The organism is Anaerosphaera aminiphila DSM 21120, from assembly GCF_900129925.1.
GTDB lineage: Bacteria > Bacillota > Clostridia > Tissierellales > Peptoniphilaceae > Anaerosphaera > Anaerosphaera aminiphila.
The window spans coordinates 1-57,671 of the sequence record NZ_FQXI01000011.1 but is presented as its reverse complement, the minus strand read 5'-3'; the positions used below and the strand labels follow the sequence as shown (position 1 = coordinate 57,671).

General features: G+C 31.7%; 55 protein-coding genes, 1 tRNA gene and 1 other annotated feature (1 of these 57 running past the window's edge). Of the genes, 43 read left to right on the top strand and 13 right to left on the bottom strand.

Features of this window, described 5'->3' with window-relative positions; translation table 11 throughout:
- The 7 genes from BUB47_RS07410 to yihA all read left to right on the top strand — a co-directional run.
- Positions 1-222: the 3' portion of a proline--tRNA ligase gene (locus tag BUB47_RS07410; RefSeq protein ID WP_073185094.1), read on the top strand. Its footprint begins 1,482 nt before the window's first position; the window shows 222 of its 1,704 coding nt (coding positions 1,483-1,704); the start codon falls outside the window, past its left edge; the stop codon is at positions 220-222.
- 66 nt (positions 223-288) lie between these two features.
- Positions 289-504: a YdbC family protein gene (locus tag BUB47_RS07405; RefSeq protein WP_073185093.1), complete on the top strand. Its 216-nt coding sequence runs from the start codon at positions 289-291 to the stop codon at positions 502-504.
- Between the two features lie 79 nt (positions 505-583).
- Positions 584-1,912, top strand: a complete 1,329-nt coding sequence (gene tig, locus BUB47_RS07400) for a trigger factor (RefSeq protein WP_073185092.1) — start codon at positions 584-586, stop codon at positions 1,910-1,912.
- A gap of 17 nt (positions 1,913-1,929) precedes the next feature.
- Positions 1,930-2,514, top strand: coding sequence for an ATP-dependent Clp endopeptidase proteolytic subunit ClpP (clpP, locus tag BUB47_RS07395; RefSeq protein ID WP_073185091.1), 585 nt, complete (start codon positions 1,930-1,932; stop codon positions 2,512-2,514).
- Between the two features lie 7 nt (positions 2,515-2,521).
- Positions 2,522-3,763: an ATP-dependent Clp protease ATP-binding subunit ClpX gene (clpX, locus tag BUB47_RS07390; RefSeq protein WP_073185090.1), complete on the top strand. Its 1,242-nt coding sequence runs from the start codon at positions 2,522-2,524 to the stop codon at positions 3,761-3,763.
- Positions 3,764-3,799: 36 nt separating this feature from the next.
- Positions 3,800-6,118, top strand: coding sequence for an endopeptidase La (gene lon / locus BUB47_RS07385; protein WP_073185089.1), 2,319 nt, complete (start codon positions 3,800-3,802; stop codon positions 6,116-6,118).
- Positions 6,115-6,726: a ribosome biogenesis GTP-binding protein YihA/YsxC gene (gene yihA / locus BUB47_RS07380; protein ID WP_073185088.1), complete on the top strand. Its 612-nt coding sequence runs from the start codon at positions 6,115-6,117 to the stop codon at positions 6,724-6,726. Before lon ends, yihA begins: the two co-directional genes overlap by 4 nt.
- Before the next feature lie 333 nt (positions 6,727-7,059).
- On the opposite strand, the gene rd is transcribed toward yihA, so the two are convergent.
- Positions 7,060-7,224 carry a rubredoxin gene (gene rd / locus BUB47_RS07375; protein ID WP_073185087.1) on the bottom strand — a complete coding sequence of 55 codons (165 nt, stop codon included), beginning with the start codon at positions 7,222-7,224 and terminating at the stop codon, positions 7,060-7,062.
- A gap of 198 nt (positions 7,225-7,422) precedes the next feature.
- Here rd and BUB47_RS07370 point away from each other — a divergent pair, with 198 nt between their 5' ends.
- The 6 genes from BUB47_RS07370 to BUB47_RS07345 all read left to right on the top strand — a co-directional run bounded on the left by BUB47_RS07370 (position 7,423) and on the right by BUB47_RS07345 (position 12,518).
- A complete protein-coding gene (locus tag BUB47_RS07370; RefSeq protein WP_073185086.1) occupies positions 7,423-7,815 on the top strand; it encodes an ATP-binding protein in 393 nt (130 codons plus the stop codon).
- A gap of 123 nt (positions 7,816-7,938) precedes the next feature.
- Positions 7,939-9,765, top strand: a complete 1,827-nt coding sequence (gene typA / locus BUB47_RS07365) for a translational GTPase TypA (protein WP_073185085.1) — start codon at positions 7,939-7,941, stop codon at positions 9,763-9,765.
- 17 nt (positions 9,766-9,782) lie between these two features.
- Entirely contained in the window at positions 9,783-11,285 is a 1,503-nt protein-coding gene (cls, locus tag BUB47_RS07360; protein ID WP_083529142.1) for a cardiolipin synthase, read from the top strand.
- 2 nt (positions 11,286-11,287) lie between these two features.
- Positions 11,288-11,869 (top strand): M48 family metallopeptidase, encoded by a 582-nt coding sequence (locus BUB47_RS07355; RefSeq protein WP_073185084.1) that lies wholly within the window; start codon positions 11,288-11,290, stop codon positions 11,867-11,869.
- Complete coding sequence (locus BUB47_RS07350) at positions 11,869-12,333, top strand: YbaK/EbsC family protein (RefSeq protein ID WP_073185083.1); 465 nt, start codon at positions 11,869-11,871, stop codon at positions 12,331-12,333. The genes BUB47_RS07355 and BUB47_RS07350 overlap by 1 nt, the downstream gene beginning before the upstream one ends.
- Positions 12,330-12,518, top strand: coding sequence for a hypothetical protein (locus BUB47_RS07345; RefSeq protein WP_073185082.1), 189 nt, complete (start codon positions 12,330-12,332; stop codon positions 12,516-12,518). The genes BUB47_RS07350 and BUB47_RS07345 overlap by 4 nt, the downstream gene beginning before the upstream one ends.
- Before the next feature lie 22 nt (positions 12,519-12,540).
- Here the strand turns inward: BUB47_RS07345 and BUB47_RS07340 are convergent, their stop codons facing one another.
- On the bottom strand, positions 12,541-12,912 hold the full coding sequence (locus tag BUB47_RS07340; RefSeq protein ID WP_073185081.1) for a zinc ribbon domain-containing protein: 372 nt from the start codon (positions 12,910-12,912) through the stop codon (positions 12,541-12,543).
- 95 nt (positions 12,913-13,007) lie between these two features.
- Here BUB47_RS07340 and BUB47_RS07335 point away from each other — a divergent pair, with 95 nt between their 5' ends.
- The 3 genes from BUB47_RS07335 to BUB47_RS07325 all read left to right on the top strand — a co-directional run bounded on the left by BUB47_RS07335 (position 13,008) and on the right by BUB47_RS07325 (position 15,854).
- A complete protein-coding gene (locus tag BUB47_RS07335) occupies positions 13,008-14,354 on the top strand; it encodes a hemolysin family protein (protein WP_073185080.1) in 1,347 nt (448 codons plus the stop codon).
- Positions 14,355-14,875: 521 nt separating this feature from the next.
- Positions 14,876-14,951: transfer RNA gene (locus BUB47_RS07330), tRNA-Thr, on the top strand.
- A 300-nt stretch (positions 14,952-15,251) separates the two neighbouring features.
- On the top strand, positions 15,252-15,854 hold the full coding sequence (locus BUB47_RS07325; protein ID WP_073185079.1) for a TMEM175 family protein: 603 nt from the start codon (positions 15,252-15,254) through the stop codon (positions 15,852-15,854).
- A 369-nt stretch (positions 15,855-16,223) separates the two neighbouring features.
- Here BUB47_RS07325 and BUB47_RS07320 read toward each other — a convergent pair whose 3' ends face one another.
- Positions 16,224-17,102: a LysR family transcriptional regulator gene (locus BUB47_RS07320; RefSeq protein ID WP_073185078.1), complete on the bottom strand. Its 879-nt coding sequence runs from the start codon at positions 17,100-17,102 to the stop codon at positions 16,224-16,226.
- 295 nt (positions 17,103-17,397) lie between these two features.
- On the opposite strand from BUB47_RS07320, the gene BUB47_RS07315 reads away from it, so the two are divergent.
- The 3 genes from BUB47_RS07315 to BUB47_RS07305 are packed head-to-tail and all read left to right on the top strand — an operon-like array spanning position 17,398 to position 19,709.
- Positions 17,398-18,039, top strand: a complete 642-nt coding sequence (locus BUB47_RS07315; RefSeq protein WP_073185077.1) for a nucleoside recognition domain-containing protein — start codon at positions 17,398-17,400, stop codon at positions 18,037-18,039.
- Positions 18,039-18,542 carry a nucleoside recognition domain-containing protein gene (locus BUB47_RS07310; RefSeq protein ID WP_073185076.1) on the top strand — a complete coding sequence of 168 codons (504 nt, stop codon included), beginning with the start codon at positions 18,039-18,041 and terminating at the stop codon, positions 18,540-18,542. Before BUB47_RS07315 ends, BUB47_RS07310 begins: the two co-directional genes overlap by 1 nt.
- A 12-nt stretch (positions 18,543-18,554) precedes the next feature.
- Positions 18,555-19,709, top strand: coding sequence for a M20 family metallopeptidase (locus BUB47_RS07305; protein WP_073185075.1), 1,155 nt, complete (start codon positions 18,555-18,557; stop codon positions 19,707-19,709).
- Positions 19,710-19,741: 32 nt separating this feature from the next.
- Here the strand turns inward: BUB47_RS07305 and BUB47_RS07300 are convergent, their stop codons facing one another.
- Positions 19,742-20,932 (bottom strand): CaiB/BaiF CoA transferase family protein, encoded by a 1,191-nt coding sequence (locus BUB47_RS07300; RefSeq protein WP_073185074.1) that lies wholly within the window; start codon positions 20,930-20,932, stop codon positions 19,742-19,744.
- A gap of 195 nt (positions 20,933-21,127) precedes the next feature.
- Here BUB47_RS07300 and gltS point away from each other — a divergent pair, with 195 nt between their 5' ends.
- From gltS to BUB47_RS07255, 9 genes are all read left to right on the top strand, one after another.
- Positions 21,128-22,348: a sodium/glutamate symporter gene (gene gltS / locus BUB47_RS07295; protein ID WP_073185073.1), complete on the top strand. Its 1,221-nt coding sequence runs from the start codon at positions 21,128-21,130 to the stop codon at positions 22,346-22,348.
- Positions 22,349-22,465: 117 nt separating this feature from the next.
- Positions 22,466-23,704, top strand: coding sequence for a putative DNA modification/repair radical SAM protein (locus BUB47_RS07290; protein ID WP_073185072.1), 1,239 nt, complete (start codon positions 22,466-22,468; stop codon positions 23,702-23,704).
- Position 23,705: 1 nt separating this feature from the next.
- Positions 23,706-24,428 (top strand): TIGR03915 family putative DNA repair protein, encoded by a 723-nt coding sequence (locus BUB47_RS07285; RefSeq protein ID WP_159430541.1) that lies wholly within the window; start codon positions 23,706-23,708, stop codon positions 24,426-24,428.
- A gap of 71 nt (positions 24,429-24,499) precedes the next feature.
- On the top strand, positions 24,500-25,087 hold the full coding sequence (gene rbr, locus BUB47_RS07280) for a rubrerythrin (RefSeq protein ID WP_073185070.1): 588 nt from the start codon (positions 24,500-24,502) through the stop codon (positions 25,085-25,087).
- A gap of 172 nt (positions 25,088-25,259) precedes the next feature.
- Positions 25,260-26,192, top strand: coding sequence for a metal ABC transporter solute-binding protein, Zn/Mn family (locus BUB47_RS07275; RefSeq protein ID WP_073185069.1), 933 nt, complete (start codon positions 25,260-25,262; stop codon positions 26,190-26,192).
- A gap of 13 nt (positions 26,193-26,205) precedes the next feature.
- Complete coding sequence (locus BUB47_RS07270) at positions 26,206-26,931, top strand: metal ABC transporter ATP-binding protein (RefSeq protein ID WP_073185068.1); 726 nt, start codon at positions 26,206-26,208, stop codon at positions 26,929-26,931.
- The gene (locus tag BUB47_RS07265; protein WP_073185067.1) at positions 26,924-27,808 is read left to right on the top strand and encodes a metal ABC transporter permease; all 885 of its coding nucleotides are present in this window, start codon (positions 26,924-26,926) and stop codon (positions 27,806-27,808) included. The genes BUB47_RS07270 and BUB47_RS07265 overlap by 8 nt, the downstream gene beginning before the upstream one ends.
- Positions 27,805-28,941 (top strand): metal ABC transporter permease, encoded by a 1,137-nt coding sequence (locus BUB47_RS07260; RefSeq protein ID WP_073185066.1) that lies wholly within the window; start codon positions 27,805-27,807, stop codon positions 28,939-28,941. The genes BUB47_RS07265 and BUB47_RS07260 overlap by 4 nt, the downstream gene beginning before the upstream one ends.
- Before the next feature lie 5 nt (positions 28,942-28,946).
- A complete protein-coding gene (locus BUB47_RS07255) occupies positions 28,947-29,345 on the top strand; it encodes a metal-dependent transcriptional regulator (RefSeq protein ID WP_073185106.1) in 399 nt (132 codons plus the stop codon).
- A 25-nt stretch (positions 29,346-29,370) separates the two neighbouring features.
- Here BUB47_RS07255 and BUB47_RS07250 read toward each other — a convergent pair whose 3' ends face one another.
- Entirely contained in the window at positions 29,371-30,030 is a 660-nt protein-coding gene (locus BUB47_RS07250; protein WP_143270623.1) for an MgtC/SapB family protein, read from the bottom strand.
- A gap of 141 nt (positions 30,031-30,171) precedes the next feature.
- Positions 30,172-30,340 (top strand) — a binding site (T-box leader).
- A 44-nt stretch (positions 30,341-30,384) separates the two neighbouring features.
- On the opposite strand from BUB47_RS07250, the gene serS reads away from it, so the two are divergent.
- Positions 30,385-31,674: a serine--tRNA ligase gene (gene serS, locus BUB47_RS07245; protein ID WP_073185064.1), complete on the top strand. Its 1,290-nt coding sequence runs from the start codon at positions 30,385-30,387 to the stop codon at positions 31,672-31,674.
- Between the two features lie 59 nt (positions 31,675-31,733).
- On the opposite strand, the gene BUB47_RS07240 is transcribed toward serS, so the two are convergent.
- Complete coding sequence (locus BUB47_RS07240) at positions 31,734-33,095, bottom strand: aldehyde dehydrogenase (RefSeq protein ID WP_200779496.1); 1,362 nt, start codon at positions 33,093-33,095, stop codon at positions 31,734-31,736.
- Between the two features lie 292 nt (positions 33,096-33,387).
- Between BUB47_RS07240 and BUB47_RS07235 the strand changes: the two genes are divergently transcribed.
- On the top strand, positions 33,388-36,084 hold the full coding sequence (locus BUB47_RS07235) for a calcium-translocating P-type ATPase, PMCA-type (protein WP_073185062.1): 2,697 nt from the start codon (positions 33,388-33,390) through the stop codon (positions 36,082-36,084).
- Between the two features lie 33 nt (positions 36,085-36,117).
- On the opposite strand, the gene BUB47_RS07230 is transcribed toward BUB47_RS07235, so the two are convergent.
- A complete protein-coding gene (locus BUB47_RS07230; protein WP_073185061.1) occupies positions 36,118-37,005 on the bottom strand; it encodes a MurR/RpiR family transcriptional regulator in 888 nt (295 codons plus the stop codon).
- A 225-nt stretch (positions 37,006-37,230) separates the two neighbouring features.
- Between BUB47_RS07230 and BUB47_RS07225 the strand changes: the two genes are divergently transcribed.
- From BUB47_RS07225 to BUB47_RS07210, 4 genes are all read left to right on the top strand, one after another.
- Positions 37,231-38,508, top strand: a complete 1,278-nt coding sequence (locus BUB47_RS07225) for a dicarboxylate/amino acid:cation symporter (RefSeq protein ID WP_073185060.1) — start codon at positions 37,231-37,233, stop codon at positions 38,506-38,508.
- Positions 38,509-38,600: 92 nt separating this feature from the next.
- A complete protein-coding gene (locus BUB47_RS07220; protein ID WP_073185059.1) occupies positions 38,601-39,602 on the top strand; it encodes an aminopeptidase in 1,002 nt (333 codons plus the stop codon).
- A 107-nt stretch (positions 39,603-39,709) separates the two neighbouring features.
- A complete protein-coding gene (locus BUB47_RS07215; protein WP_073185058.1) occupies positions 39,710-40,525 on the top strand; it encodes a nitrilase-related carbon-nitrogen hydrolase in 816 nt (271 codons plus the stop codon).
- A gap of 45 nt (positions 40,526-40,570) precedes the next feature.
- Positions 40,571-41,806 (top strand): aromatic amino acid transport family protein, encoded by a 1,236-nt coding sequence (locus BUB47_RS07210; protein ID WP_073185057.1) that lies wholly within the window; start codon positions 40,571-40,573, stop codon positions 41,804-41,806.
- A gap of 92 nt (positions 41,807-41,898) precedes the next feature.
- On the opposite strand, the gene murJ is transcribed toward BUB47_RS07210, so the two are convergent.
- On the bottom strand, positions 41,899-43,473 hold the full coding sequence (murJ, locus tag BUB47_RS07205) for a murein biosynthesis integral membrane protein MurJ (protein ID WP_073185056.1): 1,575 nt from the start codon (positions 43,471-43,473) through the stop codon (positions 41,899-41,901).
- A 141-nt stretch (positions 43,474-43,614) separates the two neighbouring features.
- Here murJ and BUB47_RS07200 point away from each other — a divergent pair, with 141 nt between their 5' ends.
- Together BUB47_RS07200 and BUB47_RS07195 are read left to right on the top strand one after the other, a co-directional pair.
- Entirely contained in the window at positions 43,615-45,339 is a 1,725-nt protein-coding gene (locus BUB47_RS07200) for an ABC transporter ATP-binding protein (protein ID WP_234945648.1), read from the top strand.
- Between the two features lie 35 nt (positions 45,340-45,374).
- A complete protein-coding gene (locus BUB47_RS07195) occupies positions 45,375-45,764 on the top strand; it encodes a hypothetical protein (protein ID WP_073185054.1) in 390 nt (129 codons plus the stop codon).
- A 97-nt stretch (positions 45,765-45,861) separates the two neighbouring features.
- Here BUB47_RS07195 and BUB47_RS07190 read toward each other — a convergent pair whose 3' ends face one another.
- The 3 genes from BUB47_RS07190 to BUB47_RS07180 form a co-directional block, all read right to left on the bottom strand.
- The gene (locus BUB47_RS07190; RefSeq protein ID WP_073185053.1) at positions 45,862-46,884 is read right to left on the bottom strand and encodes a pirin family protein; all 1,023 of its coding nucleotides are present in this window, start codon (positions 46,882-46,884) and stop codon (positions 45,862-45,864) included.
- Between the two features lie 202 nt (positions 46,885-47,086).
- Positions 47,087-50,023: an insulinase family protein gene (locus BUB47_RS07185; protein WP_073185052.1), complete on the bottom strand. Its 2,937-nt coding sequence runs from the start codon at positions 50,021-50,023 to the stop codon at positions 47,087-47,089.
- Positions 50,024-50,110: 87 nt separating this feature from the next.
- Positions 50,111-50,671 carry a manganese efflux pump MntP gene (locus BUB47_RS07180; protein ID WP_073185051.1) on the bottom strand — a complete coding sequence of 187 codons (561 nt, stop codon included), beginning with the start codon at positions 50,669-50,671 and terminating at the stop codon, positions 50,111-50,113.
- A 280-nt stretch (positions 50,672-50,951) separates the two neighbouring features.
- Between BUB47_RS07180 and BUB47_RS07175 the strand changes: the two genes are divergently transcribed.
- Positions 50,952-52,268: an NCS2 family permease gene (locus BUB47_RS07175; protein ID WP_073185050.1), complete on the top strand. Its 1,317-nt coding sequence runs from the start codon at positions 50,952-50,954 to the stop codon at positions 52,266-52,268.
- A 97-nt stretch (positions 52,269-52,365) separates the two neighbouring features.
- Here BUB47_RS07175 and BUB47_RS07170 read toward each other — a convergent pair whose 3' ends face one another.
- On the bottom strand, positions 52,366-52,587 hold the full coding sequence (locus tag BUB47_RS07170) for a hypothetical protein (RefSeq protein WP_073185049.1): 222 nt from the start codon (positions 52,585-52,587) through the stop codon (positions 52,366-52,368).
- 397 nt (positions 52,588-52,984) lie between these two features.
- On the opposite strand from BUB47_RS07170, the gene BUB47_RS07165 reads away from it, so the two are divergent.
- The 6 genes from BUB47_RS07165 to BUB47_RS07140 all read left to right on the top strand — a co-directional run bounded on the left by BUB47_RS07165 (position 52,985) and on the right by BUB47_RS07140 (position 57,285).
- Positions 52,985-53,641 (top strand): helix-turn-helix domain-containing protein, encoded by a 657-nt coding sequence (locus tag BUB47_RS07165; protein WP_073185048.1) that lies wholly within the window; start codon positions 52,985-52,987, stop codon positions 53,639-53,641.
- Positions 53,642-53,671: 30 nt separating this feature from the next.
- Positions 53,672-54,073 carry a hypothetical protein gene (locus tag BUB47_RS07160; RefSeq protein WP_073185047.1) on the top strand — a complete coding sequence of 134 codons (402 nt, stop codon included), beginning with the start codon at positions 53,672-53,674 and terminating at the stop codon, positions 54,071-54,073.
- A gap of 16 nt (positions 54,074-54,089) precedes the next feature.
- On the top strand, positions 54,090-54,368 hold the full coding sequence (thpR, locus tag BUB47_RS07155; RefSeq protein WP_073185046.1) for an RNA 2',3'-cyclic phosphodiesterase: 279 nt from the start codon (positions 54,090-54,092) through the stop codon (positions 54,366-54,368).
- The gene (locus BUB47_RS07150) at positions 54,352-54,621 is read left to right on the top strand and encodes a 2'-5' RNA ligase family protein (protein WP_234945647.1); all 270 of its coding nucleotides are present in this window, start codon (positions 54,352-54,354) and stop codon (positions 54,619-54,621) included. Before thpR ends, BUB47_RS07150 begins: the two co-directional genes overlap by 17 nt.
- A gap of 107 nt (positions 54,622-54,728) precedes the next feature.
- On the top strand, positions 54,729-56,402 hold the full coding sequence (ilvD, locus tag BUB47_RS07145; protein WP_073185044.1) for a dihydroxy-acid dehydratase: 1,674 nt from the start codon (positions 54,729-54,731) through the stop codon (positions 56,400-56,402).
- Between the two features lie 226 nt (positions 56,403-56,628).
- The gene (locus tag BUB47_RS07140) at positions 56,629-57,285 is read left to right on the top strand and encodes an ABC transporter ATP-binding protein (protein ID WP_456059107.1); all 657 of its coding nucleotides are present in this window, start codon (positions 56,629-56,631) and stop codon (positions 57,283-57,285) included.
- Between the two features lie 77 nt (positions 57,286-57,362).
- Here BUB47_RS07140 and BUB47_RS07135 read toward each other — a convergent pair.
- The coding region (locus BUB47_RS07135) for an IS30 family transposase (protein ID WP_143270622.1) at positions 57,363-57,671 on the bottom strand (309 nt) is incomplete at its 5' end.

The following is a 57,671-nucleotide window of genomic DNA, read 5'->3' as shown; positions in this document are numbered from 1 at the left end:
GAATTTTTAGATTCTGGAGTGGAAGTTTTACTAGATGATAGAAATGAGAGGGCCGGAGTTAAGTTTAAAGACAGAGATCTCATAGGAATACCTCTTAGAATTACAGTTGGGAAAAGAGCAGTTGAAGAAGTAATAGAGTATTCTAATAGAAGAGATAAAGAAAAAGAAGAGATTACAGTGAAAGAAGCTTTTGAAAGAGTTTATAGAGAAATAGGAAAATAACTACTATAAATTTAAAAAGTTTTAAAATAAAAATTATTTTTAAATATAGCGTAATTGGAGGATTAAATGTCTGATTTTCAATTTGAAATTGTAAAACATATAAAAACTCTATCCACAAATGCAAAGGGTTGGAGTAAGGAGTTTAACTTAGTTAGCTGGAACAAAAGAGCTCCTAAGTACGATATAAGAGAATGGGATGAAGAACATCTTAAAATGTCAAAGGGAATAACTTTTACAGAAGATGAAATTGCTGAGCTAAAAGAAGGACTTATTGATATTTAAAAAATATAGTAAATTGTAGTGGTTATGGTATAATTAATTAATTGTAAATAAATAGACCTTAAGGTAAACGGAGGATATTATGACTGAAATTAAAAAGAAAGAAAATAACAAAGTATATTTTGATATGGTGGTAAAGGCAGAAGACGTAGAAAGTGCAGAAAAAGAAATATATTTAAAAAACAAAAAGTATTTTCAAGTTCCAGGATTTAGAAAGGGACATGCTCCAAGAAAAATAATTGAAAATATGTATGGCAAAGAAGTATTTTTAGAAGATGCACTAAATGAAGTGCTTCCAAAATACTATGAAAAAGCTGTAGAAGAACTGGGAATTGAACCGGTAGAACAACCTGAAATTAACATTGAAGAAGCACACTCAGGAAAAGACGTAGAAGTAGAATTTTCTGTAGATGTAAAACCTGAAGTAAAACTTTCAGAATATAAGGGTGTAGAAGTACAAGAAATAGCATATGAAGTTACAGATGAACTAATAGATTCTGAACTGGAAAATCAAAGAAAAATGAATGCTAGAATTGTAAATGTAGATGACAGAGCTGCTAAATCCGGAGACAAAGTAAACATTGACTTCAAGGGTTTTCTTGACGGAGAAGAGTTTGATGGCGGAGCTGCTGAGGGACATGAGTTAGAACTTGGTTCAAATTCATTTATTCCGGGATTTGAAGATCAAATTGTAGGACACAATCTGGATGAAGAATTTGACGTAAATGTAACTTTCCCAGAAGATTACCATGCAGAGGACTTAAAGGGAAAAGATGTAGTATTTAAAGTAAAACTTAACTCAATTAGCTATGAAGAACTTCCTGAATTAGATGATGAGTTTATAAAAGACATCTCTGATTTTGATACAGTAGATGAATATAGAGCAGATGTAAAAGCTAAAAAAGAAACTGAATTTGAAGCAAGAGCTAAATCAGAAAAAGAAGAAGCTATTTTAAATAAAATAGTGGAAACTATGGAAGTTGAAGTTCCAAACGGAATGGTTAATTCACAAATAAACTCCCAAATGCAAAACTTTGACAGCAGTTTAAGAGCACAGGGAATGAACCTTGAAGACTACGTTAAAATGCTTGGCACTACAATAGAAGCTTTTGGCGAAAACTTGAGAGAAGATGCAGTAAAACAAGTTAAGATGAGTCTTGCACTAGAGGCAATTGCAAAGGAAGAAAACTTTGAAATCTCAGAAGAAGACGTAATTGCAGAAGTTGAAAAACTTGTAAAAGAATACTTCCCAGAAGATGCAGAACAACAGGAAAAAATGAAAGAATATATGCTGGAATCAAGTAAAGATGGCATTAAAGAAAATTTAGCTAATAGAAAAGTTTTAGACTTATTAGTTGAAAATGCAAAATTTGTAGAAAAACAAGTTGAAGAAGAAGTAGAAGAAAAATAGAAAGAAATGGTGATATTATGGCATTAGTGCCAATGGTAGTTGAACAAACCAATCGTGGAGAAAGATCTTATGATATTTACTCTAGACTTTTAAAAGATAGAATAATTTTTTTAAGTGGTGAAATTAACGATAATGTTGCAGATTTAATAGTAGCTCAATTGTTATTTCTAGAATCAGAAGATCCAGATAAGGATATAGAAATTTATATTAACAGTCCAGGAGGAGTAGTAAGCTCGGGATTTGCAATATTTGACACAATGAACTTTATAAAGTGTGATGTATCTACTATCTGTATAGGAATGGCTGCATCAATGGGAGCATTCTTACTTGCTGCCGGAACACCGGGAAAGAGACTTGCCCTTCCAAATGCAGAAATTATGATTCATCAACCACTAGGAGGAGCACAAGGACAGGCTTCTGATATAAAAATTCACGCAGAAAAAATTCTTGAGACAAGAGAAAAAATTAATAAAATCCTTGCTAAGGAAACAGGACAGCCATTAGAAAAAATTGAAAGGGATACAGATAGAGATTACTTCCTTTCAGCAACTGAGGCAGTTGAGTATGGATTGATAGATAAAGTTGTAGAAAAAAGAGGCTGAGGTGTAAATGTCAAAATCTGATGAACTATTAAAATGCTCGTTTTGTGGCAAGACACAGAATCAAGTAAAGAGACTTATAAAGGGACCAGATGTTTATATTTGTGATGAGTGCATAAAAATTTGTTCAGATATAATAAACGAAGAGAGCTTTGAAAGCAACTTAGAAACATTTGAACTTAAAAAACCAGCTGAGATAAAAAGTATTTTAGACGCATATGTAATAAAACAGGAAAGGGCTAAGAGAGCTCTTTCTGTTGCCGTTTACAATCACTATAAGAGAATAAATTCAGCTACAAGCAATCAGGATATAGAACTTCAAAAATCCAATATACTACTTCTAGGACCAACTGGAAGTGGAAAGACTCTTTTAGCGCAAACATTGGCAAAAATTTTAAATGTTCCCTTTGCAATTGCCGATGCTACAACACTTACAGAAGCAGGATATGTGGGAGAAGATGTTGAAAATATAATTTTAAAATTAATTCAATCGGCAGATTATGATATTGAAAAAGCTGAAAAGGGAATAATTTATATAGATGAGATAGATAAAATTGCCAGAAAATCTGAAAATGTATCAATAACCAGAGATGTAAGTGGCGAGGGAGTACAACAGGCGCTTTTAAAAATAATAGAGGGAACTGTTGCAAATGTACCACCTCAGGGTGGAAGAAAACATCCAAACCAAGATTTTATACAAGTTGATACAACTAATATCTTATTTATAGTGGGTGGAGCCTTTGATGGAATTGAAAGTATTGTAGAGTCCAGAATAGGAAAAAACACCATGGGATTTAGTTCCCCTGTAGTAAGTACAAAAAAACAAAAAGAAAATATTCTTCAAAAAGTTCAAGTTGAGGACCTTTTGAAATTCGGTTTAATTCCCGAGTTAATTGGAAGACTTCCAGTTACAGTAACACTTGAAGCACTTGATGAAGAAGCGTTAATAGAAATACTAACTAAGCCAAAAAATGCTCTTGTAAAACAATACAAGGAACTTTTAAAAATGGATGATGTGGAACTTGAATTTGAACCAAGTGCATTAAAGCACATTGCCAAATTGGCTATAGAAAAAAAGACAGGAGCTAGAGGACTTAGAGGAGTCATAGAAAATACTATGATGGATATAATGTTTGAAATACCTTCAAGAGATGATATTGCAAAAGTAGTAATCACCAAGGAATCAGTTGAAGGGAAAAAAGCTCCAAAGTTAATTTTGAAAGAAGAAAAAAATGATAAGGGCTCACATTAAGTGAGCCTAATTTTAAATGAAAAGCTGGTGACAAATATGGATAAAAAGATGAAACTTCCAGTAATCCCACTTAGAGATTTAATTATATTTCCCAGAATGGTAACACATTTTGACTGTGGCAGAGAAAAGAGTATAGCAGCTGTTGAAGCGGCTGAAATGAAAGAGTCACTTATCTTTGTGACAGCTCAAAAAGACTCAAATATAGCAGAGCCCACTGGGGAAGATCTATATGAATATGGCGTTGTAGGAAAAATTAAACAAATCTTGAAACTTCCAGGTGGAATAGTTAGAGTTTTAGTAGAAGGACTTAATCGTGGAAAAATTGAAGAACTTTCTATTGGAGACGAATATATAGAGGCCATAATTGAAAACTTTGAAGAAGAGGAAGACGACGAAGAAAATAAAGAAAATACAGCGGCAATTAGATTAGTTGAGGAAGATCTTGAAAAGTATAGTGAGCTGGACCAAAGATTAATTCCCGGGCTACTTCAGTCTGTAGTAGATAAGACAAGTGCATCTACTCTTGTAGACACTTCAGCAGCATATATAAATTTAAAAATAGAAGAGAGTCAACAGCTACTAGAAGAGTTAAATCCCTATAACAGATTACTTTTATTTCATGGAATTTTACAAAGGGAAATTGAAATGCTGTCTATAGAAAAAAATATAGACCAACGTGTAAAGTCCAATATGAACCAAATTCAAAGGGAATACTATTTAAAAGAACAGTTAAAGGTAATTCACGAAGAATTGGGAGATGAAAGTGAAGAAAGTGAACTTCTAAGTTATGAAAAGAAAATAGAAGAAAAAAAACTTCCTGAAGCGGTGAAAGAAAAAGCAGTGAAAGAACTTTCAAAACTTTCAAAGACAAATTTAGCATCACCTGAATATACTGTAATATCAAACTATTTAGATTGGATTTTAGACTTGCCTTGGCTTGAGTCATCTTCAGATGAAGTGGATTTAAACAAAGCTAGAAAAATTTTAGATGCGGATCACTATGGACTTAAAAATGTAAAAGAGAGAATTTTGGAATTTATTGCCGTTAGAAAGTTATCCACTGACGTAAAGGGTTCAATACTCTGTCTAGTTGGGCCTCCAGGAGTTGGAAAGACTTCAATTGCATCTTCAATAGCTCATGCACTTGGAAAAGAATGTGTGAGAATGAGCCTTGGAGGAGTTACTGATGAGGCTGAAATTAGAGGACACAGAAGAACTTATGTAGGAGCACTTCCGGGAAGGATAATAACTCTTTTAAAAAAGGCAGGAGAAAACAACCCTGTATTTTTATTTGATGAAATAGACAAAGTTGGAAACAGTTATAGAGGAGATCCGGCAAGTGGACTTTTAGAAGTATTGGATCCTGAACAAAATAGGACATTTACTGACCACTATTTAGAACTTCCCTTTGACCTTTCAAATATATTTTTTGTAACAACTGCAAATAGCGTTCAAACAATACCAAGACCACTACTAGATAGAATGGAAATTATTTCCCTTGGCGGATATACACCCGAAGAGAAATTTAATATAGGAAAGAAGTATTTACTTCCGAAGCAAATAAAAGAAAGTGGACTTAAAAAATCACAGTTTTCAATTTCTGACAGTGCTCTAAGAGACATTGTAAATTATTATACTAGAGAGTCAGGCGTCAGATCTCTTGAAAAGGAAATTTCAAAGTGCGCAAGAAAAGCAGCTCTTGAAATAGTAGAAGACGGAAAAGAAAAAATTTCTGTAACTTCCAGAAATTTAAATAAGTTTTTGGGAGAAAAGAAATATTTATTTGATGAAGTGGAAAAAGAAGACCAAGTTGGAGTTGTAAACGGACTTGCATGGACAGAAGTTGGCGGAGAAACACTGGCAATTGAAACTACAATAATGCCTGGAACTGGAAAGCTGACTTTAACAGGACAACTTGGAGATGTAATGAAAGAATCTGCAATGGCAGCAGTGTCTTACTTGGCTAGCAATAGTGAGTACTACAACATAGATGCGGACTTTAGAAAAGAAAAAGATATTCACATTCATGTGCCTGAGGGAGCTGTGCCAAAAGATGGACCATCAGCAGGAATTACCATTGCCACAAGTGTGCTTTCAGCCCTTACAAACAGGCCTGTAAAAAAAGACGTTGCAATGACTGGAGAAATTACACTTAGGGGTAGAGTGTTGCCAATAGGCGGATTAAAAGAAAAATTGTTGGCAGCTCAGAGAATGGGAATAAAAACTATAATAATACCTCATGAAAATGCGAGAGATCTAACTGAAATAGAAGAAGAAGTTTTAAAGAGCGTAAAAATTATTCCTGTAAAAGAAATGAAAGAAGTGGAAAAAATAGCTCTCAAGGAGAAAAAATGAAAGTAATAAAAGCCGAACTTGAAAAAGTAGCAGTTCATGAAGAACAATATCCGCCAGAGGACATATATGAATTTGCCTTTGCAGGACGTTCAAATGTGGGCAAGTCATCTTTTATAAATGCAATGCTAAATAGAAAAAATTTAGCTAGAACTTCATCTACTCCGGGAAAGACCAGAACTATCAATTTTTACAGAGTAAATGACGATTTAAGACTTGTAGATTTACCGGGATATGGATATGCAAAAGTTTCCAAGTCGGAAAAGAGCACATGGTCAGGAATAATAAATGAGTACCTTGAAGTTAGAGAAAATTTACTTGAAGTAATACTCCTGGTAGATATTAGACATGAGCCCACAGCTCAGGATTTACAGATGTTTGAATATATAATTGACAGTGGTTACTCAGGAATAGTAATTGCCACAAAGGCTGATAAAATTTCAAGGGGCCAATATTCAAAACACGTAAGCACAATAGCTAAAAAGCTTGGAATTAAAAACAAAGATATGATAATACCATTTTCTTCTGAAAAAAAAGATTTGGTGGAAGAAATGTGGGAAATTTTTGAAGATATAGTGAAACATAATGGCCTAACCCAATTTACAGAGTAAATTGCAGGTAGGTAGCAGACAGTTGCTGCCAATCGCAAAAGTTCTTGGGCAACAGGTTGCATAAGTTTTATAGACTAAATCAAAGATGTAGATAAAACTTTAAGATGCAGAGAAGTCCAAATTTTTGAGACCTAACAGAAATCTTTGATTTCGTAGTAGGTCTAATGTCAGGTTTTCCCAAGGCTGAAGGGCTTGGTTGAAAACTACGACTAATTTGGCAAACGCAACAGTATAATGACCTAACCCAATTCAGATCGTAAATTGCAGGTAGGTCAGATAGTTTCTGAAAAAGTTTTATAAAAAAAGGAGCTCTATGAGCTCCTATATTTTTGGTTAGTCGTTATATGGTTCAAAATCTTCTTTACCTGCTCCACAAAGTGGGCAAACCCAATCTTCTGGTATGCTTTCAAAAGAAGTTCCTGGAGCTACTCCTCCATCTTCATCTCCAATGGCAGGATCATATATATATCCACATAGAGTACATTCATATTTTTGCATTTTAAATTCTCCCTTCAAATAAATTTTATACTAAGTATATTATATCCATAATTATAAAATATAATCTCAAAAAGGGAAATATGTTTTTAAAACTTTAATTACTTAAAGGTTTTGATGTGTTTTAATTGTTTTAAAGTATTCATGTGGTTAGGAATGAGAGTTGCAGGGTAAAAGTTTATTACAATGGAGTTGATTGTTATGAATGTTATTTATAAGTTTAAAGGGTCTGTTCAAAGTGACTTAAATCAAGTTAAACCCTTTATAGAAAATACTTTAATAAATTTAGAAAAACATATATGTAATGAAGAGCTAATGTTTGATTTAAAGCTAATATTAGATGAATTAGTTATAAACGGAGTTCTTCATGGCAATCGTGAAAATCATAGAAAGTGCGTTTTTTTAAATATTACAGTCAATGAAGAAGCAATTGTCATACGGGTGAAGGACGAAGGCTTCGGAATTGAATATGATTTTGATGCCTATGATTTTAGAGAATTAAAGTGTTGTGGAAGAGGACTACTTTTAGTAAAGGCTTTAACAGATAGGTTAGAGCTTAATAATAATGAAATTATAGTGGTAAAAAATATTTAAATTGTACTTATAAAACTTGATTTAAGAAAATATATCTAATTTTCAATTAAATTAGATATATTTTTTTTACAGAATAAGTACAATTGTGTTATAATTTAGCATTAGTAGATTGGATGTGAAAAGATGGTTAAAATAAGAGAAGATGTAAGAAACATAGCAATAATTGCCCATGTTGATCATGGAAAGACAACTTTAGTAGATGCCCTGTTAAAACAATCAGGTATTTATAGAGAAAACCAAGTTGTTCAAGACAGAGTAATGGATTCAAATGATATTGAAAAAGAAAGAGGAATTACCATACTTTCAAAAAACACTTCTGTGAAACACAAAGGTGTTAAAATTAATATTATAGATACACCGGGCCATGCGGATTTTGGTGGAGAAGTAGAGAGAGTTTTAAAAATGGTAAACGGAGTAGTTTTATTGGTAGATGCCTTTGAGGGGCCGATGCCACAAACTAAGTTCGTACTGAAGAAATCTTTTGAATTGAACTTGCCTGTAATAGTTTGTATAAATAAAATTGACAGACCGGAAGCAAGACCTCACGAGGTAATTGACGAAGTTTTAGATTTGTTTATAGATATGGGTGCAAGTGAAGAAATACTGGAGTGTCCTTTTGTGTTTACATCTGCCAAGCAAGGAGTTTCAACTCTAGACTTGGATGTAGAGGGTGAAAGTATGGACCCTTTATTTGATACAATTGTAAAATATATTCCGGCTCCTGAGGATGATGAAGAGTCACCTTTCCAATTATTGATATCTACCATAGATTACAATGAGTACGTTGGAAGAATCGGAGTGGGAAAAGTTGAAAGAGGCGTCTTTAATGAGGGAGATCCTGTAGTAATTGTAAACTTTTTAAATCCAAGTGAAATTAAAAAAGTTAAAATTGCACAAATATACGAATTTGAAGGACTTGACAGAGTTCCCATTAAAACAGCTAGAGCAGGTTCTATAGTTGCAATAGCGGGAATTGAGAACATAAATATAGGAGATACTATTTGTAGTGCAGATGCACCTGAACCACTGGAGTTTGTAAAGATTTCAGAGCCTACAATAGCAATGAACTTTTCAGTAAACAACTCTCCTTTTGCAGGAAAAGAAGGCAAGTATTTAACGTCTAGACAGATAAGAAATAGACTCTATAGAGAACTGCAAACAGATGTTAGTTTGCGAGTTGAAGACACTGAATTGACAGATTCCTTTAAAGTTTCAGGAAGAGGAGAACTTCACTTAAGTGTTCTAATAGAAAATATGAGAAGAGAGGGATTTGAATTTCAAGTTTCAAAACCTCAAGTTCTATTTAAAGAAATAGATGGAAAGAAACAAGAGCCAATAGAAAAAGTTACAGTTGACGTGTCAAATGAATTTGTGGGAACTGTAATTGAAAAATTGGGAATGAGAAAAGGCGAACTGGTTACTATGCAAGAGCCTACAGGAGGCTACGCAAGGTTAGAGTTTAGAATACCTGCTAGAGGCCTTATAGGCTACAGGAATGAGTTTTTAACTGACACTAAGGGCAACGGTATACTCAACTCAAATTTTGACACATATGAGCCATATAAAGGCGAAATACCAAAGAGGGTAGATGCATCTATAGTTTCCTTTGATACAGGAGTTGCATCAGCATATGGACTTCACAATGCTCAGGAAAGAGGAGTTCTGTTTTTAGGACCAGGTTCTGAAGTATATGAAGGTCAAATAGTGGGTCAATCTCCAAAAGGTGTGGAGCTGGAAGTTTCGGTAACTAAGACGAAAAAGCAATCAAACGTAAGAGCATCTGGTTCTGATGACGCTTTGAGATTGTCGCCAATAAAACAAATGACACTTGAAGAAGCGTTGGAGTTTATAGAAGATGACGAACTTATAGAAATTACTCCAACCAGATTTAGAATTAGAAAGAAAGTTTTAAATTCACAAGCGAGATATAAGTCGAAAAAAAATATGTAAAGTAATGGTGAAAATTTATGTTTATGGAAATATACTACTCTTTGTCTGAGCTAATATTGGGTTATAGTGATGTTTTATTGGGATTTATACAGTCATACAGTATTATATTTTTTATAAATGTAATATTTACAATAGCCATAATATTTATGGAGAGAAAAAAGCCTACATCAACTTTACTTTGGGTAATGGCAATTAACTTTCTCCCAATTATCGGATTTATTTTATATCTTTTCATAGGTCAAGATTTATCTAAAAAGAGAATATTTGACAAAAAAGATAGTTTAAAAATAAAGATGAGAAAAAATGCTCAAAGTCAGTTAAATGAAATAAAAAGTGGGAAATTTAAATTTAAAAATGAAAGAACAAGAGAATATGTAGAAATGATTGAGATGTTCAATGTCTCAGAAGATGAAACCTTCTATCAAGGCAACGATATAGAAATGTACAGTGATGGAAGAGAGATGTTTAAAAAACTATTTGAAGATATTGAAGCAGCAGAAAAATCTGTATATTTTGAATCCTATATATTTAAATCTGATGGACTTGGAACAGAATTAATGAATCTTCTCAAGAAAAAATCAAGAGAAGGTGTGGAAGTTCTGTTATTAGTAGATGGGATGGGAGCTAGAAACCTTAAGCAAAAAGATAGAAGAGATTTAGTAGAAAATGGTGTAAAACTTGCCATTTTTTTTCCAGGTTTATTTGGGAAATTTAACACTCATATAAACTATAGAAATCACAGAAAAATAATAGTAATAGACCATAAAATAGGCTATGTGGGCGGATTAAATGTGGGAGATGAATATATTTCAAAAGACAAAAAATTTGGATTTTGGAGAGATGACCACATAAGAATTATAGGGCCTGCTGTAATGGGGCTTCAATTTAGGTTTTTCTTAGATTATAATTTCGCAGCAGATAAAAAAGAAGGGGCATTTATCACTCCTGTATTTGAGAAAAGTGAATATGGAAATAAGGACATTTGTATAGTGACAAGTGGACCGGATACAAAAGTAGACTCTATAAGAAATGGATATGAAAAAATAATTTCAAGGGCCAGAAAGAAAATATATATTCAAACTCCATACTTTGTTCCTGATGAAGGGTTATTTAATGCATTAAAAGTGGCTGCACTCTCAGGTTGCGAGGTAAATATTATGATACCTGAAATAAGAGATCATCCTTTTGTACACTGGGCAAGTACATCTTTTATTGGAGAGCTTTTAGATTGGGGATGCAGAGCATACTACTATCAAGGAGGATTTTTACACTCTAAAGTAATTTGCTGTGATGATTATCTCTCGAGTATTGGAACAGCAAATTTTGACATAAGGTCTTTTGAATTGAACTTTGAGGCAAATGCATTTATATTTGATGAAGAAGTTACAAGTACACTTATTAAAAATTTTGAAAATGACGTTAAAAATTCCAAGGAGATAACTTTGGCAGACTATGAGAGAAGATCAGTATTTGTAAAAATTAAAGAGGGAGTAAGTAGACTTTTGTCTCCTATACTATAGATATGAGCGTAGAAATAAAAATTGTCAGAAAAAATATTAAGTACATCAGAGTTTCAGCTACGACTGAAACTCTTTTGGTATCTGCACCTAAATACTTAAGTGAAAGAGATATATTGGCAACAGTTAGGGAACACGAGGCAGAGCTATTAAAGCTAATTGAAAAAGAGCGAAGTAAAAAATATGTAAATAATATAGGAGCAGGAGAAATTTATTTATTTGGAGAACTCTTGGAGCCTGAAATATCCAAGACTTTAACATCAGAAGTTAAAGTTGAAAAATTTTACAGAGAAAAATTGGAAGAAGTACTTAAGAGTATTTTTCTTGAATTTAACAATATGACGGGATTAGTTCAAGACGAATATAAAATTAGAAAAATGAAGGCCAGATGGGGAACTTGTTATCCCACTAAAAAGCTTATTAATATAAATTTGTTTTTGGCAAAGAGACCAATAGATGAAATAAAATTAGTTGTGCTTCATGAGTTAGTTCACTTAAAACATCCCAATCACTCAAAGGATTTTTACAGTGAAATAGCTAAATACATTGAAAATTATAGAGAAGTCCAAAGGAGGCTTAAAGAATAATGGCATTTGAAAAAGTAGTAGAGTATTTAAAAGAAAAGGGATTTGAAGATAGAATTAAAGAATTTGACGTATCTTCAGCAACAGTAATAGAAGCAGCAGAAGCTGTGGGATGTACTACGAATGAAATAGCAAAAACTTTAAGTTTTAAAGATAAAAATGGAGGAGCTTTTTTAATAGTAGTATCAGGTGATGCGAAGATAAACAACAAAAAATTTAAAGAAGAGTTTAAACAAAAAGCTAAAATGTTAAGCCCTGAAGAGGCAGTGGAGTTAGTAGGTCATAAAGTGGGAGGAGTATGTCCCTTTGCTATAAATGAAGGCTGTAGAGTTTACTTAGATGAGTCTTTAAAGGCAAATGAAATAGTCTATCCTGCAGCAGGTTCTGCAAACTCGGCTGCAAAACTAACTATAGAAGAATTGGAAAAGTCCTGTGACTATGAAGCGTGGGTGGACGTTGCAATATGAAAAGATTTATATTGAAAACTGTAGTTATATTTGCAATTAGCATAATGATTATAGGGTATGTAGACTTTAGAAAATATGTTGCCTATGATAAAAAAGACGGATTGGGAAAAGTTGAAGAAGTAGAAAAAGATAATAGGGGCTATTTAGAGTCAATAGAAAATAAAATAAGAAAAGTATTTAACTAAGAGGAGAAAATAAAATCTCCTCTTAATTTTTTAAACTCTCTCCACAGTGAGGACAAAAGTCAAAGCTGTCGCTGGAGAGAGCTCCACAATTTGGACACTTAATTAAGCCGTTTTCATAGCCTAAATTTGACAGAAATTCATCTTTTATCTCTACATTTTCCCCATGCTCAATCTTCTTTCCCACTTTTCTATCTAATTCAAAAACTTGATTGCAACAAGTGTATCTGACGAAATATTTTTTGTTCCACTTTATAATTGGAATGAAAAATAAAGAAAATAAACTATAGACCATGTAAACTTCCATTCGACCGTATTTCCCACAGCTGTGTATAATTAAATTTGAATTATAGTCGAGATCTCTTCTTTTTTGATTTATTCCAAAAATAAAAAACATAAATCCTCCTAAAATATAGTATATTTAATTCAAAGTGTAGATAATTTAGTATATACTTGATATAATCATTATAAAATTATTTTGGAGGAATGTAAATGGACAGTGTTGGGCCCAGTATTGTGCCTAAAATTTTAGTAATAGTTTTTTTAACCGCAATAAATGCATTTTTTGCATCAGCGGAAATGGCTATGGTATCAAGTAACAGAAATAAAATTCAAACGCTAGCAGATGAGGGAAATAAAAAGGCAAGAGCTCTTTTAAGAGTTACTTCAGATCAGACAAGATTTTTATCTACAATACAAGTTGGTATAACTCTTGCAAACTTATTTTCATCAGCATCAGCAGCAACATCGGTATCGCCATATTTGGCAGCGGTACTAGTGGATTTTAAGATACCCTATGCTTCAACTATTGCGTTAGCTTTTATAACAATAATATTATCTTTTGTAACGATAATATTTGGAGAACTTGTACCTAAGCGTATAGCTCTTCAAAATTCTGAAAAAGTTGCTTTGGCATCTGTGGGGATAATAGATATAATATCTAAAATAACATATCCCTTTGTAAAGTTTTTATCTTTTACCACAACTCTAGTATTAAAAATACTAGGAAAGTACTCAGAAGATGTAGAAGAGAGAATATCAGAAGAAGAGTTAAAATCTTATATTAGAGTATCTCAAGAACAAGGTGTAATAAATCCGTCAGGCGAAGAAATGATAGTTAAAATTATGGACTTTGATGACAAGATGGCATATGAAATAATGACGCCAAGGACATCGGTTTATATGATTGACTGTGATGAATTTGACAACTCTAAAATTGTAGAAATTTTAGAAAGCGGATTTTCAAGGGTTCCTGTATTTAAAGAAAAAGCAGATAATATTATTGGAATTCTAAATTTAAAAGATCTATTTGTAGAGTATTCAAAAAATGACTATAAAAGTGTCGACATAAATAAGATACTAAAAGAGCCATATTTTGTACCGGAGACAAAAAAAATAGACTCATTAATAAAAGAATTACAATCCACTAAAAATTATATGGCAATATTGATTGATGAATACGGTGGCTTTTCCGGAATTGTAACAGTTGAAGACATTGTAGAAGAAATTGTTGGAGAAATCGAAGACGAATACGACAAAGTAAATCCTCAACTGGAAAAAATAGGAGAAAACACTTACTTAATTTCAGGATCAATGGAAATAGATGATGTAAGTGAAAAATTGAATGTAGACTTGTGCTCAGAAAATCACGAGACAATTTCAGGTTTAATTGTTGAATTACTTGGATATATTCCAAATGACAATCAAACAGGTATATCTGTAAAATATAAAGATGAGGTAGTTTTAAAAGTGTTGTCAGTAAAAGACAACAGAATAGAAGAAGTAGAACTTCAAATTCTGGAAAAAGAAGATAAAGAAGAGAATGATGACGATGAATAAAGCGCCTAAGGGTGCTTTTTTCGTATAAAAATTTTAAAGGTAATTTAACATAAAAACTTATATTTAAAAGTTCAATAAAACTTTAAGCTTGGTAGAATATACTTTGTTTTACCAAGAGAATTAAAATTAAATAGGCTATTAGAATGGAAATGTTATAAATATAGTAAATCCTGAAATTACATTTTAACAATTCCAAGCAATATAGATATAAAAGCACTCTCAAAATTAAAGAGAGTGCCTTTTAAATGTATATATTTAAATTTAAAATAGTTTGAGAAAATAATAGCTACATTTTAGTTTCCAATATAAAAATAGATATATTTGCTATTACATAAGATATAATGGGGAAATATACTTACAATCATAAGGGCATCTTTATAAAGTAATAGAATATATTGACAAAATATAGAGGCAATGTTAATCTTTATTAGTATTGCTAATTAAACCTAATGTAACATTGTAGTATTTGGAATGTTTTTAGCAAACTGAATAACATTTTAAATTTATAATTTAATTAATTTGCTATCGTAGCTCAGTAGGTAGAGCACTACATTGGTAATGTAGAGGTCAGGGGTTCGATTCCCCTCGTTAGCTCCATACATACAGCGATTTAAGAAATACCAATCGTACTAAAATCGTACTAATAAATTAAGAGCCATTTAAGGCTCTTTTTTTGTATTAAGGGATATATTTTAAAAAGTATTTAAATAAATATCGTGATCTGGTGTATTATAGAAAATAAAATTTGACTAGTAAATATATATTAATTTTTATGAGAAATTATCATTTAGAATTTAATACTTAGAAAATAAGTGCATAATTTACATAATATATATTTCCTAGGCTAAATATATTATAATATATTTAAATAAAACTTTATTTAAAAGGGGAAATAATATGTCGAAATCTAGATTAGAAGCTTTTAGTGACGGTGTAATGGCAATTGTAATTACAATACTTGTACTGTCTATTCACTCTCCTAATTCCAACACTATACATTCACTTGTTGATTTAAGGCATAAAATATTGGTATATGCTTTGAGTTTTTTTATGGTAGCTACTTATTGGAATAATCACCACTATATGTTTGGTCTTGTAAAAGTAATTAATGGTCGTATTTTGTGGGCAAACCATCTTTTTCTATTTTCTTTGACTTTTTTGCCTTTCGTAACAGAGTGGGTGGGCGATTATATTACTTCCTTTGTGCCAGAACTAGCCTATGGAATTGTATCTTTATTTGTAAATTTATCTTTTTTTAATTTATCATGGCAATTATATTTAAAAGATGAAGATACGAAGAAATTTCGTAGAGAAAATAGAAGTTTGAAAAAAATAGTTATTTCTGTGGGACTAAATTTACTAGCCTTACTTTTAGGTTGGCTTGTTCATCCTTTATTTATACTTATTATAAATACTATAAATTATGTCCTTTGGATAGTTCCCAATAAAAGATTGGAAGAGTATTTAAGATTAAATGAGAAAGATGAATTGGAAAAGTGAAGTATAGTGTCCTTATTTTATAATTTTTAATTTATTGTATTCGATAAAACCATAACTTTGGGAAATAAAAGTTATGGTTTTTTATTTAGAATGATATTTATTAATTTTTGATAAAGTTATTTTAGAACTATTTTTAATATGTATTTTATTTCAAGGGAGAATTTATTATGAAAAGGGAGGATTTTTCCGTTTGTTGTGGCTTATAGTTGGATGTGCTATTTATGTTTTATTGGTAGAAACAAAAAATTACGCAATAGTAAGTAGAAAAAAGTGTTGCCTTTCCAAAGTAATAAATAAAGAGCCTATTTTAAGACTCTTTTTATATTGCAGATAAAATAGTATAGTAAAACATTCAACAATGAAAGGAATTTAATTAATAGAATTATATTTTTTATTAGAAAAATAATCAATTAAAAATTTAGTAAACTGTTTTTCTATATAGTTTAATTTATTTTCATTTGAAATCTCCATGTACAAATATCTTTTAATTTTTTGATTAGATAGGCTAAGCAGTTTAATATTTTCAGTATTTCCTTTCCATGTTATTTCAGGCATAAAGCTTAATCCAAATTCTAGCTGGATTAATTCTCTAAGTAATTGAGGGTTGTCGCATTCAAAAGATATGGTTGGTGAGAATTTATTTTCTTTACAAAATTTATCTGTAATTTCTCTTAAATCGTGACCTTCAGATAACTCAATAAAAGATTCGTCTTTTAGTTCATCAATAGAAACTTCGGATTTATTAGCTAAATGGTGTGTAATAGGTACAGCAATTTTGATATTTTCTTCCAGTAGTAGTGTTAAGTGTTTGTTAGCTTTTAATATTTCATCGCTTGAAAAAATTTTTATATATGCTTCTTCAGGGAAGGTAGTATCTTGAGTTATAGTGAAAAGGGTTTTGGGATGTTCTTTATTAAATAGTTGCATTATTTCTGAAAATAGCTTAGAACCTGAAGTAATGAGAATTTTTACTGATTTAACTTCTTTGTTTTGTAATGTTTTTAATTCTAAATTCATTGAATGTATTAATTTAGAAATTAATATTGCATATTTATAAACTATTTTCCCGTATTTATTTAATTTAAAATCACCATTATTTCTATCGAATAATTCACAATATAAAGAATCTTCAATCTTTTTAATGTGCTTACTCAAAGCTGGTTGAGAAATATATAATTCTTTAGAAGCTTTTGTAACAGATTGATATTTAGCAACGGTTATAAAATATTTCAAACTTAATAAATTCATATTCTCCTCCAAATTGTACATATGTTAAATGACTTATAATTATTATGAAATATTCATATGTATTAATTTATATAGTTATAATAATCCCAAATTTATAATTTATCCTATAATGGATATAACCAAAAGGTTATCAATATATGTAAATTTAATATTGGATTATATAATTATCTAATTATACAATTAAATTAAAGATTAATCAATTTGTGTAAATTTATGAATAATATGGCTACATAAAGAAAAATAGATAATATACTATTATTTTAAATTTACACTAAATTAAAAAAGGAGGAAAATCATGAGTGAAAAAGACGAAAAAAAATTTAAAGTTACTTGGCAAGGGTGGGTATCATTATTTATATTAATATTGATGTTTTCTGGGATTTTTGGAAATGTTGATGGGCCTTTAAAAGCTTTAGATTTAAACAATTTAATTGGAAGTTTTGGTGTAATTGGAGGAGACGGAGTTAATTTTATGGGGGCGAATGGTTCGGGAGCTCGTGATGGTTTTTTATTTGGATTATCAATAATTCCTACAACTGCACTTTCGGTGGGATTAATTGATGTTGTAGATCATTTAGGAGGACTAAAGGCTGCTGAAAAACTATTTACTCCTATACTTAGACCTTTACTAGGTATTCCAGGAATAGCCGGATTAGCTTTTGTTTCATCTTTTACAAGTTCAGATGTTGGTGCTGTTATGACAAAACAGTTAGTGGAAGATGGAAGTATGACTGATGATGAACGTACAATATTTGTTGCCTATCAATATCAGGCTTCAGCAGTTGTGCTAAATGTGATATCAACTCAAGCACCACTATTGCCAATAGTTGTATTTCCTATAGGTGCAATAATTTTATTTCTTTGGGTTTGTAAGGTTGTAGGAGCAAATATTGTCAGAATATATATTAATTCTAAGAAAAGAAAAGAGGTAGCATAATGAGCGAAGCCAAAAAAATTGAAAAAAAAGAACCAGCTAAAGAATCGGCTATAGAAGTATTTATGAATGGAGCAAAAAAAGGCGTTGGTATAGGGCTTAATCAAATAATTCCAGCTATGATTTTGGGTTATACAATTGTAGCGTTACTAAAACTTACGGGATTAATAGATATTTTGGGAAGTTTATTTGGTCCGTTTATGAAATTTTTCGGACTGCCTGGAGAATCTGTAGTTGTATTGGTTTCAGCCTTCTTTGCGAAAGCGGCAGGAGCAGCTACAGCAGCAAATTTATATATGGCAGGAGTCATTACTGCTGGACAAGCTACAATTTTATTAGTGCCTTGTATGTTGATGGGTACATTGGTTGGACACTATGCAAGAATAGTACTAGTGGCTGATACCAATCCTAAATATAGAATGATATTATTGTTTATACCTGTGTTTATGAGTTTAGTAGGGATGTTTGTTATGAAACTTATAATTAGTGCAATGGGGCTAATGTAAAGGAGAATAATTATGTATAGAGAAATAATTAAGGAATATATTAATGAAAATAAAGAAGAGATATTAAATTTATGGGAAAAAGTTGTTAGTATTAACAGTGGAACTTATGATGTAGAGGGTGTAAATAAAGTTTGTGAAGTATTTGAAAATGAACTTAAAAATATGGGCTGTGATACTAAAATATATGAATTTGAAAAAGTTGGTAATACTTTAATAGGTACTTTAAACCCTGAAATAAATAAAGAACCAATATTGTTTGTAGGGCATATGGATACAGTATTTAGTGGAAAAGAAGTTGAGAAAAGACCTTTTAAAATAGAAAATGGCAAGGCTACTGGACCTGGAGCATTAGATATGAAAATTGGAGATGTAATGGCTATATTTGTTGCTAAAGCTCTAGAGAAGGCAGGATATAAAGAAAGACCTATAAAATTTATATTTGCAGGTGATGAAGAAAGTGCTCATGAAGATTCAAACTGTGGTGAAATTATAATGAAAGAAGCTAAAGGAGCTAAAGCTGCAATAACTTTTGAAACAGGTAGAGTTGACGAGGGAATTGTAGTAGGGAGAAAAGGGTCAACAACTTTTCGTATTTCAATAGAAGGAATAAGTGCTCACTCTGGAAATGATCCTGAAAAAGGTAGGAGTGCTATATTAGAAGCTGCACACAAGGTAATAGCTCTAGAAAATTTAAATGATATAGCTAGAGGTAAGTTAGTAAATTGTGGGTTAATAAATGGAGGTACAAGTGATAATACCATTCCAGGAAACTGCTCTATTGTTGTTCTAACTCGTAATGTCAATCAGGAAATTGGGGACGAGATTATAAGAGATGTGGAAAAAATATTAAATACAACCTATGTAGATGGAACGAAAACAACATATGAGGTTAAAGCTGGAATGGGTTGTATGGAAAGAACTGATGGAGTTATGGAATTATTTGAACTTGTTAGAGATACAGCTGTAAGTTTAGGATTTCCAGAACCACACCCAGTAGAAGTAGGGGGAGGATCTGATTCATCATTTACAGTGGCTGCAGGAGTTCCAACTGTTTGTGCCATGGGAGCAAAGGGAGAGTTTAACCATACAGAAAAAGAATATGCAGTTGTAGATTCAGTTTTTGAAAGAATTGAGTTGGCGGCTAATGTGGTGTATAGATTAAATTAATAATTTATTAAATAAAAGAAAAGTGTCTTTGGCTAATCAAAGACACTTCTCTTTTCTAAGTCTAGAATTTCAGATTCACTATAGCCAAGGGAACTTAATATTTCAAAATTATCATATCCTACTTTTCTTCCAAGGTGATTGTACTGAGCTTTAGTTTTTGAAAATTTAATGGGCATTGCATATTGTCTTACTTCATCTGCCTCATTTATTGGTATTTCAACAATTACACCTCTACTCTTTATTTGTTCATCTTCTACTAGAGCTTCAGTTAAATTTGAAACTGGCTCTACACAACAATCGATGTCTTTAAAAATATTTGTCCACTGAGAGAGAGTTTTTTCTTTAATTTTATTTTTAATTTTTTCTTTTGATTCTCTACTGATTTTAAAATCTTTAATTTCATTAATGAGCTCAGGAAGTTCAATTGCATTTGCAAATAAATTAAAAAATTTAGGTTCAAGAGAGCCAACAGACAAATATCGTCCGTCTCTTGTTTCGTAGAAATCGTAAAATGTTCCGCCATTTAATAGTTTTTCTTCAGGCTTGGGTTCATTTGAATTTACTAAAAAGTCAGTACCATCAAGAGAATTTAATGGGATAATGCAATCTAACATTGATATGTCTATGTATTGTCCACAACCTGTCAAATTTCTATAATTTACTGCAGCAAGTATTCCTATTATTGAGTGTAGCGAGCCTCCTGCAATGTCTGCAATTTGTGTGTTATATAGTGTCGGACCGGATGACTCTCTACCGGAATGTGACATCAATCCACTTTTAGAGAGGTAGTTTATGTCGTGTCCAGCTCTGTTTTTATATGGACCGCTTTGTCCATAGCCTGTAATGGAACAGTATATTAACTTAGGATTAATTTTAGAGAGTTTTTCATAGGAAAGTCCTAACTTATCCATTACGCCTGGTCTAAATTGTTCAATTATAATGTCATAGTGCAATATTAATTTTTTAACTATTTCTATTCCCTCAGGTGTTTTTAGATTTAATGCTAAGGATTTTTTATTCCTATTTATCCACAGTGCTTTGGCAGTTAAATTAGTATCTTCAACTTTTGTTTCACCATCTGTTACAAGGTCAAACTTTGATGGGGAGCTTATTTTTAAAACTTCTGCACCCATATCAGCAAGCATAAGAGTGGCATAGGGACCGGGGAGTAGTGTTGTAAAATCTAAAATTTTTAAATTTGAAAGTGCTGTATTTGAGTTCATATTTAATACCTCCTAGTTAAATTATAATACATAAAAAAATAAGGCTAATAATTTTTAAGGACATAAATAATTATTTGTATTCAAACATATCTTTAGTACATTAATGTTTGTTGACAAGTATTTAACAAGATGATAGTATTCTTATAGCATAAATTTTATGCGCAATTTACAAAAATTAAAAAGGAGGTAATATTTATGGAAATAGTAATGAACGTACAAAAAACATTACTTATTTGTGTAATACTAATGGTTTTAGGAAGAAAGCTAAGAGAATGGCTTCCATTTCTTAAAAAATATAGTATTCCATCATCAGTAGCGGGAGGTCTTGTATTTGCAATTATAAATTTAGTTTTAAGTTTAACTGGAATCGCACAGTTTACTTTTGATTCAACAATGCAAGATTTCTTTATGTATGTATTCTTTACATGTGCAGGATTCCAAGCAAGTTTTGCACTTTTAAAAAGTGGTGGTAAGAAGATTATTATATTTTTATTCTTAGCTGCACTATTGGCATTTTTACAAAACGTAGTAGCAGTAGGACTTTCTGCACCATTAGGTGTTGAACCTATGATAGGGCTAATGACAGGTTCTATTCCTATGACAGGTGGCCATGGTAACGCGGCAAGCTTTGGGCCTATGGCAGTTGACATGGGTTATCCAAATGCTCTTAACGTTGCAGTTGCAGCAGCTACATTTGGACTTGTATCAGGAAGTTTAATAGGGGGTCCTTTAGCAGACAACTTAATTAAAAAGAAACATTTATGGAATCCAAGTATGAAGGATAGCAGTACCGAAGATGAAGTAGAAGATGGAAGTGTTGTAAGACCTGTTAGTTTAAAGGTATTTACTACAGCTACTATCTTAGTATTTATAGGACTGGGTATGGGATCATATATAAAAGAATTCTTTGACTTTATATTGCCGGACAGTGTAAATATTCCTGTACACGTTATGGGTATGGTAGGAGGATGTATTCTTACTAATATAGTTCCAATGTTTTCAAAGCAAAAACAAGAGGCTATCCCTCAAGTGGAAATTGACATTATTGGAGATATTTCATTAGAGTTATTTGTAACTATGGCTATAATGTCAATGAAACTTTGGGAATTGGCACAACTTGCATTGCCGTTAGTAGTTCTTTTGTTTGCACAAGTAATATTAATTATAATATTTGTAAGATTTATTACGTTCCCACTTATGGGTAAAGATTATGATGCAGCTATTATTTCAGCAGGTCATATTGGATTTGGAATGGGAGCTGTTCCGGTTTCAATGGCTAATATGAAGGCAGTTAGTGATAAGTACTCTTATTCAAAACTGGCATTCTTTATAGTTCCTATAATAGGTGGTATGTTTAGTAACTTTACAAATGCTGCAATAATTACTTTCTTTATGAATATTGCAGGAAATATGTAAGTAAAATAAAATGAGAATTTAAATGTTGCCAATTTTCTTGGCAACATTTTTTCAATACAAATAAAACATATGTTTACAAACGTTTGTTCAGATGGTATTATTATTCTAGGTGATGGTATGGATATAGAAACTAAACTTAAAATTTTAACTGACGCAGCTAAGTACGATGTCAGCTGTTCTTCAAGTAATTCCAACAGAAAAAATAAAGGTGGTTTGGGAAATACTTCAATGGGAGGAATTTGCCACAGTTGGAGTGAAGATGGAAGGTGTATTTCGCTACTTAAAATTTTATTTACCAACAAGTGTATTTACAACTGTGAGTACTGTATAAATAAAGTGGAAAATGAAATTCCAAGAGCGGAGTTTACAGCCGGTGAAATTGCTGATTTAACTGTTAATTTCTACAGGAGAAATTACATTGAGGGGCTTTTTTTATCAAGTGGAGTAATTAAAAGTCCTGACTATACCATGGAGAGATTAATTGAAGTGGCAGAAATTTTAAGGAATGAAAAGAGATTTTACGGTTATATACATATGAAAGCAATTCCAGGCTCCAGTGAGACGTTGACTAGAAAACTGGGAATGTTAATTGATAGAATGAGCATAAATATAGAACTGCCTACCCAAAAATCTCTTATAATGCTTGCGCCACAAAAGAGCTATGAGAAAATTTTTACTCCAATGACTGACATTTCAAATGCAATAGTTGAAAATAGAGAAGATAGAAATAAATTTAAAAAAGCTCCAATGTTTGTTCCGGCAGGACAGACTACACAGATGATAGTTGGAGCAAGTAGAGAAGATGACTTAACTGTTATTAACAGAGCTCAGTTTTTATATGATAATTTTTTAATGAAGAGAGTGTACTACTCCAACTATGTTCCCGTTATAAAATCAAAGTATACAGAGGGAATAGAAAAGCCTCCTAAAATAAGAGAACATAGGATTTATCAGGCGGATTTTTTAATGAGATTCTATGGATTTAAAGCGCCACAAATTTTAAATGCTGCAAATCCGAATTTTGACTTGAGAATAGATCCAAAGGCAAATTGGGCAATAGACAACATTGGCAGATTTCCAATTGAAATTAATAGGGCAAGCTATGACGACTTGTTAAAAATTCCGGGATTTGGACCTGAGTATGCCAAGAGAATAATAAATGCACGAGCATACTGCGCACTTAAGTATGATGATTTAAAGCCTCTAAAAATTTCAGTTAAAAGAGCAAAGAACTTTATAACTGTTGGAGGAGTCTATAGGGGAATTAACTATACAAATAAAAAGAGTTTAAAAGATTATATGAGCTTAAGTGATCCTCATGGTTATGAGCAACTTAGTTTTTTAGGGGATGGTTAAATTGATATGTGTCTATGACGGAAGTTTTGAAGGGTTATTAAATATAGTATTTGAAACCTATAGTATTCCTGAAGAAATTACTATATTTAAAAGTGATGAACAACTTGATTTTTTCAATTCAAAAGTAGAAATAAAAACAGATATTGAAAAGTACAACAGAGTTAGAAAATCTATTGTAAAAAATTTTTCAAATAAGTTTTTTGTAGAGATCTATTGCTGTTTTCTATCAAACTACGATAAAAAAGATGAAGTCATTTTAAATGTTTTAAGAAACATATTTAGGCGTGGATATAGTTATATAAATAGCCCTGAGAAAAATGCAGTATTATTTAATAGGCTGGTAAAAAAGGTATCTGGAGAAGCTCATGCTTATAAGGGGCTACTTAGATTTAGAGAAGTTCAGGAGGGATTTTTACTTGCAGAGTTTGAACCTGAAAACGAAATACTGGAAATTATTACTAATCACTTTATAAAGAGGATGCCAAATGAAAAGTTTATAATTTGCAACAGAAGGAGCAATAGGTGTTCAATGTACTTTGAAAAAGAGTGCAAGTTTTTTGATATTGTAGACTTAAATATTTGTGAAGCAGCTGATGAAAGAGTTTATAGAGAAGCGTGGAAGTTGTTTTACAGTGCAGTTGCAATTAAAGAGAGAGAAAATAAGAAGTTAATGCAATCAAATATGCCAAAGAAGCGGTGGAAATATTTAACTGAAAAAAACTAAGTTTAAAAAATGCATAATAAGGTATATATATTAGTAGGTATAATGTTATTGAATAAATGGGGGTAGATAGAATGAAAAAATTAGAAAAAGGTACAGAAACAGTAGTCAATTTAATGAAGTCTTTTGCAGGAGAATCTCAAGCAGCAATGAGATATTCTTACTATGCAAAACAAGCTAAGAAAGAAAACTTAATTCAAATATCTAATATATTTGAGGAAACTTCTAAAAATGAAGCAGAACATGCAAAGAGATTTTATAAATTCTTAAATGCGGATTTAATGAATGAAAATGTAGAAATTACATCTTCTTTTCCTATACATTTAGATGATACAAAAACTAATTTGCTAGCAGCAGCAAAAGGTGAAAATGAAGAGCATGAGTCAATGTATCCTGAGTTTGCTAAAATTGCAAGAGAAGAAGGATATGCTGAAATAGCTGAAGTATTTACTGAAGTTGCAGAAGTAGAAGAAGCTCATGAAAAAAGATTTTTAAAATTACATGAAAACTTAGAAACAGGCTACTTATTTAAAAAAGATGAAGTTGTTCTATGGAAATGTAACAATTGCGGATATATTCACGAAGGTGTAGAAGCTCCACTAGTATGTCCAGCTTGTGCACATCCACAAGGATATTTCGAAGTATTTGTAGAAACTTATTAAAAAAATTAAAACTGGCGAAAGCCAGTTTTTTTAATGTCCAATATTAATTTGATTTTAACAGTGGGTAGTAGCAGTATTTAAAAATATTGACAAAGTTTTTAAATGAAATTATACTTAATTAGTAAGGTGTGGCGAACTTTATTTTAAAACACTATGCCAACAGGAGAAAATCATGAAGAAAATAATAACTATACTAACTGTATTACTTACCTTAGTTGGATGTCAAAGTAGTGAAACTAAAAATACAAGTACTACAGATAAACATTTAGATAAAAAAGTTGTAACAGTTACAACTTCTTTTTTAAATGATATGGTAAATGAGTTGGCAGGAGACATAGTAGATAGAGAAGTTGTTATTCCTGCGGGAGAAAGTCCTCATTTATATGTAGCAAAGCCAAAAGATCTTCAAAAAATTTACGATGGAGACTTAGTTTTATATCAAGGGCTTGGATTTGAAGGAAACTTAACAGAAGCTTTAGAACAAGAAGGATATTGTGTTACAGAAAATTTTTCAAAAGATGATGTTAAAACTATAGATGATGAAGGCAATGAAATAATAGATCCTCACTTTTGGTTTAATATAGATTTTTATAAACTTGCAACTGAAAATGTAAGTAAAAAATTAGTTGAACTAGTTCCTGAACAAAGAGAAACTATAGAAAAAAACACAGAGAATTATATTTCTCAGCTTACAAAGTTAGATGAAGAAAATAGAAATTTGTTATCGCAAATACCTGAGGATAGCAAATATCTAATCACTCCTCACGACGCATTTAACTATTTTTCTGAGTGGTATAATATTCCGGTGAAGGCGCCTCAAGGTATGGGTAGTGATACGGAAGTTGCCAATAAAGATATTCAAAAGACAGTGGATTTTATTATAGACCACAAAATAAAAGCTGTTTTTGCAGAGTCTACAACAGATCCTGCCAGAATGGAAAAATTACAGGAAGATTGTAAATCGAGAGGCTTTGAGGTAAAAGTAGTAAGCGGAAAAAATCAAGAACTATTTTCAGACTCACTTGCTCCAAAAGGCGAAATAGGAGATACTTTTATAGGAATGTATAAACATAATGTAGAGTTAATAACAGAAAATTTAAAATAATATGGAGCAGTTTATGGACGATATAATAATTAAAGTTGAAGATTTAAGCATTGCATATGATGACAAACCGGTTTTATGGGACAATGACATTGATATAGTAAAAAACTCCAGAACTGCCATAGTAGGACCTAATGGTGCCGGAAAGTCTACATTGATAAAGGGAATACTGGGGCTTAAGAAAAAACTTTCTGGGAAAGTTTCTATTATGGGAAAAGACATAAGAGAAGTAAAAAAAGAAATTGCTTATATCCCGCAGTCAAGCTCAGTTAACTGGGACTTTCCAACTACAGTTATAGATGTAGTTCTAATGGGAAGGTATGTACACTTAGGTTGGATAAAGAGACCTGCAAAAAGCGATTTAAAACTTGCGGAAGAAGCTCTTGAAAAAATTGGAATGCTGGAATTTAAAGATAGACAGATTTCTCAGTTGTCAGGTGGGCAAAAACAGCGTGTCTTTATAGCTAGGGCAATAGCTCAAGATGCAACTATTTATTTTATGGATGAGCCACTGGCAGGAGTTGACAATAAAACAGAAAATGTAATTATAGATTTTTTAAAGGAAGCGCAAAAAAAAGGAAAGACTTCAGTAGTAGTACACCATGATTTAAACACTGTTAAGGATTACTTTGACCACATTATAATTTTAAATAAGAGAGTAGTTGCACAGGGAAAAGTTGAAGATGTATTTACAAGAGAAAATTTAAGAAAAGCATCAATGGTAGGTGATTTTATTGTCTAGTGTTGAAGTTTTAACGAGCTATTCTTTTTTAATAGTGGCACTTGGTACAGTAATACTTGCAATGGCTTCAGGTGCTATAGGGTGCATTACAGTTTTAAAGGGACAGTCTTTAATAGGTGATGCAATTGGGCACGCTGCCTTTCCGGGGATTGTGCTGGCATTTATGTTGTTTTTGCAAAGAGACCCGTTATTATTACTAATGGGGGCGATAGTATCAGGAGCAACGGCATTTATGCTAATAGAGCTTATTAATGCTAACTCTAAGCTGAGTTTAGATTCAACTTTAGCCATTATACTGTCTACTTTTTTCGGACTTGGAATGGTACTTAAAAGTTACATTCAGGGCAATGAAAACTATACAGGAGCATCTCAGTCAGGACTTCAAAATTATATATTTGGACAGGCTGCCTACATGATGAAAGATGATGTAAAACTAATTTTATTAGTATCTATAGTTTCAATTGTACTGCTGATTTTATGCTACAAGGAAATAAAAGTTTTTATTTTTGATGAAGTTTATTCAAAGACAATAGGTTTAAATACAAGTGTCCTATATGCAATAGTACTTTTTGTAACTATGAGCTTGATTGCAGCGGGTTTAAAGATAGTGGGAGCAGTTTTAATATCTTCGCTTTTAATTATTCCGGCCATAACTGCAATGCAATGGAGTGAAAAATTTAGTCATGTGTTAATTATAGCCTCAGCTGTGGGAGGAGTTTCAGCACTTGTGGGAACTTATATTTCTACAGCTTACAACGGAATGAGCACCGGACCTGTAATAATTGTAATAATGAGTATTTTTTCTTTTATATCCCTAATAATTGGGCCTCATGGAATGATTGCAAACTATAGAAATAGAAAGAAGTACATGCTATGAACGGATTTGAAAATTTGACTTTAATAGAATATGAACCTCTTTTTATTTTAATTATAACTTCTATAGCTTGTGCGTTAATAGGAAGTTTTCTGGTTCTTAGAAAGCTGTCCATGGTTGCGGATGCAATTTCTCATTCAGTGCTACTTGGAATTGTGCTGGCATTTTTTATTACAAATGACAGTTCATCGCCCTATTTAATATTCGGCGCATCTCTATTTGGAGTTATTACAGTTTTTTCAATTGAAATGTTGTCAAATACAGGGTTAGTAAAAAATGACGATGCAGTTGGAATAGTATTTCCACTATTTTTTTCAATAGCTGTAATTTTAATTACAAAATACGCCAGAAATATGCCTTTTGATACAGATACTGTCCTAATGGGAGAAGTTATAATGGCACCGTTAAAGAGAATAACAGTCTTAGGAATTTCTATGCCGAAATCACTTTTTCAAATGGGAATAATGTTAGTGATAAATGTTGTATTTATAATTACATTTTTTAAAGAGTTAAAAGTTACAACCTTTGATCAGCAATTTGCAACTATAGCAGGATTTTCATCTACAGTTTTATTTTATATGTTAATGACTTTGTCTTCATTTACAACAGTAATTGCCTTTAGTGCAGTAGGTGCAATTCTGGTAATTTCATTTTTAATAGCGCCCAGTGCATCAGCTTATTTAATTTCAAAGGACTTAAAAGCGATGTTAATAGTATCTTGTCTATATGCTGTATTAAATTCAGTTTTAGGATATTTACTGGCAATGAAATTAAATGTATCTATGTCGGGAATGGTAGCAGTAGTAGCTGGAATAACATTTTTTATGACATTTCTATTTAATAGAGATGGGCTCATTACATCTGAAATCTTAAGAGTAAAAAACAAAAAACTGTTAAAGACTCAGTTATTCGTAATGCACATAGGAAATCACCTTGAAGAAAAAAATAGACTTGAGCACCTTGGAGTAGATACAATTAAAGACAACTTAAATTGGAGCCAAGAGGAAGTAGATAGACAAGTTACTATATTAAAAAAGCGGGGAATGTTGGAAATAAATGAAAAATTAAAGACATACTCACTTACCAATAGGGGAATTCAAGAATTTGAAGAGATTAAAAAGAGTTACGGGATGTGATTTCAGTGAATTCAAGTAGAGAAAATTATATACAGGCAATATATAGACTTTCAAGTGAAGTAGGATATACTACAAATAAAGAAATTTCAGATTTTTTTAAAATATCAAAATCTTCAGCAAGTGAAATGGTAAAGAAGCTAAAATCGGAAAACTATTTAGAAGTTGAAAATAAGCAAATTTCATTGACAAATGAAGGAGTAGAGCTTGCTGAAAAGATAATTTCAGCTCATAGAATTTGGGAGTATTTTTTAAGTGAGTACTTAGATATGAGCTTAGAGGAGATTCACAAACAGTCAGATTTATTGGAGCACGTAACAGATGATGAATTGCTGGAAAAATTAAACAAGTTTTTAAATTATCCAAAAAAATGTCCGTGTGGAGAGATAATATATGAAAATAAATAGAAGTATAGCTTGTAGTTTTCATGAGCTATACTTCTATATTTTTAATTCCATTGAAGTCGGAAATTTTTTGACTAATGTCCCACTTGTTTAATTCCTGTGGTAAATTTACAAAAAGTAAAATATTAGAATGGGAATTATTAGTTTTTTCTAATTTTATAGATAAAAGTTCTACTCCCAGATTTTGAATATATTCAGAAAAGTCTTTTAATTTAAAAACTTCATTTTCTACAGTAATTGCAATAGACTGTTCTCCAAAGAGTAAGTGATTTTTTTGAAATTTTGAAAGTAAAAAGTTAATTGTAAACATAAGTATAGTTGTAAATACACCTAGATATATCATACCGGCGCCTATTGCCATAGCTATAATAGCAGTACCCCAAATGCCGGCTGCAGTTGTAATTCCACTTACAATTTTATCTCTTCTTACAAATATTAAACCTGCTCCCAAGAAACCGACACCTGAAACTATTTGTGCAGCTATTCTAGTTGGGTCTGAGTCGTAAAATGCATAGGCTGATATAATCATACACAGAGAAGAGGCCATTGCAACTAGGCAGTGAGTCTTAATTCCGGCACCTTTATTTTTACTCTCTCTTTCATATCCTATAATAAAACCACAGAGCGTGGCTATTAAAATGCGAATAATATAGACAAAGTTGTAATCTAAATAATTAAAATAATTCATATACATCACCTCAATAATTTAAATAGTTATGCGTAATGTCTTAATAATTGTGCAAATATTATATCATGCAAGTTAGAGATATATACAATTATTTTTTATATTTGTAAAAACTATTCTATTTTGATATAATGACTTCATATTAATATGACGATGACGAGGAATAGTAAAATAGAGTTATTTTAAAGAGAGTTTATGGTTGGTGAAAATAAACATTTAAACTATTTGAATCCGCCTTTGAGTTATGAGTTTAAAGAGAGAGCCTATAAATAGGTTAATTAGGGTGGCAACGCGGGTCTTACTCGTCCCTTTTGGGATGAATAGGGCTCTTTTTTTGTATATTTTTGGAGGTATAAAATGTTAGATATTAAATTTGTTAGAGAAAATCCTGAAGCTGTAAAAGAAAACATCAAGAAAAAATTTCAAGATGAAAAATTACCCCTTGTAGATGAAGTAATTGAACTGGATACAAAGTTAAGAGCAGTTAAGACTGAAGGTGACGAGTTAAGGTCAAAGAGAAATAAGCTTTCAAAAGATATTGGAACTCTTATGAAAAATAAAGAGATTGAAAAGGCTGAAGAAACTAAAGAAGAAGTAAAAAACATCAATGACAAACTTGAAAAATTGGAATTAGAAGAAAAAGACCTTGATGAAGTAGTTCTTCAAAAAATGATGGTGATTCCTCAAATAATGGACCCAACTGTTCCAATAGGAAGGGACGATTCAGAAAATGTGGAGCTTGAAAAATTTGGAGAACCGGTAGTTCCGGAGTTTGAAGTTCCATACCACATAGATATTATGGAGTCTTTTGACGGAATAGATTTAGATGCTGCCAGAAAAACTTCTGGAAATGGATTTTACTATTTAAAGGGAAATATTGCAAGACTTCACTCTGCAATACTTTCATATGCAAGAGATTTTATGATAGACAGAGGATTTACTTACTACATTCCACCATTTATGATTCGCTCAGATGTAGTTACAGGAGTAATGAGTTTTGCTGAAATGGAAAATATGATGTATAAAATTGAAGGTGAAGACTTATATTTAATTGGAACTAGTGAACACTCAATGATTGGGAAATTTATTAATACAATAAATCCCGAAGAAGACATGCCTCAAGCACTTACTTCTTATTCACCATGTTTTAGAAAAGAAGTGGGAGCACATGGAATAGAAGAAAGAGGAGTTTATAGAATACATCAATTTGAAAAGCAAGAAATGGTTGTAATCTGTAAACCGGAGGACTCTCCATATTGGTATGATCAACTTTGGAATAACACTGTAGACTTCTTTAGAAGTTTAGATATTCCAGTTAGAACACTAGAGTGTTGTTCAGGAGATTTAGCTGATTTAAAAGTAAAATCACTAGATGTAGAAGCTTGGTCACCTCGCCAAAAGAAATATTTTGAAGTTGGCTCATGTTCTAATTTAGGAGATGCACAAGCAAGAAGATTAAATATAAAGTTAAGGGGAGAAGAGGGAACGTACTTAGCTCACACTCTTAATAATACAGTAGTAGCTCCACCTAGAATGTTAATTGCATTCTTAGAAAATTTGCTTCAAGCAGATGGAACTGTTAGAATTCCGGAACCACTACAACCATATATGGGCGGAATTAAAGAACTTACACCTATTAAAAAATAATATAAATTTAAAGTGCACATATAAGCTTAATAACTTGTAAGTGCACTTTTTAAAATAAACTACTTTAATATTTTTTTAATAATATTTAATTTTTTATCAGTGTAGGGCATATACCTAAATGGTACATCAAAAATGCTGCTCTGTTTAAAAATACTCTTATAGTGAGTAAAGGTGTCAAAACTTTTTTTGCCATGGTAACTGCCTATACCTGAATTTCCAACTCCACCAAAGGGCAAGTTGGGATTAGATAAGTGCACTATAGTGTCGTTAATACACCCTCCTCCAAAAGAACAACTGCCAGTTACTTTTGCTATATTTTCTTTGTTTTCAGAAAAAATATAGAGGGCAAGTGGCTTTTCAAAATTTGCAATATACTCTATGCACTCACTTAAATTTGAATAGCTGATTATTGGAAGAATTGGACCAAAAATTTCATCTCTCATAATTGGAGAAGAAAGAGTAACTTCATCTATCAGCGTAGGTTCAATAAATTTTCTATCGTCATCAAAAGTTCCGCCTAATATAATGTGTTCATCTCTCATAAGATTTTTAAGCCTATTATAGTGAGCTTCATTTATAATATTTACCATACTTGACATGTCCTTATCTACAAAAAAACTATTTAAAGCATTTTTAAATTCAGTTATAAATTCTTCTTTTACAGATTTGTGAATTAGTAAGTAGTCCGGCGCCACACAGGTTTGACCGGCATTTATTACTTTTCCAAATGCAATTCGCCTAGCAGAGAGTTTTATATTGGCACTTTCATCTACAATTGCAGGACTTTTTCCGCCTAATTCTAAAGTCACAGGCGTTAAATGATTTGAAGCTGCACTCATTACTATTTTTCCCACATTAGAACTTCCTGTAAAAAATATATAGTCGAACTTTTCCTCGAGAAGTAACGTAGTTTCTGAGACTCCACCTTGAACAACACTTATATACTCTTTAGGAAAAGCGTCAGAAATTATCTTAGATATAATATCACTAGTATGTGGAGTGTATTCCGAGGGTTTTATAATAGCAGTGTTGCCACTGGAAATAGAGCCTACTAATGGAAGTAGACATAACTGTAGCGGATAGTTCCAAGGAGAAATTATTAAAACTGTTCCATAGGGCTCTGGAGTTATAAAACACTTGCCTGGTATTTGAGCCATAGAAGTTTTGACATGTTTTTTTTTCATCCATTTTTTTAAATGTCTTTGGTGAAAGGAGATTTCATCTAATATAATTCCGATTTCAGTTATATAAGTCTCCGCCTTAGATTTATTTAAATCTAGCTTCATAGAACTGTTAATTTCATCTTCATACTTTAGAATGGAATTTTTAAGTTTATTTAGAGATTCCATTCTGAAATTATAATCTCGAGTAGCGCCTGAAGAAAAATATTCTTTTTGAGAATTTACAATATTTTTAACCAATATAATCATTCCTTTTAAATAGTAACTATATATTTTTATTAGAGATATTATATCATTTTTACGTATTATAACTTGATAAATTTATACAATGGTAAAAAATATGTAAAATAATGATTAAAAGTATGAAAACATGAGTAAAATAGGGTATAATAATTATTACATTGGGGAGTAGCTAATTAATTTTCAGTCGTCAATACGGCAATAGCCCGGCTGAAAACCCATCAGGGTAGCAAGACCACTGTTTCAGACGGAGCAGTGGTTTTTTTCAAATGATTTTTGAGGAGGAATGTAATTGGAATGGTATAATAAGAGTCCAGAAGATACCTTGAAAGAACTAGAGAGTTCAAATAAGGGGTTATCAACTGAAATAGCACAAAAAAGGCTTCAAGAATTTGGGAAAAATGAACTTAAAAAAGAAGAAAAAAAACCATTTATAAAAAAGCTTGCAGATCAATTTTTAGACCCAATGATAATAATTTTGATAGTGGCAAGTATTGTTTCAGCAATGATAGGGGAAGTAGTAGACGCAGTAATAATTATAGCAATTGTTGTAGTTAATGCAATTTTATCTCTTTACCAAGAAGGTAAGGCAGAAGAAGCTATAGCCGCCCTTCAAAAAATGTCTTCACCTAAGGCAAAGGTAGTTAGAAATGGAGAGTTTGAAGAAATTGACTCTGCAGAAATTGTTCCAGGAGATTATATTATTTTGGAGACAGGAGATATAGTTCCTGCAGATTTAAGGCTTGTAGATAGTAAAAACTTAAAAATTGACGAGTCCTCACTTACAGGAGAATCTGTTCCAGTGGAGAAAAAAGCTTCTATTGTCTACGACGGAGTTATGGAAATAGGTGATAGAGAAAACTTAGCTTACTCATCTACAATAATTTCTTATGGTAGAGGGGCAGGTGTAGTAATTGAAACTGGGACAAAAACTGAAATAGGTAAAATTGCCCAATCAATTCAAACAGTTGACAGTGAACAGACACCGCTTCAAAAGAAACTAGCTGGACTTTCAGCACTTCTAGGAAAGTTAGTAGTAGCAATATGTGTTTTAGTTTTAGGTGTTGGAATTTTATATAAACACGACTTTATGGATATGTTTATGATTTCAATTTCTCTTGCAGTAGCAGCAGTACCGGAAGGACTTCCTGCAATAGTTACAATTGTACTTTCAATTGGAATGAGCAAGATGGCAGAGAGACACGCAATAGTAAAAAAACTTCTTGCTGTTGAAACTCTGGGAACAACTACTGTAATTTGTTCAGATAAGACAGGAACTTTAACACAAAATGAAATGACAGTTACAAAAGCCTACTTAGATGGCAAAATATTAGAAGTTTCAGGAACCGGATATTCACCAAAGGGCAGTATAACCTTTGAAGGAGAGCAAGTTTCAGAAAACAACTTTAAAGATATTGAATTTATGTCTTCAATAGCAGCTCTTACAAATGATGCTCAATTGACATTTAAAGATTCTGTAGCTGGAATAATTGGAGATCCAACAGAGGGAGCTCTTTTGACATTCGCAGAAAAAGCTGGATATTCAGTAACTGAATTAAATGAGAAGTACAACAGAGAAGCAGAAATACCATTTGACTCTGAAAGAAAGATGATGACAACATTTCACTCTAAATTTATTAAAGATAAAATTGTTTCTTTCACAAAAGGTGCACCAGATATAATCTTGTCAAAGTGTAGTTTTTACTTAGATCAAGGTGAAGTAAAAGAACTTACAGAGCAAAAGAGAAATGAAATAATGGAAATAAACTCTTCATTTGCCAAACAAGCACTTAGAGTTTTGGGATATGCATATAGAGAGTTTAGTGAACTTCCAAAAGACTTAACCAGTGAAAACATTGAGAATGAAATGATATTTGTAGGGCTTACAGGAATGATTGACCCGGCTAGACCGGAGGCAAAAGTTGCCATAGCAGAATGTAAGAGTGCAGGAATAATTCCTATAATGATTACAGGAGACCATATTGAAACAGGATTTGCCATAGCAAAGGAACTTGGAATAGCTGACAGTGAATCACAGGCTATAATGGGACGAGAATTAAATGAAATGAACGATGAAGAACTTAGAGAGACAGTAAAGACTAAGAGAGTATTTACTAGAGTGTCTCCTGAGAACAAAGTTCAAATAGTTACGGCATTAAAAGACAATGGGCACATCACTGCAATGACAGGAGACGGAGTAAATGACGCCCCTGCAATAAAGAGAGCAGATATTGGTATAGCAATGGGAATTACGGGAACAGATGTAGCTAAAAATACAGCTGATGTAATTTTAACAGATGACAACTTTGCGACTATAGTACATGCTGTTGAAGAGGGAAGAGTAATATACTCAAATATTAAAAAGTTTGTAGGATATTTATTATCATGTAATATTGGAGAAGTATTAGTTATATTTATATCTATAATATTAAACTTGCCAGTTCCGCTAATACCAATTCACTTATTGTGGTTAAATTTAGTTACAGATTCATTTCCGGCAATGGCGCTGGGGGTTGAAAAAGGCGACGACGATATAATGGAACAACCACCAAGAGATCCAAATGAACCTATTTTAGATCCTGAGTTAAAAATTACAGTTGCCGTTCAATCAATAGCAATAACAATTGCAACACTAGGTGCTTATGTAATAGGATTAACTTGGCATGGAGATACTGGAGAGGGCTTAATGGATGCAAGGACAATGGCCTTTGCAACATTGATTTTAGCAGAACTTCTAAGAGCTTATTCAGCAAGATCTATTAGGAAGACAATATTCCACATAGGAGTATTTTCAAATAAAAAGCTTGTAATTGCCACAGCATTTTCATTTGCACTAATGGTTATAGTAATGTATGTACCGGGAATTAGGGAAATATTTGAACTTGATAACATTGGCCTTAAAGACTGGTCAGTAGTTTTAATCGCTTCATTTATTCCGCTAGTTTTAGGAGAAATTCAAAAAGTTATAAGATTTAAAAAGAAAAAATAAAAGAAAAGGTCTGGACTAAATAGTTCAGACCTTTTATAAATTATTATATTTTTGATAGATGCCAAGTTCATTCCAAAATGTTTCAAGGTGTTTAATTTTGTCTTTACTACCACTATTTTTAGCTGCAACAGAATTTAAAATTCCCGTTACAACACACATGACAGGGATTAAATTGTCTGAAAAAGATAGTAGTTCATTGTTTATTAACAGAGGAACAGTGGAAAATTTGACCAGTGGTGAAGTTATAGTATCAGTTATACATATAGTTTGAGCTCCTTTTTTGTAGGCATATTCATGAACTTCTAAAGTTGTATTTAAATACCTGGGTAAGCTTACAGAAAGTAGTACGTCATCTGGTTCAATTTTTGAAAGCATATCAAAATCTCTATTTATTCCGTCTAGAACAAAGACGTCATCTCTAATCCACTTAAGACCTAATCCCAGAAAATAAGTCACGCTGTAGGAACTTCTTGAACCGGATAGATAAACTCTCTTAGAATTAGAAAGGAGTTCCACAACTTTTGAAAAAGTGTTTTCATTAATATTGTGAATTAGCCAGTTAATGTCACTTACACTTTTTTGAAGGACATTGTATAAAATTTCCATTTCATCAGAAGTATTTTCTGAAATTGATTCTAGACGTTGAGTTACAGTTATTTTTTCTTTTAAAAAATTCTGCAATTCCTTTTGCATGTCTGAATATCCGTCATAGTCTATGGCGTTAGCAAAACGTATAACACTTGATTCACTTACATCGCAGAGTTTAGCTAGCTGACTTGAAGTTTGAAATACTGCCTTGTCATAATTTTCAAGAATGTAAACGGCAATTTTTCTATGAGTTTTGCTAAAACAATCTAAATTATTATCAATTTTTTCTAAAATATTCTCACTACTAGTATTTAAATCCTCCAAGTTGTTCATATGTAACACCTCCCTAAAAGTATATTTTATACTATTTGAATTTAAAAGTAAATATAAATGGACAATTTAAGCCAAGAAATATAAATGGTGGAAAATATTCACAAATCATTGAAAAAGAATTGACAATCGTCAAATGAGGTGTTATTCTAAAATAAGAAAGTAGACATAAATAAATAGAGAGGTGCTGGTATATTATATAAGGTTAGTTAAATAAGGAGGAATAGAATGGAAAACGTTACGAAAAAAAAGAAAATGCCGTCCTATGTAAAAATCTTTATAGGATTATTCGCAGGAGTTATATTTGGTTATATTTTAAACTTTTTTGGCGGAGAGACAGTGCCGGTAATTAAAGACCATATATTGCCATTTTTGCAATTTATAGGAGATTTTTTTATAAAACTAATAAAGATGGTTGTAGTACCACTTGTCTTCTTTAGTATTACAAATGCTGCAATATCTCTTAAGGATATTAGTAAGTTAAGAAGTGTGGGAGTTAAAACTATAGCTTGGTTTCTAATGAGTTCAGGTCTTGCATGTGCAATAGGTTTAATTTTAGCAAACTTAATAAAACCGGGCGTAGGTGTAGACTTTGGAAGTGTAAGTGCAGCAGCAGTAGAGATACAAGAACTACCTGGAATTTATGAGGTAATATTAGATTTAATACCTAATAATCCAATTGAATCCCTTGCAAATGGTGATATGATGCCTATAATTGTATTTGCACTATTTTTAGGATTTTCACTTATAGCACTTGGAGAAAAAGCAGAACCATTAAACAAAATTATTTCAATTGGCTCAGATGCAATGTTTTACATAATCGGAATAATTATAAAGATAATACCTATAGGAGTATTTGGGTTAATGTCAGTTGCTTTAGCTAAATTTGGTACTGCAATATTCGGTCCTGTTTTAAAATTTATTATTACAGACTATATAGCGTGCTTAATTATGCTAATTATAGTATATTCAATTTTCCTAAGGTTTATAGCTGGAGTAAATCCAATGCCATTTTATAGAAAGGCATTAGAACCTTGGATGATAGCATTTAGTACATGTACATCTTCTGCAGCTCTTCCTGTTTCAATGGAAGTTGGACCAAGACTGGGAGTTCCTAGAGATATTTCCGACTTTGTATTGCCCTTTGGAGCAACTGCCAATATGAATGGAACTTGTATATACTTTGGAATAATAGTAGTATTTGCAGCGCAATTGTACAACATAGAACTATCTGTACAACAACAAATTCTACTAGTAGTACAGGCAACATTTTTAAGTGTAGGATGTGCAGCAACTCCGCAAATTGGTTTGGTAATTAGTATAACACTACTTCAACAAATGGGATTGCCTTTAGAGGCAACAGCACTTATTGCAGGAGTATATAGAATAGTGGATCAAATGCACACATCTACAAATTCGGCTGGAGATTTAGTTACATCAGTTGTAGTTGCAAAAATGGAAGGCGAATTAGATAAAGATGTATATTATGATATGAGTATAAAATAATATGTTTTAGGAAAATGTTTTTATATTGTACATAATGTTTTATAACATAAAAAGTGATTTTAGTTGTATTTAATTTAAGGGGGAAATGAAAAATGTCAGATAACAAAATTATTGAATGTATGGAGAGAGCGGATTATATTTTAGGTACTTTAATGGCAGTAAAACCTGGTGAAGAAGTACTAATAGTAACAGATGCACAAACTGATGAGAGAATGTCAAATGCAATGGCAGCAGCAGCTCTTAAACTTGGTGCAGACTACACAGTGGCAATGACTCCAAGTAGACAACAAGACAAAGCTACAATATTTCCAAAGATGATTGAAAAAGCTATGGAAGGTTGCGATGTATTTATTGGAATGACAAAGGCATCTGGAGTTGCAATTTACAACAATAGATTAAAAGAACTTTTAAATGAAAAAGTATTCCGTGAGTGTTCAATAGTACTTAGAGATGTAGAAAACTTTACACAAGGTGGAGCACTAGCTGATTACGAAGCACTTTATGAGGAAGGTAAAAAACTTCAAGAAATTTGGAGAGGCAAAAAAATGGCTCATGTAACAACACCAGCTGGAACAGATCTTCACATGGAAATGAACCAAATGGAACCTATCATTGAGTGTGGAGTAGCTAAAAACCCTGGAGATGCAATGGCTTGGTCAGATGGCGAAGTTTCTTTAGGACCTGTTGTAGGGACTACACATGGAACACTAATTATGGATGGACCAATGGCTTACTACGGAGCTCCAACAGAGCCAGTAGAATTAAAAATTGAAGGTGGAAAAATTGTTGAAGTTGTGGGAGGAGATCCTAAAATTTGTAGACAAATTCAAAAGACACTAGATGAAATTAAAGATAGTGATAACATTGCTGAAATTGGAATTGGATTAAATCCAATGAGTATGTTCAATGGAGACTTTGAAGAAGAGAAAAAAGCTAGAGGAACTTGCCATATAGCAATGGGTAATGGGTTCTACTATGGACAACCAGCTATGTCAACAGTTCATATAGATATGGTAATGTACAATCCAACAGTTACCTTTGATGGTGAAGTAATAGTTGAGCATGGGAAAGTTGTTGCTTTAGGTGATAAATAATAAATTAATAATTACTGGGTAATAGTAAGTAGAGTTAGGATTTTCTAGTTCTAACTCTACTTTCATATAAAAATCAAAAATTATTTAGAAGAGGAGAGAACAATAATATGAAAAAAGAGCGTTTACTCAACATTGCAATAGGACAAATGTATCAAGAACCTGGCAACACTCAAGCTAATACAAACAAAATTTTAGAAATGATAGATGAGGCAGCTGAGAAGGAAGCAGATATTATAGTTTTTCCTGAGTTAGCTTATTCCGGTTATTTACTAGAATCGGAAGAACTTCAAAGATTGGCAGAACCGGTAGATGGACCGTTCGTTCAAACGTTAAAAAAGAAGGCTAAAGAAAAGAAAATTCACATAATAGCGGGATATCCAGAAGCAGATGCAGTGATTCCTGGTAGAATGTATAATTCATGTGTGTTTATAGACGATGATGGAAAAGTAATAGAAAATATGAGAAAAGTCTATGCATGGGGTCAAGAAAAGCTGAAATTTAGAGAAGGTAATAGACTTCCAGTTGTAGAGACTAAGTTTGGTAAGGTTGGAATGTTGATTTGTTACGACGTTGAACTTCCAGAGCCATCTAGAATAGAAGCTCTAAAAGGTGCAGAAATTATATTTGTATCTTCATTTTGGAGTATTCCAGCTCAGAGAAGATGGGATGTAGATTTAGCGGGAAATGCACTATTTAACGTGTTGTACATGGTTGGAGCTAACACTATTGGAGATAATACATGTGGAAGATCTCAAATAGTTGGACCTGATGGAGAAGTTGTTGCAATAGCAAGTGACGATAAAGAAGAAATTTTAATTCAACAAATAGACTTAGATAGAGTTATTGAAATGAGAAGTAAGCTTCCATATTTAAATGACTTTAAAGATGATACTTTTAGCATGGATGCAATAAATAAATACTGAGGAATCAATAAAAATCAACAAAAAAAATGAAGAGGTGAGTAAATAATGAGCGATAAAAATGTAAATAATGCTCCTGTATATGAGGAGGGAGCATTAAAAATAGAAAAGATGACACCTTCTGAAGTTATATTTGCAGTGGTTGGATGTGGAATTGGTTCAGGAGCTCTGGGGACAGCTTATTCTGCAAGACTAGGTGGATTTCCTGTAATTGCTTTCTGGCTAATAGTTTCAGGTATTTTAACATTAATATCTATGTACTATGTAGCTGAGGCAACACTTAGAACTAAAAAGATGATTCAACTTCCAGGATTGGCAAATAGATATGTTGGTAAACTTGGAATGGTTTTAGTGTTTTTAGCAGTAGTTATAAATTCACTAAGCTGTTTAATAGCTTACTTTAACGGCAGTGGTGAGATTATTGCAAGTTTTCTTGGAGTTTCAAAGGGAATGGGAGCTGTGATTTTTATGGTTCCGGCAGCCCTAGTTACTTACATGGGCCTTAAGGCAATAGGTGTAGTGGGAAAATACATGAGCTTTATAATGGTTGGGCTTATTTTAATATTAACTGTAGCTAGTTTTTTAGCTTCAAGTTCTGACGTTGGAAGATTATTTGTATCTAATTGGAAATATGCAATTCCTATATTTAATGTGGCAGCGTTTAGCTATATAGGGCAGTATTTAGTTCCAGACCTTGCAAGAGGCCTTGCTCATGATCCTAAAAAGTTGGCACCTTCACTTTTAATAGGTCAAGTAATAGTTGCAGTACTTTTAATTTTAATACCAATGGGAACATTTATAGTAGCTCCGGCTAATGAAATAACAGAAGTTGCTACAATTGTTTGGGGAAGGGCAATAGGACAGTGGGCATTTTTTATGGCAAATATATTTGCACTAATGGCTATGTTTACTTCATTTACTCCTATAACACAGACACTTATATCAAATATTGTAGACTTTTTTAAATTAAAAAGTGACTCGGATCCAAAAATTAGAATTCCGATAATGGCAATAGTACTTGGAATTCCACTTTATTTAACAATATCAGGAAAAGTTAGCTTTATAGACGCTGTATATTTTTCAGGAACATTTGCAGCTGCAATTATGGCAATACTTCCTATATTTATGATAAACAATGCTAGAAAAACGGGTGATATAGAACCTGAGTGGACATGCGGGAAATTGGCATCTTGGCCAGTACAAGCTATAATAATTATTTTATATGGTGGCACTATAATCTATGCAATATTAGGTGGCATGGGATATCTTCCGGCAGGCTGGTAGATAATTAATTTGATTAACACTTACAAAAATAAACACTTCTAAAAAAACAGAACTTATAGTTTACTATAAGTTCTGTTTTTTCTTTAAATTTATTATTTATTTTTCTTTAATTTTCTTTTTACAATTGCCACTATATCTCTAATTTCTCTTACACCAAGTAAGTATAGACAAATTGCATAGACTAAAACTGCAATTGAAACTACAAAGAGCAGTACAAGAAGTTTTACAAGTTTTATACTGGTATTTGAAGTTACATAGGCAAGAAGTAAAGACTCCAGTGGGAAGTAAGTTAAAGCCACAGCTCCCATTGCCAGAGAGGCTATTAAAGTCTTAATCAGCGCTTTGATATAGGACTTAGTTCCTAAGTTTCCGATTTTTCTTCTCAAAAGCACAAAGGAAATTAAAACTGCAATAGTTGTTGCAATACTAACTGATGCAGCAAGTCCTCTCGTTCCAAATCTATGAGCTACAAGTAAGTTAAGTCCAACATTAATCAGAACATTGACAAGCCCCACATAAAAAGGCGTCTTAGTATCTGAAAGAGAATAGTAAACTCTATTTAACACATTACTTACAGATATTGAAATTAAAGCAAGAGTATAGCACCTTAGAGTTGCCGTAGTGTCAATGGCATTTTGTAAAGTGTACTTTCCATGAAAAAATACAATATCTACAATAGGTCTTGCTAAAATAATCATTCCTATTGTTGCGGGAACTGTTAAAAATAATACTGACTTAACGGATGCATTCATAACCCGCTTTCCCTGAATCATATTGTCACTGGAAAAAGCTCTGGTCATAGTTGGAAATACTATGGCAGTTATGGCAGTTATAAAAATGCCGAGAATCATAGTATTTAATTTGTTTGCATTATTTAATATAAATGTGGAACCCTCTGCCATTCTCATAGCAAGACTTTTATTTACAATAATATTTACGTCATTTACAGCCGTACTTATAAATACAGGGCCTGCAAGCAAGAGAGAGCTCAATACATATTTGTCTTTAAAGTCCAGAACCAGTTGAGGTCTGTATCCAGATTTAAAAGAATCGGGAAGTAAGAATAACACTTGTGCAAAAACTCCTATTACAGAGGCTATAGTAAGCCCATGAATACCGCCACGAGAAGTAAAGAAAGACAGATATATAATATAAATTAAGTTAAGTGGAATGGCTATTGCACCTACAGCGGCAAATTTTCCGCTGAATTGTAAAAATCCGGTGAATACTCCAACAATTGCCGAAAATATTATTACAGGCATTCCAAGTTCAACAAGTTCTACTACTAAATTATATAATTCAGGATTTGATTTAGGTGCAAATAATAGTGATAGACTGGGAGCAAAAATTATACCTAAAAAAATCGCAATTATAGATATTATAGAAACTATTGAAAGCATATTATTTGTAAAGTGAAGTTTTTGATTACTGCCAAGTTCACTCTCCGCTTTTTGAAGTCCAGGAATAAATGTAGTCGCTATAGCAGTGGTTATTAGTGCAGAAATTATAGCGGTGGCATTTTGACTGGCGACAAAAGCATCGGATTGTATAGTAGCGCCAAATTTTGCAGCTATTAAACTTTCTCTCACAAGTCCAAATAATTTTCCAATAAGTGAAAAAACAATTATAGCAAGTGTAGATTTGGCTAGTTTTTTAGTAGTTTCCATAAGTACCTCCTAAATATTCATATAAAAGTATATTCTTTAGTCAAATTAATGTCAACTCTAGATTGGTTGATTAAAAAGTTACAATATAATACAATTGAGATGGTGATTAATTTGAAAAGTTTAAATTCATTAAGGATAATAATGCCTTATTTTAAAAAATATAAAAATATATTGATGTTAGATTTACTTTGTGCCGGACTTACAACAGTTTCAGAAATGGTGTTGCCATTGATTTTAAGAAGGCTAACTGATGTTGGAATGAATAATTTTAGTGATTTGACCATGGAACTTGTTTTGCGACTGGCTATTTTATTTGGAATACTAAAAATAATAGACTTAGTTGCAGGTTACTATATGACCAGCGTTGGACATATGATGGGCGCTAAAATAGAAACAGATATGAGATCAGATTTGTATACTCATTTGCAAACTATGAGTGATTCATTTTACAATGAGACAAAAATTGGGATACTGATGAGTAGAATTACTAATGACCTATTTGACATTACAGAGTTTTCTCACCACGTTCCGGAAGAATATTTTATAGGTGGACTTAAAATTTTAGTTTCACTGTTTATATTGTTAAATATAAATGTGAAGATGACCCTTTTAATTTATATAATGATACCTATAATGATTTACTTTGCTTCAAAGTATCAAAGGAGAATGAAGAATGCTCAAAAGGAGCAGAGAGTTCACGTTGGAAATTTTAACTCTTCAATAGAAGATACACTATTAGGTGTAAGAGTAGTAAAATCCTTTGCAAATGAAGAAATGGAATTAGAGAAATTTGAAACTGAAAATGAAAAGTTTTTAGGAATAAAGAGAAAATACTATAGGTCAATGGCAGGATTTAATACAATAACGAAACTTTTTGACGGACTAATGTATTTAATTTTAATTATAACTGGCGGATATTTTATGATGAAAAGAGAAATTGAAGCCGGAGATTTACTAGCCTATGTAATGTATGTTACATCACTTTTAAACACTGTGAAGAGAATAGTAGAATTTACAGAGCAATTCCAAAAGGGAATAACGGGAATTGAAAGATTTGAAGAGATTATGGATGAAAAATCAGATATAGTTGATTCAGAAAATGCAGTTGATATAGGAAAAGTAGAAGGAAAAATTGAATTTAGAGATGTTACATTTAAGTATGAAGTTGATACTGACAATGTATTGGAACACTTTAATCTAAAGATAAGACCTGGAGGAAATATTGCTTTGGTGGGACCTTCGGGAGCGGGAAAGACTACAATATGTAATTTAATACCAAGATTTTATGATGTAAACAGCGGTGAAATACTAGTAGACGATAAAAATGTAAAAGATGTGACGCTAAAGTCCTTGAGAGATAATATTGGAATAGTTCAGCAAGATGTGTATTTGTTCTCAGGAACTGTTTTAGACAACATCAGATATGGAAAACCAGATGCTACAGATAAAGAAGTTTTAAGGGCAAGTGATTTGGCAGGAGCTACAGAATTTATTGATAATCTACCTGAAAAGTTCAACACTTACGTTGGAGAGAGAGGGCTAAAACTTTCAGGAGGACAGAAACAGAGAATTTCCATAGCAAGAGTATTTTTAAAAAATCCTCCAATTTTAATATTAGACGAAGCAACGTCTGCACTTGACAACAAGTCAGAACAAGTAGTTCAAGAGTCCCTTGAAGAACTTACAAAAGGTAGAACTACTTTAACTATAGCTCATAGACTTACTACAGTTCAAAATGCAGATGAAATAATAGTTATGGAAGATAGAAGAATAATTGAAAGAGGAACTCACGAAGAACTTATGAATAAAAAGGGAAGATATTATGATCTTTATACAAAGGGTGGGTTACTTGATAAATTAAATTAATATTTAGAATTTAAATAGTTGGAGTTGAGATAGGTATGAAAAAACCAATAAGTAATATTATTATTGGACTTATGGCAATTTTAGTTACCTGGTCATTTATAAATAATGGAAATTTTGTATATACTATAGATTTTAATGTGTATCCTACAGTGAATAGTTTTATATTTGTAGTATTTTCAATTGTTTTATTATTTTTGTATTTTGTTTTTAAAAATACAGTGAAAAGTGAGAAAAAACTAAATAAAATATATTTGACAATTATTTTGTTTATGGGAATTATTATGACAGTGGATTCAGTTAAGTTGTATAAATTTTATGGATATGAAAAAAACATGTCCTCTGCCTATTTAGATACAAATAGTAGTATAATTACTGAAGTTAAAGAGTATAAAGTTTTGGAAGAGAAACTCATGAAGAATTATTAAAGAACAAAACATATAAATATAAAATTTAAAGTAATTACGTTTTAATTGTTGTAAAACAGGATACAAAAAAGACTCTTAAAAAAAAGAGTCTTTTTTGTTAGTTTTCTTTTGGATAGCTTAAAGTACCATCACTGTATTTTGCAAATCTACCGGAGTCAATTGGGTTTACAGGGTCATTTCTATCCCAAGGCCATCCGCCAAATTGAGTTTGTTGGTAGTCATTAAAGGCCTGCATGATTTCCTTTTGAGTGTTCATTACAAAAGGTCCGTATGAAGCAACAGGTTCATTTATAGGCTCACCTTCTAAAAGTAAAAGATTACTAAGTTTAGAGCCGTTTTTAATTTTAATTTCCCTGTCAGGTACAAGGTCTAGGGAATTATTTTTAGATATTTCATCTTCTTCTATTTTAAGAGAATCTCCCTCATAGTAGAATAAAGTTCTATTTGCTGTTTCAGTAGTAGCTGGAATTGTAAATTCAGCATGCGGATCAAGTTCAATTATCCAAATAGTTACATTGTTTTCTTTTTCAGCAGCCCAAGAATCAGGGTTTGGATTTAATGCTTTAGCATTTTTATAGTCGCCTGCAATTACTTTTACCTTAGAAATATTTCCATTACTGTCTTTATTTTCAACTATTGGGATATCTTCATTCCAAAACATTTGATAATAAGGGTCAACCATTTTATTTTTCTTTGGCAAGTTTAACCAAATTTGAAACAGTTCAAATGGATTTTCTTCATCTTGATTTACTAGTGGGAACATCTCACAGTGCTGAGCACCTTTTCCAGTAGTTAACCACTGAACGTCTCCATTTCCATATCTTCCTGTAGAACCGACACTGTCAGTGTGGTCTACAAATCCCTTTGCTGCAATTGTAACAGTTTCAAAACCTCTGTGAGGATGACTTGGAAACCCTGGAACTTTTTTCCCGTGGTACATTCTCCAAGGAGATTCAAGATTAAAGTCATTTCCAATTTCACGATTTTCTATATAATAAGTTGGCTCCATCTTTTCATTGCCAGCAGGATAATTATTATAAAGTCTACTTGCCAGTATAAAAGGTGACTTTACTGGAATGCGTGTAGAAGTAGGGGTAATAGATTTAATTATATTATTCAATAAAAAACTCCTCTCTGAATTTAAATTATATTATATATTTTAAGTTTGACCATTTTTGACTAATATAATTATACCCAGAGAATATCTACACTAAACATCTGTTCAACAACTGATTATTAAAAAAACAAGCTCTTAAAATATATTTATATAATTAAAAAACCGACTCCCAAAAGTTAGGAAGTCGGTAAGTTTAAAAATATTTTTATCTCTTTAAATTTACTATTTCATTAAAGAGTGAACTGTTTTCTTTTATTACTTCTTCTCCACCAATAACACATAGATAATTTTCATCCATGGCTTTTTTTATAGTTGGAGCATAGCTTTTTAGTTGTTCAAGTGTAGTGTTTAAAGCTTCGTTTTTAAACTGAGACATTTTTTCTTCACTTAAATGTGAGATATATCTCACTAAGTTTAAATCTCCCTTAGCTGATGGGCTAAGTAGAGGATCAAAGCTATTCATTGTACCGATTATATAGTTTTTAAGTTCATCTTCAGAAAGATTTAACTCCTCTAAGAACTTGTCCATATTGTCATATACTTCTATAGTGTTTTTCAAATTAGGGTCTCTATAGGAGTAAGTTAAAATATCTGAATTTATTGTGAATTTAACTCCTGCACCATAAGCTCCACCTTTTGCACGAATGTTATTGTGTAAATAATCTGTGCTTAGTATATTTCCAAGTACGCTTAGTGAACCATTGTATTCCAAACCAAGTTTACTTAAGTCATAGCCCTTAGAAACATATTGAACATTGGCAGATGTTGTAAAGCCTTGAGATTTAATATTTGAGTGCATAGAGGTTAATCCCTCACTATAAACTTCATTGTTTAAGTTATTTACAAAAGTTTTAAAGTTATCCAGATTATTATTTAAAGTTTCCCTTGAACCAGTAAAGTTAATAATTAAATTGTGTTTATTAAATATTTTTTCTTTAATTGAAATAATAGAACTTTTAAAGCCTTCCCATCTTTCGTCAAAGTTATCTAATAGTTCAGCAAGATAGAAATATATTCCGAGTCCATTTACAGTATTGTTATAAGCTCCTTGTGATGAGTAGTAGCTTTTTACAGTTTCTGTAGCAATAGAGTGTCCATTTTGAAGTATCATTGACTCAATATCAGACTTTTCTATTAATAGAAGTTCTTTAATTCTATTTTTGTCAGTTAAGTTTGAATTTTGAACTATTTCATTAATTAGTTTTAAAGCATCACCAAGTTTTTCATCAAGAACTTTAAATTTTAAAGAAGCATATTGGTAGAGCATACCACTTCTTTCATAGTCAGAATAACTAGTAGGATTAATAGTAAAACCGCCCATAGTCTTATAAATTTCATTATCTAAGTCTTCGTAACTATATTTATCTGTGCTTATTTTTCCAATTAAGTCTGTTAGCAGAGAGTAGTTTTGAAGTTCCTCAGATTTTAGGTGCGATGAGTCAAACAATATAGTTACATAGGAAATAGAGTTGGTAAACTGTTCATTTAAAAGAACTTTTATCCAGGAAATAGAATCATGTTCATTTAAATGAATTTTGCTAAAGTCTGTATCAATTTCTTCTCTAGGTATGTGAGTAATAGTTTCACTAATGTCGCTAAGTTCCAAACTTGGAATAGTTTTTTTATCTTCCGGAGAATCTTCAGTCATTTGAAATGCAACGAGTTCTTTTTGTTCTCTTTTAATGTTTTCAATTTCTTCACTGGAAAGAGAATTTTTATATTCCTGCAGTTTTTTCTTTAGCTCTTCATCTTGTCTTTTACTCTTATCTAATTCCGGTTTAACGGCAGTGATTAGCGAGTAGTTGTTATTTAAAAGTTTTTCTTCAATATACTTTTCAAAAAAACCACTGTCAATTTTGGAGTTCAAGTCCTTAATCATATCATTTGCTTCAAGGGCATCTATAGGATTTTCGCCATATAGCCAAGAGTTAAGAGCTCTTATATAGTAAATAATTGAGCGTTGAACTCCACCACCTTCTCTAAATGCAAATTCAAATTTATTTAAAGTTGCTTTTAGTAAGTCTTTGTTAAGTCCTTTAGAAATAACATCTCTTAAAGTACTTTCAACTATATTTTTAAATTCATCTATTTTCGAAACCTCTGTATTCTTAGCTACAATAGATAAATCTAAAGTTTCTGAAGAAGAAGTTTCTGCATATATATCTTCTGCAAGATTGGCTTTTAAAAGTGCCATTTTAATAGGTGCAGATTCAGAGTCAATTAGTAGTTCTGAGAGGAAGTCTCTCATAAATAAGTCAAGCTTATCAGTGCTCTTTCCAAGACACCAAGAGTAAGTTAAATAGTCTTTATTTTCGCCCATTTCACTTTCAGATGCACTGTAAGTGTCATGAACTATTTTTTGCTCTTTAAATGGCTCATTTAAAATAATTTTTGAATCTACATCTTCGCTTTCAAAATTAGATAGATAATTTTCGTCAATGTAATTTAGTGCCTTGTCCATATCTAAATTTCCATATAAATATACATAGGAGTTAGATGGATGGTAGAGTTTTTTATGAAAGTCCAAAAAGTTTTCATAAGTCAAGCTAGGTATTACTGACGGGTCTCCGCCGGAGTCTATTCCGTAAGAGGAGTTTTCGTGTAGATTAAAAGTCATTATGTCAGATACAATATTTTGAGGATCTGAATAAACGCCTTTCATTTCATTATATACAACACCATTGTATTTAAGTTCATCAGTTTCTTCATCTATTTCATAGTGCCATCCCTCTTGCAAGAAAATTTCCTTTTTTTCATACATTCTAGGATAAAAAACAGCATCAAGGTATACGTCCATTAAATTGTAAAAGTCTTTTTCATTTCTGGAGCTGACAGGATAAATAGTCTTGTCAGAAAATGTCATTGCATTTAAAAATGTCTGCATACTGGATTTAATTAAGTCCATAAAAGGTTCTCTTGTAGTATATTTTTTCGAGCCGGATAGTACGGAGTGTTCCACTATATGAGCAACACCAGTGGAATCTTTAGGTATAGTTCTAAAACCTATTCCAAAGGCCTTGTTTTCGTCGTCATTTGAAAGCACAAGAACTTGAGCTCTTGTCTTAGTGTGTTCATATACTTTGACAAGTGAAGCAACTTCTTCAACATACTTTTCTTCTAAAAGTTTATATTTATTATTCATTGTTAGTAAATTCCCCCTTACTAAAGAATTATACCAAATTAAAGGTACTTTATAACAGATGTGGCAAAATAAAGTGGAAATTACATATTAAAATAAATTCAAGTGTTCAAACAATATTTTAAATCCCATTACAATTAAAATAACACCTCCGACAATTTCAGCTCTTTGTTTGTATTTTATTCCGAGAACACTTCCAAGACTAACACCTAAAACTGACATAAAAAAAGTTATAATTCCTATAATTAAAGCAGCTTGAAATATATTGGAATTAAAAAAAGCAAATGTTACTCCCACAACCAGAGCATCTATACTTGTGGCTATTGATATTGTAATCATAGATTTAAAATCAAAACCACTATCAATAGGACAATCTTTTTCAAAGGAACCTTTAATCATATCTAGTCCTATTAATCCTAAAAGTATAAATGCAATCCAATGATCTATAGATTTAATACTATCAGCAAAATTAGTAGCTAAATAAAAGCCGATAATTGGCATTAAAGCTTGAAAAAATCCAAAATAAAAACCGATTTTTAAAGTTTTTCGAATATCTTTTTTTTGTAAAGATAGTCCTTTGCAAACAGAAGCGGCAAATGCATCCATAGATAGACCAAGTCCTATCAAGAATATACTAATTAAATTTTCCATATTACACCCCTAAAATAATAAACAACATAAAAAAAGACTTATCTACCCTTTTTGAGTAGATAAGTCTCATTATTTAATATAAAGCCAGAAAAATTTTCAGTATGTTGACTTTATAACGTATACGCCAATTACTCCCTTACCAATTAGATAATTTTAGCAAAAAAACTATTAAAATACAAGTGGAATATTTATAATTTAAGTCTGTAAAATATTAAACTAAGGTGGAATTTATGATATGATATATTCTCAAAATAATTAATAATTAAATAGGAGGAGATTTATGGAGAGCAGCAGTTTTTTTGAAAAAACATTTAAACTTTCACAGAGAGGTACAAATGTAAGAACGGAGTTAATGGCAGGGCTTACTACTTTTATGACGATGTCTTATATATTAATTGTAAATCCTGATATTTTGTCTCAAACGGGAATGGATAAGGGAGCACTATTCACAACAACAATTATAGCTTCCATTATTGGAAATTTAATTATGGCTTTTTATGCAAACCTTCCCTTTGCCTTAGCTCCAGGTATGGGATTAAACGCCTTTTTTACGTATACAGTGTGTCTGCAAATGGGAGAAACTTGGCAATTTGCACTGACAGCAGTATTTTTAGAGGGGATAGTATTTATATTGCTATCGGCATTTAAAATTAGAGAAGAAATTTTTAATGCAATACCATTGACTCTTAAAAAAGCGGTTTCTGTGGGGATAGGAATTTATATTGCATTTATAGGACTTACTGGAGCGAATATTATTATTCCTGGAGATGGTGTAATTTTAAGCTTGGGAAATTTATTGACTCCAAATGTAGCGGTATTATTTTTTGGATTATTTTTAATGGCATTTTTAAGCGCAAAGAAAGTGAAGGGAGCTTTGCTTTATGGTATTGTAGCCTCTACAGTATTGGCTTTGATATTGGGAGTTACTCATTTGCCTACAGGGGCAATATTTTCACTACCACCTTCAATAAAACCTATAGCGTTTCAACTTGAGTTTGGTGAAATATTTACATTTAAAATGTTTTCTGTTATGTTTACTTTCCTATTTGTAGATATGTTTGACACTGTTGGAACATTGACAGGAGTTGCAACAAAAGCCAATTTACTTGATGAAAATGGTGAACTTCCAGATGTTGGAAAAGCACTTATGGCAGATGCAATAGGAACAACTGCCGGAGCACTTCTTGGAACAAGTACAGTAACTACATTTGTTGAGAGTGCAAGTGGAGTTGCAGATGGAGGAAGAACAGGACTTACAACACTGTCAACCGGAGCACTGTTTTTAATTTCACTATTTTTCTTTCCTCTATTTTCCATAGTTCCAACAGAGGCAACGTCAGCAGCGCTAGTAATGGTTGGATTATTTATGATGAGCCCAATAAAAGATATAGACTTTGACAACTATGCTGAGTCAGTTCCTGCATTTTTGACTATTATAATGATGCCTTTCGCCTATTCAATTGCAGAGGGAATAGCTTTTGGAATGATGAGTTATGTATTATTGAAATTTACTACAGGAAAGAGAAAAGATATTTCAGTACTAATGTATATTTTGGCAATTATATTTTTCCTTAGAATTTTAGTACCATTAATATAACAATGTGTTTAAAATTATTATAAGTATTGGACATATTAGTTAGTTTTATAGAAAGAGTTACAAATAAAAGTTATAAGAAACTTATAGACACAGTTTCTTATAACTTTTTATTTTTTTCTAAAAATAAATCTAAAGCCAAAGATGATAAAAGTAAAAAAATTGATAGAAATAAAAATCCTCTTTGGTTGTCAACAGGGCAAACTCCTGGAGGAAGAGATGCACGAACTTTTACAATTCTATAAGTTGAAAATGCAGCTAACATAAACCCTGTAATACTTAAAAATTTAGAAAGGTTTTTTAAATTTAGTTTTTCTCTCATAGACACGCTCCTTACATATATAAATGCCCAAAGATTTTAATTTTAATCTAAAGTAATATTTTAACAATTTGGGAAGTGAATTTACATTATTAAAAATCATAGTTAAGTTCAGTAGAAAATATAGGTGTTGGGAAGTGTCTAAAGTTAATATGACACTACTCAATACCTAAAAAATTGTTATTTTATTATTATTTAATATCCAAATAAACTGATAATTTTTAATACTTAAATTTAAAAAAGGTTATAATAAATACATAGATTAATAATTAAATGTCTAAAAATAGAGGATGCAAAGATTATTTGTACAAACTTTTAAAGTAAAAAGTGGCGTTGCAAAGATTCCAGTCTTTATGAAAACTCCTTACAAATATATAATTTAGTTAGAAAGGAAGTAGAAATGAAATTAGGAGAGAGATTACAAAAAGAGAGAAACAAACTAAATATTACTCAAAGTGAAGTTGCGGAGAAGTTAAAAGTTTCTCGCCAGACAATTTCAAATTGGGAGACCAGTAAAAGTTATCCGGATTTAGAGAGCCTGGTTTTATTAAGTGACTACTACAATATTTCACTAGATGTATTATTGAAGGAGGACGACGGTATGATTAAGGACGTAAATAAGAAACTTAAATTTGTGGGGATACTTAAGTGGACATTATGTTTGTGTTGTATAATATTTTGTGTAGTATATGGAATTTCAACGATAGCACTTATTTTACGTGATGATATTAATTTTAATAGTGGAAAAAGTATAATGAACATTTATTTTATAGTGGGAATAATTAAAGTTATATTGCTTTTTTTACTTTCTTTTTATGCTGTAAAGTCTTTAACAACAAATACATCAAAAAACTATAAAATAGAAGCAATTATTTCAGGATTACTATTAGTATTTTCTTTGCTAACAGGAGAAGTAAATGCAATTAGATTTGGAAATTTTACTTTAGATGATTATGTTATTTATATTGTTCTTATTTTTGCATTTGTTCAACTATATTCAATAAGTAAGGACAACGGTGAAAATACTGAAAAACTAAAAAGGTTGGAAGATAAATAATAAAGATAGTATAGATAGGAGTGTGAGTATATGGAAAAGAATATGGGAAATCCTATAAAAAATTATAGTTTTTTAGAAATGATTAGACCACTGTTTTATATAGAGGGTTTTATGGAAATATTATCATTTATAACTTTAATAATAACTTATTTTAATTCTGATAATTTTAATAATTTGTTGCTGCCTTTTATATATCAGTTGTTTAAACGTGGACTGTATTTGTTATACTGTGTATATGGAATTAAGGCTATAAACTTAAAAAGCAGTTCAATGTTTAAATATATGACAATATTTTCCGGTGGAATGTTCTTATACAGATTTATTGTAATATTAAAATTTGCAGAAGACAAAGTATTTAACATACCGGTAATGTTTATATTTTTAACATTTGTATTTTATAAAAATTATTTAAAGAGTATTGAAATAGATTAAATTAATAGGAGAAAATATGAGGTTATTTATAGCTTTTGAACTTTCTAAAGAGTGGAAAGAAAATATAAAGTACATACAAAGTCAAATTAAGGAATCATCTGAAAAGTGTCGCTTAACTAATGAAGATAATTTACATTTAACCTTACATTTTTTAGGAGAAGTTGAGAGGAATAAAGCTAAAGATTTAATAGAGGATTTTTTGCACGTAAATTATCCCAGAGAACTTAGTATATCAGCGGATAAATTGGGATACTTTAAAAAAAAGAGGCTCAAAGTTGGTGTGGTTGGGCTGTGAAAATTCAAAGGACTTACAAAAATTACATGGCGATTTGAAAACTATTTTAAAAAATTTGGATATTATAGTTGATAGTCGTGAGTTTACGCCTCATATTACTATAGCAAGAGACGTTCAAATTGACAGTGAGGACATTAAAAATATAAAGTTGCCTAAATTTGCCACAATTAAAAAACCTAAACTTTTCCTCTATCAAAGTAAGTTTACAAAGCAGGGAGTAAAATATAAAAGTTTATATACTTTAAAGGGATAGCGATGTTATCTCTTTTTTTATAATTAATTTAGTACAAAGTTTGGAATGTAACTTTATAGTTGCTATAATTTAAGGTATAACAAATATAATAAGTTTGGGTGGTGTATATGAAAAATTTAAAAAAGAGAAGTGATGAACTTACAAAGGGAATAGAACGTTCAGCTCATCGTGCACTTTTGTATAGTTTGGGAATGATTGAAGATGATTTTGACAAACCTCTAGTTGCTGTTGTAAATTCTTGGAATGAAATTGTACCCGGGCACGCTCACTTACAAGAACTTGGAAACTTTGTGAAACAGGGAATTTGGGAAGTGGGAGGAGTGCCAAAAGAGTTTGAAACAATTGCTGTTTGTGACGGAATGTGCCAAGGTCATATTGGAATGAGTTATCCTCTGCCAAGTAGAGAAATAATTGCAGATAGTATAGAGATAATGGTTCAATCACATCGATTTGATGCTATGGTTATGATAGCCGGTTGCGATAAAATTGTTCCGGGAATGATAATGGCGGCAATGAGGATAAATATACCTGCTATTATTCTTACTTCAGGACCAAGCCTTACTGGGAAGTCTGAACACTGTTCTGTAATTACAACAACGGACATAAGAGAGTTTGCAGGCAGGACACTTGAAGGTAAATTTACTAATGAAGAGTTGTCAGAATTTGAAAAGGAGGCAATTCCAAGCTTAGGAAGTTGTGCAATGATGGGAACTGCAAATACTATGAGTTGCCTTGCAGAAGTTTTAGGACTTTCACTTCCAGGAGTGGGAACTTCACTTGCAGTTGGTTCTGAAAAAAAGAGATTGGCCAGACAAACAGGCAGACGCATTATAGAGCTTATAAATGAAAATATAAAGCCTAGAGATATAGTTACAAAAAATGCACTTGAAAATGCTATTGCAGCAACTATGGCTATGGGCGGTTCTACAAATAGTGTCTTACATTTAATGAGTATAGCAAATGAAGGGAAAATTCCTTTAGAGTTAGAAGCATTTAACCGAATAGGAAAAAAGGTACCTTATATTTGTAATATAAAACCCTCAGGTGAATACTCACTTACAGAGTTACATGAAGCCGGTGGAGTACCTGCCATTTTAAAAACTATTGAACCCTATTTACATAGTGAACATTTAACTGTCACAGGGAAAAATATTAAGGAGAACCTTAAAGATGTTGTTGCACCAAAAAACAATGTTATTTTTCCGTTGGAAAATCCAAAATTACCTGAAGGTGGCATAGCAATACTATATGGAAATCTTGCGCCTAATGGTGCAGTAGTAAAACAATCCGGAATACACCCTTCTATGAAGTATTTTAAAGGTAGAGCAAAGACCTTTAAGTCAATGGAAGAAGCAAGTGATGCAATAATAGAAGATAAAATACAAAAAGGAGATATATTGGTCATTTCCTATGAAGGTCCAAAAGGTGGGCCGGGAATGCGTGAAATGCATATGACTACATCTCTACTTGTAGGACGTGGATTGGATACCAGTTGTGCATTAGTTACAGATGGGCGTTTCTCCGGATCTACAAGAGGACCTTGCATTGGACATGTCTCTCCTGAGGCAGCAGCTAAGGGACCTATTGCAATAGTAGAAGATGGAGATGAAATTTTAATTGATGTTCCAAATAGAAAGTTGGAACTGTTAGTAGATGAAAGTGAAATAAAAAGGCGTTTAGAAGTAGTGGAAATATTTGAAAAGCCTAAGACAGGAGTTTTAAAGAGATATGCAAAGCTTGTAACCTCTGCAGATAAGGGAGCAATATTGGATTCAGATTAAATATTAAGTTAAAAAACTTAAATAGTGATATTATTCTTTAAAGAGTAGTATCACTATTTTTTGTGGAGTTTAAAAACATATAGTTGTTAAAGAACAGTTGAATAAAAATGTTTAAAAATATTATGTGTTGTAATATTTATGTAGGAAAATCTTTTTATGATTTGTAAATACTTTGTAGGTACTTTGTAAGTATTTTTATATATTATTTACTTAAGAGGTGATTGATTTGTTAGAGGGAATAGGATTAAAAAAATACTATGGAAAAGGTGAGAGCTTAGTTAAAGCTCTTGACGGAGTAGATATAGAAATAAGAGATGGGGAGTTTATCTCCATAATTGGAACGAGTGGCTCAGGGAAAAGCACTTTACTTCACTTACTTGGAGGTTTGGACAATCCAACTGAGGGAAAGATAATTTTAGATGGGAAAGACTATTCAAAGTTAAAACAAGATGAGCTTACAATTTTAAGAAGAAGGCACATTGGATTTGTATTTCAATCCTATAATTTACTTAAACTTATGAATGTCTACGAAAATATAACTTTGCCTGTGGGACTAGACGGAAACACTGTAAAGAAAGACTATATTGATGAAATACTAAGTGTGCTTGGAATTAGCGATAAAAAATATGCCATGCCCAATGAACTGTCAGGCGGTCAACAACAGAGAGTTGCCATAGCTCGTGCTCTTGCATCAAATCCGTCAATTATTTTAGCAGATGAACCTACGGGGAATTTAGACAGAAAATCAGGCAAGGCAGTAATGGATTTATTTACAAAAGTAAATGAAACATTTCAAAAATCTATTGTAGTAATATCTCATGATGAGGAAGTGGCACAGAGAGCTGAGAGAATACTTCACATAGAGGACGGTCGATTTATATGAAAGTAAAAAATAAAAAAACTATTTCAAATATAAGTAAGAGTATTTTAAAGGCTGAATTGCAATAATTATTGCGACACTTACTCCAAATTATTTATCTCGTATAAAAATGCATCAAATGTTGTTCTAAATTCCAGACATTTTCTAGGTCTGGAATTTATTTTATATAATATTTTAATTAAACTTTCATTACTGATTTTCGATAAGTCGGTTTTCTTAGGATAGAATTCACGTAATAGCCCATTACTATTTTCATTCGTTCCCCTTTGCCAAGCACTGTAGGGATCTGCAAAGTAAAAATCTATTCCCAACTCTTCTTCTACATCTGTATAACATGCAAACTCTTTGCCTCTGTCCGAAGTGAAGCTTTTAAAAACTTTCTTAGGAAG

Coding starts and splice junctions, on each gene's coding strand:
- BUB47_RS07405 (WP_073185093.1), top strand. CDS start 289: ATGTCTGATTTTCAATTTGAAATTGTAAAACATATAAAAACTCTATCC.
- tig (WP_073185092.1), top strand. CDS start 584: ATGACTGAAATTAAAAAGAAAGAAAATAACAAAGTATATTTTGATATG.
- clpP (WP_073185091.1), top strand. CDS start 1,930: ATGGCATTAGTGCCAATGGTAGTTGAACAAACCAATCGTGGAGAAAGA.
- clpX (WP_073185090.1), top strand. CDS start 2,522: ATGTCAAAATCTGATGAACTATTAAAATGCTCGTTTTGTGGCAAGACA.
- lon (WP_073185089.1), top strand. CDS start 3,800: ATGGATAAAAAGATGAAACTTCCAGTAATCCCACTTAGAGATTTAATT.
- yihA (WP_073185088.1), top strand. CDS start 6,115: ATGAAAGTAATAAAAGCCGAACTTGAAAAAGTAGCAGTTCATGAAGAA.
- rd (WP_073185087.1), bottom strand. CDS start 7,224: ATGCAAAAATATGAATGTACTCTATGTGGATATATATATGATCCTGCC.
- BUB47_RS07370 (WP_073185086.1), top strand. CDS start 7,423: ATGAATGTTATTTATAAGTTTAAAGGGTCTGTTCAAAGTGACTTAAAT.
- typA (WP_073185085.1), top strand. CDS start 7,939: ATGGTTAAAATAAGAGAAGATGTAAGAAACATAGCAATAATTGCCCAT.
- cls (WP_083529142.1), top strand. CDS start 9,783: ATGTTTATGGAAATATACTACTCTTTGTCTGAGCTAATATTGGGTTAT.
- BUB47_RS07355 (WP_073185084.1), top strand. CDS start 11,288: ATGAGCGTAGAAATAAAAATTGTCAGAAAAAATATTAAGTACATCAGA.
- BUB47_RS07350 (WP_073185083.1), top strand. CDS start 11,869: ATGGCATTTGAAAAAGTAGTAGAGTATTTAAAAGAAAAGGGATTTGAA.
- BUB47_RS07345 (WP_073185082.1), top strand. CDS start 12,330: ATGAAAAGATTTATATTGAAAACTGTAGTTATATTTGCAATTAGCATA.
- BUB47_RS07340 (WP_073185081.1), bottom strand. CDS start 12,912: ATGTTTTTTATTTTTGGAATAAATCAAAAAAGAAGAGATCTCGACTAT.
- BUB47_RS07335 (WP_073185080.1), top strand. CDS start 13,008: ATGGACAGTGTTGGGCCCAGTATTGTGCCTAAAATTTTAGTAATAGTT.
- BUB47_RS07325 (WP_073185079.1), top strand. CDS start 15,252: ATGTCGAAATCTAGATTAGAAGCTTTTAGTGACGGTGTAATGGCAATT.
- BUB47_RS07320 (WP_073185078.1), bottom strand. CDS start 17,102: ATGAATTTATTAAGTTTGAAATATTTTATAACCGTTGCTAAATATCAA.
- BUB47_RS07315 (WP_073185077.1), top strand. CDS start 17,398: ATGAGTGAAAAAGACGAAAAAAAATTTAAAGTTACTTGGCAAGGGTGG.
- BUB47_RS07310 (WP_073185076.1), top strand. CDS start 18,039: ATGAGCGAAGCCAAAAAAATTGAAAAAAAAGAACCAGCTAAAGAATCG.
- BUB47_RS07305 (WP_073185075.1), top strand. CDS start 18,555: ATGTATAGAGAAATAATTAAGGAATATATTAATGAAAATAAAGAAGAG.
- BUB47_RS07300 (WP_073185074.1), bottom strand. CDS start 20,932: ATGAACTCAAATACAGCACTTTCAAATTTAAAAATTTTAGATTTTACA.
- gltS (WP_073185073.1), top strand. CDS start 21,128: ATGGAAATAGTAATGAACGTACAAAAAACATTACTTATTTGTGTAATA.
- BUB47_RS07290 (WP_073185072.1), top strand. CDS start 22,466: ATGGATATAGAAACTAAACTTAAAATTTTAACTGACGCAGCTAAGTAC.
- rbr (WP_073185070.1), top strand. CDS start 24,500: ATGAAAAAATTAGAAAAAGGTACAGAAACAGTAGTCAATTTAATGAAG.
- BUB47_RS07275 (WP_073185069.1), top strand. CDS start 25,260: ATGAAGAAAATAATAACTATACTAACTGTATTACTTACCTTAGTTGGA.
- BUB47_RS07270 (WP_073185068.1), top strand. CDS start 26,206: ATGGACGATATAATAATTAAAGTTGAAGATTTAAGCATTGCATATGAT.
- BUB47_RS07260 (WP_073185066.1), top strand. CDS start 27,805: ATGAACGGATTTGAAAATTTGACTTTAATAGAATATGAACCTCTTTTT.
- BUB47_RS07250 (WP_143270623.1), bottom strand. CDS start 30,030: ATGAATTATTTTAATTATTTAGATTACAACTTTGTCTATATTATTCGC.
- serS (WP_073185064.1), top strand. CDS start 30,385: ATGTTAGATATTAAATTTGTTAGAGAAAATCCTGAAGCTGTAAAAGAA.
- BUB47_RS07230 (WP_073185061.1), bottom strand. CDS start 37,005: ATGAACAACTTGGAGGATTTAAATACTAGTAGTGAGAATATTTTAGAA.
- BUB47_RS07225 (WP_073185060.1), top strand. CDS start 37,231: ATGGAAAACGTTACGAAAAAAAAGAAAATGCCGTCCTATGTAAAAATC.
- BUB47_RS07220 (WP_073185059.1), top strand. CDS start 38,601: ATGTCAGATAACAAAATTATTGAATGTATGGAGAGAGCGGATTATATT.
- BUB47_RS07215 (WP_073185058.1), top strand. CDS start 39,710: ATGAAAAAAGAGCGTTTACTCAACATTGCAATAGGACAAATGTATCAA.
- BUB47_RS07210 (WP_073185057.1), top strand. CDS start 40,571: ATGAGCGATAAAAATGTAAATAATGCTCCTGTATATGAGGAGGGAGCA.
- murJ (WP_073185056.1), bottom strand. CDS start 43,473: ATGGAAACTACTAAAAAACTAGCCAAATCTACACTTGCTATAATTGTT.
- BUB47_RS07200 (WP_234945648.1), top strand. CDS start 43,615: ATGCCTTATTTTAAAAAATATAAAAATATATTGATGTTAGATTTACTT.
- BUB47_RS07195 (WP_073185054.1), top strand. CDS start 45,375: ATGAAAAAACCAATAAGTAATATTATTATTGGACTTATGGCAATTTTA.
- BUB47_RS07185 (WP_073185052.1), bottom strand. CDS start 50,023: ATGAATAATAAATATAAACTTTTAGAAGAAAAGTATGTTGAAGAAGTT.
- BUB47_RS07180 (WP_073185051.1), bottom strand. CDS start 50,671: ATGGAAAATTTAATTAGTATATTCTTGATAGGACTTGGTCTATCTATG.
- BUB47_RS07175 (WP_073185050.1), top strand. CDS start 50,952: ATGGAGAGCAGCAGTTTTTTTGAAAAAACATTTAAACTTTCACAGAGA.
- BUB47_RS07170 (WP_073185049.1), bottom strand. CDS start 52,587: ATGAGAGAAAAACTAAATTTAAAAAACCTTTCTAAATTTTTAAGTATT.
- BUB47_RS07165 (WP_073185048.1), top strand. CDS start 52,985: ATGAAATTAGGAGAGAGATTACAAAAAGAGAGAAACAAACTAAATATT.
- BUB47_RS07160 (WP_073185047.1), top strand. CDS start 53,672: ATGGAAAAGAATATGGGAAATCCTATAAAAAATTATAGTTTTTTAGAA.
- thpR (WP_073185046.1), top strand. CDS start 54,090: ATGAGGTTATTTATAGCTTTTGAACTTTCTAAAGAGTGGAAAGAAAAT.
- ilvD (WP_073185044.1), top strand. CDS start 54,729: ATGAAAAATTTAAAAAAGAGAAGTGATGAACTTACAAAGGGAATAGAA.